Source organism: Streptomyces sp. NBC_00207 (genome assembly GCF_045160965.1).
Lineage (GTDB): Bacteria > Actinomycetota > Actinomycetes > Streptomycetales > Streptomycetaceae > Streptomyces.
The window spans coordinates 1,514,262-1,570,499 of sequence record NZ_CP130715.1; the positions used below are offsets into that span (position 1 = coordinate 1,514,262).

General features: G+C 73.4%; 49 protein-coding genes and 2 pseudogenes (2 of these 51 running past the window's edge). 24 read left to right on the top strand and 27 right to left on the bottom strand.

The window, feature by feature from the left end:
- The 4 genes from OG472_RS07490 to OG472_RS07505 form a co-directional block, all read right to left on the bottom strand.
- Positions 1-38, bottom strand: partial view of a threonine aldolase family protein gene (locus OG472_RS07490; RefSeq protein WP_376616905.1) — the 5' end (the start) only. The gene continues 1,057 nt to the left of window position 1, outside the view; 38 of the gene's 1,095 nt are visible here — the first part of the coding sequence; the start codon lies at positions 36-38; the stop codon falls past the left edge of the window.
- Entirely contained in the window at positions 17-778 is a 762-nt protein-coding gene (locus OG472_RS07495; protein WP_401603921.1) for an SDR family NAD(P)-dependent oxidoreductase, read from the bottom strand. The genes OG472_RS07490 and OG472_RS07495 overlap by 22 nt, the downstream gene beginning before the upstream one ends.
- A gap of 26 nt (positions 779-804) precedes the next feature.
- The gene (locus tag OG472_RS07500) at positions 805-2,211 is read right to left on the bottom strand and encodes a DUF6421 family protein (protein WP_401603923.1); all 1,407 of its coding nucleotides are present in this window, start codon (positions 2,209-2,211) and stop codon (positions 805-807) included.
- Between the two features lie 235 nt (positions 2,212-2,446).
- Entirely contained in the window at positions 2,447-3,568 is a 1,122-nt protein-coding gene (locus OG472_RS07505; protein ID WP_405828628.1) for an LLM class flavin-dependent oxidoreductase, read from the bottom strand.
- Between the two features lie 49 nt (positions 3,569-3,617).
- Between OG472_RS07505 and OG472_RS07510 the strand changes: the two genes are divergently transcribed.
- Together OG472_RS07510 and OG472_RS07515 are read left to right on the top strand one after the other, a co-directional pair.
- Complete coding sequence (locus OG472_RS07510; protein ID WP_405941185.1) at positions 3,618-4,301, top strand: PadR family transcriptional regulator; 684 nt, start codon at positions 3,618-3,620, stop codon at positions 4,299-4,301.
- Between the two features lie 190 nt (positions 4,302-4,491).
- Positions 4,492-5,181: a glycerophosphodiester phosphodiesterase gene (locus tag OG472_RS07515; RefSeq protein WP_401603929.1), complete on the top strand. Its 690-nt coding sequence runs from the start codon at positions 4,492-4,494 to the stop codon at positions 5,179-5,181.
- Positions 5,182-5,215: 34 nt separating this feature from the next.
- Here OG472_RS07515 and OG472_RS07520 read toward each other — a convergent pair whose 3' ends face one another.
- The gene (locus tag OG472_RS07520; protein ID WP_383563946.1) at positions 5,216-5,755 is read right to left on the bottom strand and encodes a GNAT family N-acetyltransferase; all 540 of its coding nucleotides are present in this window, start codon (positions 5,753-5,755) and stop codon (positions 5,216-5,218) included.
- 131 nt (positions 5,756-5,886) lie between these two features.
- On the opposite strand from OG472_RS07520, the gene OG472_RS07525 reads away from it, so the two are divergent.
- From OG472_RS07525 to OG472_RS07540, 4 genes are all read left to right on the top strand, one after another.
- Positions 5,887-6,444: a DUF5134 domain-containing protein gene (locus tag OG472_RS07525; RefSeq protein WP_401603932.1), complete on the top strand. Its 558-nt coding sequence runs from the start codon at positions 5,887-5,889 to the stop codon at positions 6,442-6,444.
- Between the two features lie 81 nt (positions 6,445-6,525).
- Complete coding sequence (locus OG472_RS07530; RefSeq protein ID WP_405941186.1) at positions 6,526-7,461, top strand: M56 family metallopeptidase; 936 nt, start codon at positions 6,526-6,528, stop codon at positions 7,459-7,461.
- Between the two features lie 64 nt (positions 7,462-7,525).
- Positions 7,526-8,209, top strand: a complete 684-nt coding sequence (locus tag OG472_RS07535; protein WP_405941187.1) for a phosphatase PAP2 family protein — start codon at positions 7,526-7,528, stop codon at positions 8,207-8,209.
- A gap of 103 nt (positions 8,210-8,312) precedes the next feature.
- The gene (locus tag OG472_RS07540) at positions 8,313-8,942 is read left to right on the top strand and encodes a TetR/AcrR family transcriptional regulator (RefSeq protein WP_401603938.1); all 630 of its coding nucleotides are present in this window, start codon (positions 8,313-8,315) and stop codon (positions 8,940-8,942) included.
- Positions 8,943-8,953: 11 nt separating this feature from the next.
- On the opposite strand, the gene OG472_RS07545 is transcribed toward OG472_RS07540, so the two are convergent.
- Entirely contained in the window at positions 8,954-10,444 is a 1,491-nt protein-coding gene (locus tag OG472_RS07545; RefSeq protein WP_401603940.1) for an LVIVD repeat-containing protein, read from the bottom strand.
- A gap of 79 nt (positions 10,445-10,523) precedes the next feature.
- On the opposite strand from OG472_RS07545, the gene OG472_RS07550 reads away from it, so the two are divergent.
- From OG472_RS07550 to OG472_RS07560, 3 genes are read left to right on the top strand one after another with little or no spacing between them, the layout of a single operon-like run.
- Positions 10,524-11,213 carry a DUF305 domain-containing protein gene (locus OG472_RS07550; protein ID WP_405941188.1) on the top strand — a complete coding sequence of 230 codons (690 nt, stop codon included), beginning with the start codon at positions 10,524-10,526 and terminating at the stop codon, positions 11,211-11,213.
- Between the two features lie 52 nt (positions 11,214-11,265).
- A complete protein-coding gene (locus tag OG472_RS07555) occupies positions 11,266-12,624 on the top strand; it encodes an FAD-dependent oxidoreductase (protein WP_405941189.1) in 1,359 nt (452 codons plus the stop codon).
- Positions 12,625-12,653: 29 nt separating this feature from the next.
- Positions 12,654-13,061, top strand: coding sequence for a hypothetical protein (locus OG472_RS07560; RefSeq protein ID WP_405941190.1), 408 nt, complete (start codon positions 12,654-12,656; stop codon positions 13,059-13,061).
- Between the two features lie 3 nt (positions 13,062-13,064).
- Here OG472_RS07560 and OG472_RS07565 read toward each other — a convergent pair.
- Positions 13,065-13,183 (bottom strand): annotated as a pseudogene (locus tag OG472_RS07565) (winged helix-turn-helix domain-containing protein); the annotation flags it as partial.
- Between the two features lie 268 nt (positions 13,184-13,451).
- Here OG472_RS07565 and OG472_RS07570 point away from each other — a divergent pair.
- Positions 13,452-14,105: a prealbumin-like fold domain-containing protein gene (locus OG472_RS07570; RefSeq protein WP_405941191.1), complete on the top strand. Its 654-nt coding sequence runs from the start codon at positions 13,452-13,454 to the stop codon at positions 14,103-14,105.
- 36 nt (positions 14,106-14,141) lie between these two features.
- Here OG472_RS07570 and OG472_RS07575 read toward each other — a convergent pair whose 3' ends face one another.
- From OG472_RS07575 to OG472_RS07585, 3 genes are all read right to left on the bottom strand, one after another.
- Complete coding sequence (locus OG472_RS07575; RefSeq protein ID WP_405941192.1) at positions 14,142-14,486, bottom strand: ArsR/SmtB family transcription factor; 345 nt, start codon at positions 14,484-14,486, stop codon at positions 14,142-14,144.
- Positions 14,487-14,624: 138 nt separating this feature from the next.
- Positions 14,625-15,734 (bottom strand): NADH:flavin oxidoreductase/NADH oxidase, encoded by a 1,110-nt coding sequence (locus OG472_RS07580; protein ID WP_405828639.1) that lies wholly within the window; start codon positions 15,732-15,734, stop codon positions 14,625-14,627.
- A gap of 78 nt (positions 15,735-15,812) precedes the next feature.
- Positions 15,813-17,180 (bottom strand): wax ester/triacylglycerol synthase family O-acyltransferase, encoded by a 1,368-nt coding sequence (locus OG472_RS07585; protein WP_405941193.1) that lies wholly within the window; start codon positions 17,178-17,180, stop codon positions 15,813-15,815.
- A gap of 232 nt (positions 17,181-17,412) precedes the next feature.
- Here OG472_RS07585 and OG472_RS07590 point away from each other — a divergent pair, with 232 nt between their 5' ends.
- Together OG472_RS07590 and OG472_RS07595 are read left to right on the top strand one after the other, a co-directional pair.
- Positions 17,413-18,504: a WD40/YVTN/BNR-like repeat-containing protein gene (locus tag OG472_RS07590; protein WP_405828642.1), complete on the top strand. Its 1,092-nt coding sequence runs from the start codon at positions 17,413-17,415 to the stop codon at positions 18,502-18,504.
- A 39-nt stretch (positions 18,505-18,543) separates the two neighbouring features.
- Positions 18,544-19,530, top strand: coding sequence for a MerR family transcriptional regulator (locus OG472_RS07595; protein ID WP_401603957.1), 987 nt, complete (start codon positions 18,544-18,546; stop codon positions 19,528-19,530).
- Here the strand turns inward: OG472_RS07595 and OG472_RS07600 are convergent.
- The 4 genes and pseudogenes from OG472_RS07600 to OG472_RS07615 form a co-directional block, all read right to left on the bottom strand.
- A pseudogene (locus OG472_RS07600) lies at positions 19,525-20,187 on the bottom strand (sigma-70 family RNA polymerase sigma factor); the annotation flags it as partial. The gene OG472_RS07595 and the pseudogene OG472_RS07600 overlap by 6 nt on opposite strands.
- A 137-nt stretch (positions 20,188-20,324) precedes the next feature.
- Positions 20,325-21,695 carry a cryptochrome/photolyase family protein gene (locus OG472_RS07605; RefSeq protein WP_405941194.1) on the bottom strand — a complete coding sequence of 457 codons (1,371 nt, stop codon included), beginning with the start codon at positions 21,693-21,695 and terminating at the stop codon, positions 20,325-20,327.
- Positions 21,696-21,772: 77 nt separating this feature from the next.
- A complete protein-coding gene (locus tag OG472_RS07610; protein WP_405828646.1) occupies positions 21,773-23,374 on the bottom strand; it encodes an SDR family oxidoreductase in 1,602 nt (533 codons plus the stop codon).
- Between the two features lie 208 nt (positions 23,375-23,582).
- On the bottom strand, positions 23,583-24,260 hold the full coding sequence (locus OG472_RS07615) for a uracil-DNA glycosylase (RefSeq protein WP_401603963.1): 678 nt from the start codon (positions 24,258-24,260) through the stop codon (positions 23,583-23,585).
- A 153-nt stretch (positions 24,261-24,413) separates the two neighbouring features.
- Between OG472_RS07615 and OG472_RS07620 the strand changes: the two genes are divergently transcribed.
- Positions 24,414-25,328, top strand: coding sequence for a sirohydrochlorin chelatase (locus OG472_RS07620; protein WP_401603965.1), 915 nt, complete (start codon positions 24,414-24,416; stop codon positions 25,326-25,328).
- A gap of 115 nt (positions 25,329-25,443) precedes the next feature.
- On the opposite strand, the gene OG472_RS07625 is transcribed toward OG472_RS07620, so the two are convergent.
- The 3 genes from OG472_RS07625 to OG472_RS07635 form a co-directional block, all read right to left on the bottom strand.
- A complete protein-coding gene (locus OG472_RS07625; RefSeq protein ID WP_401603968.1) occupies positions 25,444-26,508 on the bottom strand; it encodes a lactonase family protein in 1,065 nt (354 codons plus the stop codon).
- 55 nt (positions 26,509-26,563) lie between these two features.
- The gene (locus OG472_RS07630; RefSeq protein ID WP_401603970.1) at positions 26,564-27,700 is read right to left on the bottom strand and encodes a nitric oxide synthase oxygenase; all 1,137 of its coding nucleotides are present in this window, start codon (positions 27,698-27,700) and stop codon (positions 26,564-26,566) included.
- A gap of 238 nt (positions 27,701-27,938) precedes the next feature.
- On the bottom strand, positions 27,939-28,520 hold the full coding sequence (locus tag OG472_RS07635; RefSeq protein ID WP_401603972.1) for a GNAT family N-acetyltransferase: 582 nt from the start codon (positions 28,518-28,520) through the stop codon (positions 27,939-27,941).
- Positions 28,521-28,610: 90 nt separating this feature from the next.
- On the opposite strand from OG472_RS07635, the gene OG472_RS07640 reads away from it, so the two are divergent.
- A complete protein-coding gene (locus OG472_RS07640; protein WP_405943150.1) occupies positions 28,611-30,959 on the top strand; it encodes a HelD family protein in 2,349 nt (782 codons plus the stop codon).
- Here the strand turns inward: OG472_RS07640 and OG472_RS07645 are convergent.
- The 4 genes from OG472_RS07645 to OG472_RS07660 all read right to left on the bottom strand — a co-directional run bounded on the left by OG472_RS07645 (position 30,949) and on the right by OG472_RS07660 (position 35,338).
- The gene (locus OG472_RS07645) at positions 30,949-32,451 is read right to left on the bottom strand and encodes an FUSC family protein (protein WP_401604541.1); all 1,503 of its coding nucleotides are present in this window, start codon (positions 32,449-32,451) and stop codon (positions 30,949-30,951) included. The genes OG472_RS07640 and OG472_RS07645 overlap by 11 nt on opposite strands.
- A gap of 296 nt (positions 32,452-32,747) precedes the next feature.
- Complete coding sequence (locus tag OG472_RS07650) at positions 32,748-33,176, bottom strand: universal stress protein (RefSeq protein ID WP_401603974.1); 429 nt, start codon at positions 33,174-33,176, stop codon at positions 32,748-32,750.
- 9 nt (positions 33,177-33,185) lie between these two features.
- Positions 33,186-34,694 carry an APC family permease gene (locus OG472_RS07655; RefSeq protein ID WP_401603976.1) on the bottom strand — a complete coding sequence of 503 codons (1,509 nt, stop codon included), beginning with the start codon at positions 34,692-34,694 and terminating at the stop codon, positions 33,186-33,188.
- Between the two features lie 50 nt (positions 34,695-34,744).
- On the bottom strand, positions 34,745-35,338 hold the full coding sequence (locus tag OG472_RS07660; RefSeq protein WP_401603979.1) for a histidine phosphatase family protein: 594 nt from the start codon (positions 35,336-35,338) through the stop codon (positions 34,745-34,747).
- 70 nt (positions 35,339-35,408) lie between these two features.
- Here OG472_RS07660 and OG472_RS07665 point away from each other — a divergent pair, with 70 nt between their 5' ends.
- The 5 genes from OG472_RS07665 to OG472_RS07685 all read left to right on the top strand — a co-directional run bounded on the left by OG472_RS07665 (position 35,409) and on the right by OG472_RS07685 (position 40,046).
- Positions 35,409-36,167: a YoaK family protein gene (locus OG472_RS07665; protein WP_401603982.1), complete on the top strand. Its 759-nt coding sequence runs from the start codon at positions 35,409-35,411 to the stop codon at positions 36,165-36,167.
- A 25-nt stretch (positions 36,168-36,192) separates the two neighbouring features.
- The gene (locus tag OG472_RS07670; protein ID WP_364853331.1) at positions 36,193-36,672 is read left to right on the top strand and encodes an Lrp/AsnC family transcriptional regulator; all 480 of its coding nucleotides are present in this window, start codon (positions 36,193-36,195) and stop codon (positions 36,670-36,672) included.
- Between the two features lie 45 nt (positions 36,673-36,717).
- On the top strand, positions 36,718-37,395 hold the full coding sequence (locus OG472_RS07675; protein ID WP_405941195.1) for an HAD family hydrolase: 678 nt from the start codon (positions 36,718-36,720) through the stop codon (positions 37,393-37,395).
- 94 nt (positions 37,396-37,489) lie between these two features.
- Complete coding sequence (locus tag OG472_RS07680; protein ID WP_405941196.1) at positions 37,490-38,866, top strand: cytochrome P450; 1,377 nt, start codon at positions 37,490-37,492, stop codon at positions 38,864-38,866.
- A gap of 85 nt (positions 38,867-38,951) precedes the next feature.
- Positions 38,952-40,046: an FAD-dependent oxidoreductase gene (locus OG472_RS07685; protein WP_405941197.1), complete on the top strand. Its 1,095-nt coding sequence runs from the start codon at positions 38,952-38,954 to the stop codon at positions 40,044-40,046.
- A gap of 15 nt (positions 40,047-40,061) precedes the next feature.
- Here OG472_RS07685 and OG472_RS07690 read toward each other — a convergent pair whose 3' ends face one another.
- From OG472_RS07690 to OG472_RS07700, 3 genes are all read right to left on the bottom strand, one after another.
- On the bottom strand, positions 40,062-40,988 hold the full coding sequence (locus tag OG472_RS07690) for a hypothetical protein (protein WP_405941198.1): 927 nt from the start codon (positions 40,986-40,988) through the stop codon (positions 40,062-40,064).
- Positions 40,989-41,057: 69 nt separating this feature from the next.
- The gene (gene mltG / locus OG472_RS07695; protein WP_405941199.1) at positions 41,058-41,921 is read right to left on the bottom strand and encodes an endolytic transglycosylase MltG; all 864 of its coding nucleotides are present in this window, start codon (positions 41,919-41,921) and stop codon (positions 41,058-41,060) included.
- Between the two features lie 63 nt (positions 41,922-41,984).
- Positions 41,985-43,847, bottom strand: a complete 1,863-nt coding sequence (locus tag OG472_RS07700; RefSeq protein WP_401603999.1) for an ABC transporter ATP-binding protein — start codon at positions 43,845-43,847, stop codon at positions 41,985-41,987.
- A gap of 132 nt (positions 43,848-43,979) precedes the next feature.
- On the opposite strand from OG472_RS07700, the gene OG472_RS07705 reads away from it, so the two are divergent.
- The 4 genes from OG472_RS07705 to OG472_RS07720 all read left to right on the top strand — a co-directional run bounded on the left by OG472_RS07705 (position 43,980) and on the right by OG472_RS07720 (position 51,252).
- Complete coding sequence (locus OG472_RS07705; RefSeq protein ID WP_327417870.1) at positions 43,980-44,432, top strand: MarR family transcriptional regulator; 453 nt, start codon at positions 43,980-43,982, stop codon at positions 44,430-44,432.
- A gap of 40 nt (positions 44,433-44,472) precedes the next feature.
- Complete coding sequence (locus tag OG472_RS07710; protein WP_405941200.1) at positions 44,473-47,409, top strand: FAD-binding and (Fe-S)-binding domain-containing protein; 2,937 nt, start codon at positions 44,473-44,475, stop codon at positions 47,407-47,409.
- A gap of 160 nt (positions 47,410-47,569) precedes the next feature.
- Positions 47,570-49,474 carry an ABC transporter transmembrane domain-containing protein gene (locus tag OG472_RS07715; RefSeq protein WP_405941201.1) on the top strand — a complete coding sequence of 635 codons (1,905 nt, stop codon included), beginning with the start codon at positions 47,570-47,572 and terminating at the stop codon, positions 49,472-49,474.
- Complete coding sequence (locus OG472_RS07720) at positions 49,471-51,252, top strand: ABC transporter ATP-binding protein (protein WP_401604008.1); 1,782 nt, start codon at positions 49,471-49,473, stop codon at positions 51,250-51,252. The genes OG472_RS07715 and OG472_RS07720 overlap by 4 nt, the downstream gene beginning before the upstream one ends.
- A 45-nt stretch (positions 51,253-51,297) precedes the next feature.
- On the opposite strand, the gene OG472_RS07725 is transcribed toward OG472_RS07720, so the two are convergent.
- The 3 genes from OG472_RS07725 to OG472_RS07735 form a co-directional block, all read right to left on the bottom strand.
- The gene (locus tag OG472_RS07725; RefSeq protein WP_405941202.1) at positions 51,298-52,686 is read right to left on the bottom strand and encodes a (2,3-dihydroxybenzoyl)adenylate synthase; all 1,389 of its coding nucleotides are present in this window, start codon (positions 52,684-52,686) and stop codon (positions 51,298-51,300) included.
- A 173-nt stretch (positions 52,687-52,859) separates the two neighbouring features.
- On the bottom strand, positions 52,860-54,398 hold the full coding sequence (locus OG472_RS07730) for a carboxylesterase/lipase family protein (RefSeq protein WP_405941203.1): 1,539 nt from the start codon (positions 54,396-54,398) through the stop codon (positions 52,860-52,862).
- Positions 54,399-54,500: 102 nt separating this feature from the next.
- Complete coding sequence (locus OG472_RS07735; protein ID WP_401604014.1) at positions 54,501-55,292, bottom strand: metal-dependent hydrolase; 792 nt, start codon at positions 55,290-55,292, stop codon at positions 54,501-54,503.
- A 145-nt stretch (positions 55,293-55,437) separates the two neighbouring features.
- On the opposite strand from OG472_RS07735, the gene OG472_RS07740 reads away from it, so the two are divergent.
- On the top strand, positions 55,438-56,238 hold the beginning of the coding sequence (locus tag OG472_RS07740; RefSeq protein WP_401604017.1) for a DEAD/DEAH box helicase. Its footprint extends 1,722 nt past the window's final position; only the first 801 of its 2,523 coding nucleotides appear in the window; it begins with the start codon at positions 55,438-55,440; the stop codon falls past the right edge of the window.

Consider the following 56,238-nt stretch of genomic DNA (forward strand, 5'->3'; position numbering starts at 1 on the left):
TTCCCGGCATCGGTTCTCACGGTTGCGGAGTGAGCCACAGACGCTGTCCGTTCACATCGGTGGCGGGCCGCTCCCAGACGCCGGCGATGGCCTCGGCCAGCTCCTTCACGTCGGTGAAGCCCGCGAACTTCGCATTGGGACGCTCGGCGCGCATCGCGTCGTGCACCAGTGCCTTGATGACCAGGATCGCAGCTGCCGCACCCGGGCCCTCGTCACCCCCCGCCTTGCGGAAGGAGTCCGCCATCGCCAGGGTCCAGGCCTCCGCCGCCGCCTTGCCCGCGTTGTACGCGGCGTTGTTGGCGACCGGCTTGTGCGCGCCGGACTGGCTGACCAGGACGTAGCGGCCGCGGTCGCTGCGCAGCAGTCCGTCGTGGAAGGCCAGCGAGGTGTGCTGGACCGTGCGGATGAGGAGCTTCTCCAGGAAGTCCCAGTCCGCGAGGTCGACGTCGGTGAAGGTCTTGCTGCCGCGCCAGCCGCCCACGAGGTGGACCAGCCCGTCGATCCGGCCGAACTCCTTCTCGGTCTGCTCGGCCCAGGCCTGGGTGGCGGCCAGGTCGAGCAGGTCCACGGTGTCACCGGTGATGGTGGCGCCGCCGTGGGCGTAGCGTGCCGCGTCCACGGCCTCCGCGAGCCGCGCCGGATTGGCGTCGGACGCGACGACCACGGCACCCGCCTCGGCGAGGCGGAGCAGGGTGGCACGGCCGGCGGGGCCGCCGGCCCCGGCCACCGCCACCACCGCTCCGTGCAGCTTTCCGTTGCCGTTCCCGGAGCCGTTCATCTGTCCAGCCTCCTGTGGGCGAGCGCTCACGCGGCGACTCGCTCGGCCTGCTCTGCATTCAGGGCGGTGATGCCCTTCGTGGAGGCGATCACTCCCTTGAGCTTCTTGGCGAGCGCCTCAAAGAACATGCTGAGCGGAAACTCGTCCGGAAGCACGTCGTCCACGAGCTTGCGCGGCGGCTGCGTCATGTCGAGGGCGTCGGGACCCTTGGCCCACTTGGAACCCGGGTGCGGGGCGAGGTACGTCGAGACCAGCTCGTAGGCCTTGAACCAGTGCACCAGCTTCGGGCGGTCGATGCCGGCCCGGTAGAGGTCCTCGATCTCGGCGCACAGCTGGTTGGTGACCTGCGGGGCGCGCATCCAGTCGATCTTCAGCTTGTTGTCCGTCCAGCGCACGACGTCGTGCTTGTGGAGGTACGCGAAGAGCAACTGGCCGCCGAGGCCGTCGTAGTTGCGGGTGCGGTCGCCCGAGACCGGGAAGCGGAACATCCGGTCGAAGAGGACGGCGTACTGCACGTCACGGCCGTGCTCGTTGCCCTCGGACTCCAGCTTCACGGCCTCCTTGAAGGCGGTGAGGTCGCAGCGCAGCTCCTCCAGGCCGTACATCCAGAACGGCTGGCGCTGCTTGATCATGAAGGGGTCGAACGGCAGGTCGCCGTGGCTGTGGGTGCGGTCGTGGACCATGTCCCACAGGACGAAGGCCTTCTCGCAGCGCTCCTGGTCGGTGACCATGGCGGCGATGTCGGCGGGCAGCTCGACGCCGAGGATGTCGACGGCGGCCGTGGTGACCTTGCGGAAGCGCGCGGCCTCGCGGTCACAGAAGATGCCGCCCCAGGTGAAGCGCTCGGGGGCCTCGCGCACGGCGATGGTCTCCGGGAAGAGCACGGCGGAGTGGGTGTCGTAGCCCGCGGTGAAGTCCTCGAAGGTGATGCCGAGGAAGAGCGGGTTGTCGTACCGGGTGCGCTCAAGCTCTGCGAGCCACTCGGGCCACACCATCTTGAGGACGACGGCCTCCAGATTGCGGTCCGGGTTGCCGTTCTGCGTGTACATCGGGAAGACGACGAGGTGCTGGAGCCCGTCCGCGCGCTCGGCGGCCGGGTGGAAGGCCAGCAGCGAGTCGAGGAAGTCCGGCACCTGGAAGTCGCCGGCGGCCCACTTGCGCAGGTCGGCGACGAGCGCCTCGTGGTACGCGGTGGCGTGCGGGAGCAGCGGGGAGAGCGTCTCGACGGCGCGGATCACGCGGCCGACCGCGGCCTCGGCGGTGTGCCGGGCGGGGGCGCCCTCGGCCTCGAAGTCGATGGAGCCGTCCTTGGCCTGCCAGGGGCGGATCTCCTCCACGGCGGCCTTGAGCTCGGGCCACGCCGGGTGGTCGACCACCCGCGTCTCGGCGGTTATCACGGCGCCGCCGGTACCCGGCACAAGAGTTTCCGTCATGTCACTTCCTCCACAGGAGAACCTCACGTCAAGGCAGCGTATGCGCGTGAGGCTCTTCCGTTCAAGAGGCAGCTCGGGAAATTATCCTGTGACACCCCCCGCTTCACCGGAAGTCTTCCCGTTCTTCAGGGTGGAACCGACCACTCCGCCCAATTGCGCCAAGGCTTCCCGGGCCCCTGGCCGGTTTCGGCCGGCAGGGGGGCGGGCGGGCCGGGACGCGCGGCAGAGGCGGACATCACATGCCGCGGAAGTGCGGGATGACCTTCTCCCCCCACTGCCTCAGGGTCTCCAGGCAGGCTTCCTGCCCCACCGTGCCCATCTGGATCAGGCACATGATCTCGTCGGCCCCCGCCTCCCTGAGCCGTTCCGCGTAGGCGATGGCGTCGTCGGCGCTCCCGTAGGCGTGGTCGGCGTTGAAGGTGGCCGTCGAGGCCGGCCGGACCGGGATGTCCAGCTCGTGCAGCCGGGCCACCACCTGCTCGGCGGCCCTGCGCATCTCGGCGGCCTCGTCGGCCCCGGCGACGACGGCCTCGTCGGGGACCCCCGCCCCGCCGTACCAGTGGCCGATCGACTGGGCGAAGAACCGCTGGCCGCGGACGCCGATCCGGCGCGCCTCCTCCCGGTCGTCGAGCACGATGGTCGGGCACAGCACGGAGAAGTGGTCGTTGACCACGCTGGACACGAACCGGCTGCCGTCCCGCCCGGCGATCGCGGCGTCGTAGACGGAGCGCATCCGCGCGATCGACTCGGGTCCGGCGAAGCCCATCACCAGCGCCCCGATCCCCAGCTCGGCCGCCTGGACGAGCGTCTCGCCGCGGCTGCACGCCAGGAACAGCGGCGGATGCGGGGTCTGCAGCGGCCGCGGCAGTATCGGGTGCGGGTCTATGTCGATCAGCTCGCCGTGGTACTCCAGCTCCTCCTCCTGCCAGGCCCTGCCGATGATCCGCAGGGCCTCCTCCACCTCCGCCGTGGTGCGCTCCCGGTCCACCCCGCACAGCGAGGTCTCCTGCTCGGTGCCACCGCGCCCGGCTCCCAGGTCCAGCCGGCCTCCCGACAGCAGGTCGAGCATCGCGGCCCGCTCGGCGACCCGGACCGGGTGGTTGAAGTTGAAGGGCATGCACACGACGCCGTGGCCGATGCGTATGGTGCTGGTCTTGGCGGCGACCCAGCTGAGGAAGATCTCTGGGGCGGACATGTGCGCGTACCACTTCAGCGAGTGGTGCTCGACCGCCCAGATCCGGTCGAATCCCATGCGTTCGGCCAGCACGGCCTGCTCGACGCAGTCGCGGATGACCTGGTGCTCCCGCTCGACGGTCGGATCGGCCAGCTGAGCCTCGAAGATCACGGAGAATTTCACGGTGCCCCCAGGGTTGCGTCGCGTGCCCGGTCTCACTTCAATTAGTAATATGACTAGTAGTCATGAAGCGAAGAAGCAAGAGCTTCCACCGACCGCGTGGGCCGTACTCGGTCTGCTCTCCTTCCCCGGCGAGCGGACCGGCTACGAGCTGAAGAAGTGGGCGGACTCCTCACTGCGCTTCTTCTACTGGTCACCGGCCATCAGCCAGATCTACGCGGAGCTGCGCCGTCTGGAGGAACTCGGTTACGCCGCCTCCGCGCGCTCGGGACCGGAGGAGGCACGGGCCAAACGGCGGTACGCGATCACCGACGCGGGCCGCGCGGCCCTGTCCGGCTGGGCCGCCGACACCGCCGAGGCGGGACCGCCGGTGCTCAAGCACGGTCTGCTGCTGCGGATCTGGCTCGGCCACCTGGCCGAACCGGAGCGGCTGCGCGCGATGGTCGACGAGCACGTGGAGCGCACGCGGGGCGAACTGGCCGCCGTACGGGAGGCCATGGAGCATGCGGCCGGCGTACCGGAATGGGCCTTCCCCTCCCTCGCGCTGCGCTGGAGCGAACGCCAGCACCTGGCCGAGCTGGAGCTGGCCGAGGCCCTGCTCACCGACCTGGCGGCGCTCCCGGGGACCGAAGCCGCCGGCAGCGCGCGGGCCGGCTCCGAGGCCGGATCCGAAGCCGGCGCAGAGGCCGGTACCGGGGGCCGTCAAGCCGACGGGGACTCGCCCACGCCCGGGTGACGCGGCGGGCCGGGAGCCGGGCGCCGCGGGGCGCACAACCCTGGCGGGAAGCGGCCTGAGCGCCCTTCCGGGGCAGTGCACGGACGGTCCCTTCGCACCCTCGGCGCACTAGCATGCGTCCTCATCGCGCGCGGCCGGTCGGGACACCGCGACCGCGCGGGGAGCCGCCGTCGACGGAAGCGAGAGAACCTTGACTTTCCTCACCATCGGTCACCGCGGGGTCATGGGTGTCGAACCGGAGAACACCCTGCGGTCGTTCGTTCGAGCGGAACGTTCCGGCATGGACGTCATCGCCCTGGACCTCCGGCTGAGCAAGGACGGCGCCCTCGTCGCCCTGCACGACCCCGAGGTGGACCGGACCACCGACGGCTCGGGGGCCGTCGCCGACCTGACCCTGGCCGAGCTGCGCGAACTGGACGCCGGTCAGGGCGAGCGGGTTCCGGTCCTCGAGGAGGTCCTGGACGCGGTCCGGGTGCCGCTCCAGGTGTCCGTACGGGACCGGGCCGCGGCCGGCGTGCTGGCGGAGCTGATGCTGCGCCGCGACCTGACCGGCCGGGTGGAGGTGGCGTCCGCCGACGAGGCGCTGCTCGTCGAGGTGGCCCGGCTGGTGCCCGGCGTACGGACCACCCTGTACGCGGCCCCCGGCGGCGGCACCGGGGGCATCGTGGACCGGGCGCTGGCCGCGGGCGCCGCGGCCATCGCGGTGGACATCCGCCTGATCTCCCTGGAGACGGTGGAGTCGGCGCACGCGGCCGGGCTGCGGGTGACCGCCCTGGCGGTCAACACCCTGGACCAGCTGCGGCTGGCGCGGGCGCTCGGGCTGAACGGCGCGGCCACGGACCTCCCGGAGATCCGCAGCACGGGCCGGTTCACCGCCTGACGGCCTCACGGCCCCCGGCGGCCCTGACGAGGGATCAGAACGTCTTGACGAGCAGCTCGAAGGCGAGGTCCTCCCGGAGCGGGACGCCGAAGCGCTCGTCACCGTAGGGGAAGGGGCTCAGTTCGCCGGTGCGCTGGTAGCCGCGGCGCACGTAGTAGGCGATGAGCTCCTCCCGTACGTTCACCACCGTCATCCGCATCTCCTTCGCGCCCCACGTCTCGCGGGCACGGCGCTCGGCCTCGGCCAGGATCTCCTTGCCGAGGCCGGCGCCCTGGAGCCCGGGGCGGACGGCGAACATGCCGAAGTAGGCGTGGTCACCGCGGTGTTCGAGCTGGCAGCAGGCGACGAGTTCACCCGCGCGCTCGACGACGAGCAGGACGCTGTCGGGGCTCTCGATGACGGCGCGGACCCCGTCCGGGTCCGTGCGCTGCCCGTCGAGGTAGTCGGCCTCGGTGGTCCAGCCGGCCCGGCTGGCGTCCCCGCGGTACGCGGACTCGACGAGCACCACCAGTTCCGGTACGTCCGCCTCCACGGCGCTGCGGAAACTGAGGGCGGCTGACTGGGCGGTCGACATCGGGCGCTCCGTTCGGTGCGGTGGCATATGACATGCCTGGTGCGGCAGGGAGAGCGTATCCCGGTCCCGCGTGAGCGCCGTGTGAGAGGGGCATCTCTCCCCGTGACGCCGACGAACCGGGAGGTTCCGCCGTGCACGGTTCCGCCACGCCCCTTTCCGACTCCGTGTCCCTTTCCGTGTCCGCCTGGCTGCTGGTGCTGCTGTGCGCGGTGAGCGGTGGGTACTGCCTCCGGCGGGTGCGCACGTCGGGCGAAGCGGCGGCCGGGGAAGCGGTGATGGGCTTCGGCATGGCGCTGATGGCCGTACCCCTGGCCCGCGCCGACGGGTGGCGGGCTCCCCTGCTGGGGGTCGTCTTCTGCGGCGCGGCCCTGCACGCCCTGTGGCTGCTGCGGGGCGGGGCGCACCACACGCACCACCTGGTGGGCTCCCTGACGATGGTCTACATGAGCCTGACGGCGGCCTCCGGGAGCGGTCACGGACACGGCCAGGGCGCCGGCCTGCCGCTGCTGACCGGGGCGCTGCTCCTCTACTACGCCGGGTACGTGGTGCTCGGGGGCACCCGGCTGCTCACCGCAGTGGGCCCGGCCGGGCAGCCGGTCGCCGCGGGCCGGGGCGGACCGGCCGAGTTGATCCGCGCCTGCCGACTGGCCATGGGAATGGGGATGTTGGCGATGCTGCTCACGATGTGACGACGCCTGCGGACGTGTCCTGCGTCACCAATGCCCCGAGGCCGTACCCGCAGGTAGTCCCGCGCTCATAGGCTGGCGACCATGATGGTCCCCGCCGTTCTCCTGATGCTCGGCGCCCTGACCGCGGTGCTCGCCCCCCGTCTGCTGGGCCGGGCCCGGTGGCCCGAGCGCGAGCCGGTCGTGGCGCTGTGGGTGTGGCAGTGCGTGGTCGGTGCCGTGCTCCTGTGCTTCGGACTGTCGATGCTGCTCAGTGCGGCGGCCGCCTGGCAGGCGGTCCGGGGCCGGCTCTTCGCCGCCGCCCCGCACGGGGTGGTCGACGCCTACGCCCTCGGCGCGTCCGGCGGGCCCTGGGCCGCGGCCACCGCGCTGGCGCTGGCGGGCGGTGCGCTGTGGACCGGGGCGATGCTGACCGGTGAGGTGCTGCGGGCACGGGCCCGGCGGCGCGCGCAGGGCAGCGAACTGCTCGTACGGGCCCCGCTGCTTCCGGGTGAGGATCCCTCGGGCGCGCGGCTCGTCGTACTGGAGGGTCCACGGCCGGAGGCCTGGTGGCTGCCGGGAGCGGCCCCGCAGCTGGTGGTGACCACGGCGGCGCTGGGCCGGCTGAAGGGCAGCCAGCTGGACGCCGTACTGGCGCACGAGCAGGGGCACGCGGCGGCGCGGCACGACTGGCTGCTGCACTGTTCGCGGGCGCTGGCCCGGGGATTCCCGCAGGTGCCGGTCTTCGCGGCCTTCGAGGCGGAGATGCACCGGCTGGTGGAGATGGCCGCCGACGACGTGGCCTCGCGGCGGTTCGGGCGGCTGACGATCGCGCTGGCGCTGGTCGGGCTCAACGAGGACCGGGGGGTGTTCGCGGCCTCCATCGAGCAGGCGCACGTCCCGCAGCGGGTGCGCAGGCTGCTCGCCGCCACGCCCCGGCTGTCGCCGGGCCGCAGGCTGCGCCTGACGGCGCTGGCCACGCTGGTCCCGGCGATACCGCTGCTGGTGGCCTTCGTGCCGGGGCTGAGCGCGCTGGCGTAGTGCGCCCGCGTGGTGCGCCCGCGGCGCGTCCCGGCGACCCGCGCGCCGGTGCGAGGATCACCCCATGCGGAACAACCCCCTTCGGTGGGCGGGCATCCTCGCCGCGCTGCTCGTGTCGGTCCTGACGGCGCTGGTGGTGGCGGGGTGGCGGCCGGTCCTCTCCGGCGACGTCCGGGTCGCCCGGGACCTGCACGCCCACGCCGTCGCCCACCCCGGGGTCACGCATGTCATGCGGGTGCTCTCCGACTGGGTGTGGGATCCGTGGACCATGCGGACGCTGGCCGCCGTCGCGTGCGTCCTGCTGTGGTGGCGCGGCGACCGGGAGCGGGCGCTTCGGGTGGCGCTGGCCGTCGTGGTGGCCACGGTGGTGCAGCAGGGACTGAAGGCTCTGGTGGGCCGGGAGCGCCCGGTGTGGCCCGATCCGGTGGACTCGGCGCACTACGCGGCCTACCCGTCCGGGCACGCCATGACGGCGACGGTGGTGTGCGGACTGCTCCTGTGGCTGCTCCCCCGGCCGCTCTCCCCGCCCCTCACGCGACCGCTCCCCCGTACGCTCCCGGCGTGGGCGCCGGCGGTCGCCTGGGCGGTGGCCGCGGTCTCGGTCCTCGGGGTCGGCTTCACCCGTGTCTACCTGGGCGTCCACTGGCTGTCCGACGTGGTGGCGGGCTGGCTGCTGGGCGTGGCCGTGGTGGCGCTCGCGACGCTTGGATCGGGCCGTCGGCGCGGGTCCGCAGTGCCGGACCGGTGAAGGGTGTGGGGTGCCTGCCCTGGGCGATCCCCCGTTTCACCCAGAGCAGGCGACCCCGTGCGCTGAGTATATTGGCTCTGAGCCAGTCAACGCAGGAGTAAGCATGGTCCCGCGCAGCGCATCGGTCAATGAAGAATTGCGCAGACGTTCCCGGGAGCGGCTGCTCCAGTCCACGGTCGAACTCGTGGCCGCGCGCGGCTACGAGGCCACGACCCTCGGCGACATCGCCGACCGGGCCGGCGCCGCCCGTGGCCTGGTCTCGTACTACTTTCCGGGCAAACGGCAGTTGCTGCAGTCGGCGGTGCACCGGCTGATGCACCGCACGCTGCACGCCGCGCTGGAACGGGAGCCACGCACCGACGACGGGCGCGAGCGGCTCGCGCGCGCCATCGACGCGATCCTCGGGCTGGCCCGGGACGAGCCGCTGCTGATGCGGACCCACATGGCGGGCATCCTCGCGGCCGAGGGCTTCGTGCAGTGCCCGGAGCAGCAGCGGCTGGCGGAGCTGCTGCGGGACACCCTCGCCCGGTACGGCTCGGCGGACGTGGACGCGGACTATCCGCTGCTGCGGGCCCTGCTGATGGGTGCGGTCGTGGCGATCCTGCTGCCGGGCGCCCCGATGCCGCAGGCCCGGCTGCGGGCCGAGCTGTTCCAGCGCTACGGACTGGACTGGGAGCTCGGTGTTCCGCCGGACGGCGGGCCGCCCGGCGGAACGATTCCCTCACATCCTTAGCGACGTGGACGTCAGTGGTACTCGGGCTGGCTCTGCACGTTGAGCCGGTCCATCCACACCCACTTGGCGCTCTCGGTGCGCCAGTCGTCGAGCCGCAGCACGTCGAAGCCCTTGGCGATGTCGTTCGAGTAGATGTGCCCGTTGTAGTAGTACGCCGACCAGGACCCGCCCAGTCCGAGCCGGTCCGTCGTCAGCGGTCCGCGCTCGAAGTACGCGATCTCCTTGGGCTGGGCGGAGTCGGTGAACTCCCATACGGACACGCCGCCCTGGTACCAGGCCTGCACCATGATGTCGCGGCCACCGCCGACCGGGATCAGCGAGCCGTTGTGGGCCACGCAGTTCTCGGTGTCGGCCTGGTGGCGCGGGATCTTGAAGTAGCTGCGGAAGACGAGCTTGCGCTGGTCCCCGCGGCCGGTGATGTCGTAGACCCCGTCGGCGCCCCGGTCGGGGCCGGTGGCCTCGTTGCAGGTGGCACCGGAACCGCCGCCGAGCTCGTCGGTGAACACCACCTTGTTCGCACGCTCGTTGAAGGTGGCCGAGTGCCAGAAGGCGAAGTTCACGTTGTCCTGCACCCGGTCGATGACCTTCGGCTCCTCGGGCTTGCTGATGTCGAAGAGGATGCCGTCGCCCATGCAGGCTCCGGCGGCCAGCTTCTTCGAGGGCAGCACGGTGATGTCGTGGCAGCCGGTGGTCTTGGAGACGCCGGGGTTGGTGGGTCCGCCCGGGTTGCCGCCGTCCGGGAAGAGGATCGGGAAGGCGACGACCGCGGCCTTCGTCGGCGCCTTCTTCGGGACCTTCACCACGGAGATGCCGTCGTGCGGCGGCTTGCAGTCGGGGAAGGCCTCGTTCGGGGAGTACGAGGCGACGTAGAGGTAGATGTCCTTGTCACCCGGCACCAGGGTGTGGGTGTGGGAACCGCAGGCGGTCTCGACGGACTTGATGTACTTGGGGTTCTTCTTGTCCTTGATGTCGAAGATCTTGATGCCCTCCCACGAGGACTTCTCCGTCGCGGGCTGCGAGACGCTGTTGCAGGAGTCGTCGCTGCGCGAGGAGTCCGTGGAGAGGAAAAGCAGGTCGCCGTGGACGGAGACGTCGTTCTGGCCGCCGGGGCAGAGCACCTGGGAGACGGTCTTCGGCGCCTTCGGATTGGCGATGTCGTAGATCGTGAAGCCGCTGTAGCTGCCCGCGTAGGCGTACCTGCCCTGGAAGGCCAGGTCGGAATTGATGTTCGCGGGATCCGTGCTGGGGATGTTGGCCAGGAACTTGATGTTGCGGCTGTGCACGATCTCGTCCTGGCCTGGGATCTCGCCCGGAGCCAGTTCCCTGCCCTCGACGGAGCTCGCGCTCTGCTGGTTTCCGCTGCTGCTGCCCGGTGCTAAGTCGCCCGGGTCGGGGGTGGCCGACGCCGGTCCGGCTGCCAGGAGCGTGGTGAGGAGCCCTGCCGCCGCGACGGCCACCCCCACCCTCCTGTTCCGCACTCTCCTGGTGTGTAGCGAGGTCACTGTGCCCTCCGATGGGGGAGCCCGATCGGTTCCGCCCACAAGGGAACGGAACCAGGACCCCGGCAGTATCTTCCTTTCCATGGACATGGCAAAAGCCCTCCGGGGCCGCGAGGCGTCGACAGCGCTCCTCCGCCGCTCCGCCGTGGCGGTGGCGACCGCCTGTCTCCTGCTGACGCTCGCCGGCTGCCAGGGTGGGGACGAGGGGGCGGACCGGGCGGGAGAGGGACAGCCCGTGGTCGTCGCCCCGGGCCGGCCCGGCGAGAAGGCGCGCACCCTCACCCCCGAACAGGCTGCGAAGGCGAAGCCCGACGACAGCCCGAACGCCGCCGACCACGCCTACGTGCAGCGCATGATCGAACACCACCGGCAGGCGCTGGCGATGAGCGCGCTGGCCCCGGAGCGGGGCGCGGCGGACGGGGTCAAGCGGCTGGCGGATCGGATCTCGGCCGCCCAGCAGCCCGAAATCGGGGCGATGGAGAAGTGGCTGACCCTCCATCCGGCCCCGCCGGAGGCCTCCGGCGGGCACGACCACGACCACGCCGCGATGCCGGGCATGGCGACGGAGCAGCAGCTCGAGGAGCTGGCCGGGGCCAGGGGCGCCGATTTCGACCGGCTCTTCCTGAAGCTGATGACCGCCCACCACGAGGGCGCCCTGAAGATGGCCGGCGAGGCGCTGGCCGCCGGCAACAACGTGGCGGTCGAGGAGATGGCCACCGAAGTGGTGGCCACGCAGAGCGCCGAGATCCACCGGATGCGCGCGATGGGCTGACGCCGGAGGGGGCCGGTGTCATGCTGGGACCACCTGCGGGAGGAGCTCCGCCGTGCTTCGTGTCGCCGTCGTCGGATCGGGCCCCAGCGGGGTCTACGCGGCCCAGACGCTGGTCCAGCAGCGCGAGGTGCCCGGGGTGCGGGTCGACGTACTGGACCGGCTGCCCGCCCCGTACGGGCTCGTGCGGTACGGGGTCGCCCCGGACCACGAGAAGATCAAGTCGCTGCAGGGCAGCCTGCGCACCGTCCTGGAGGACGAGCGGATCCGCTTCCTCGGGAACGTCGAGGTCGGCGGGCCGGAGCTGTCCACGGCGCGGCTCCTGGAGCTGTACCACGCGGTGGTCTACTGCGTGGGCGCGGCGCGGGACCGGCTGCTGGGGATCCCCGGTGAGGAGCTCGCCGGGGTGCACTCCGCGACGGCCTTCGTGTCCTGGTACAGCGGCCACCCCGATGCCCTCGACGAGGTCTTCGACCTGCCGGGGGTGGAGTCGGCGGTGGTGGTCGGCGCGGGCAACGTCGCGGTGGACGTGACCCGGATCCTGGCCCGCGGCACGGCGGAACTGACGCCGACGGACATGCCGCAGCCGGCGCTCGGCGCGCTCGCTGACAGCCGGGTGCGCACGGTGGCCATGGTCGCCCGGCGCGGGCCCTCGCAGGGCAAGTTCACCACCAAGGAGCTGCGCGAACTGGGCACCTTGCCGGGGGTGGACGCCGTGGCGGACCGCGCCGAGCTGGCGCTCGACCCGATGTACGCCGATCCGGGCGCGGCCGCCGCGCTGCCGGCGGTGGCGCGGCGGAACCTGGAGGTGCTGCGCGGCTGGGCGGAGGCGGATCGGGGCGAGGAGCCGCGCCGCATCGCGCTGCGGTTCTATCTGCGCCCGGTGGAGATCCTCGGCGGGCCCGGCGGGCGGGTCACCGGGATGCGCTTCGAGCGGACCGCCCCGGACGGGCGCGGCGGGGTGACCGGGACGGGCGTCCACGAGGACATCGAGGCGCAGCTGGTGCTGCGTTCGGTGGGGTACAAGGGCGTACCGCTGGCCGGATTGCCCTTCGATCCCGAGCGGGGGACGGTCCCGCACGCGGCGGGCCGGGTGATCCGCGCCGGCCGGGCCTCGGTCGGCGAGTACGTGGCGGGCTGGATCAAGCGCGGCCCGACCGGGGTGATCGGCACGAACCGGCCGTGCGCCAAGGAGACCGCCTCCTCCCTGCTCCAGGACGCGGCGGTGCTGGCCCGGCGCGAGCTGTCCGGGGACCCGCTGGACGCCCTGCGGGCGGCGGGCCTGCAGCCGGTGGAGTGGCCGGGCTGGCAGGCCATCGAAACCGCCGAGGCCGATCTGGGCCGTTCGCTGGGCCGCCGCTCCGTCAAGATCCCGGACTGGCCGGGGCTGTTGGGCGCCGCGGGGCTGGTGTAAGGGACGTCGCACATTAGAGTGCTGTGGTGATGCGCGGAAGAAATCTGGTACTTGCGATGACCGTGGCGGCCTGCGCCGTGCTGTCCGGGTGCACGGACGAGGGCGCCGACCGGGCCGCCGTGCCCGCACCGGGCCCCACCGTGACGAGTACGGTCGCTCCCCCGGACGCGGCGGCCCTCGCCGAGCGCTACCGGAAGGCGGGCGGGGACGCCGACGTGTACGGCATCGAGCAGGTGCCCGGGCCGGACGGGGCGTCACCCCTGATCGTCGTGCGCACGCACAACCCGGACACGGACGAGGCCCGGTTCAAGCGGCAGGCGGCGTCCGTCACCGCGTACCTGACGCTCAGCGAGGGCGTCACGCTGCCCCACGGCTACCGCATGGACATCTTCGGCCCGGACGGCCGGCTGCTCCACCGCTGGGACGCCACGGCCTAGGTCGTCCGGGAGACCGGGGAAGAGGGTCTCCAGGTCGTCGGCGCAGGGCGTTCAGCTTGGTGGTGCCGGTAGGTCTGGCGCACGACCCCGCTCTCCCGCAGGACGCGGAAGTGGTGGGTGGCGATGGTGGGCCTGGCGCGGCCCCTCGCAGGGCCGGGTCAAGATCCCCGACCGGGCAGGGCTGTTGGGCGCTGCTGGCTCGGGCCGGGCGTAGGCACGCCCGACCCTCCTCACGCCCGGCTCCTGGCGCCTCGTCCCTCCGCGTGAGTACGTCCGGGTGGTCGTACGGCCGGAATGCCCGCATGCGGGAGTGTCGCCGGGCCGGCCCTCGTGCGCGGGCCGATCATGTCGCTGGAGCGAAGCCCCGGAGCAGCATGCGGATGGAGTGTCATGGCACCGAACGGATTGCGCCGGTCATGGGACCGGTGGCGGCCCTGGGTCCTCGGGACGGCGATGACGGCGCTGCTGGTTACGACGCCGTCGTACGCTGCGGCAGCCGGGGCGGGCGCGGCCGTCCGGAACCCGCCGGGCAGCGTGAACCGGGCTGCCGCGAGCACCGCCCCCTGCCCGGACCACGCCCCGGCCGTCGGCCACGGCTCGGGCGCCGCGTCCGCCTCCGCTCGCGGCGGCCTGGGGTGGTGCCCGCCACCCCGGTGCGATGCGGGGCCTCCCGTCTGCGAGGGCCCCGGCATCCTCCTCGGCGAGGTCACGGTGATCAAGGAGGACGGAGAGAGCGGCGACCCACTGGCCGGCGCCGTCTTCGAGCTCTGGGAGGAGACCAACGGCATCCCGGGGCTCCAGACCACCGGCAGCGACCCGGACACCCCGATCGGCGCCTCCTGCACCACGGCAGCCGACGGCACGTGCACCCGCACCCTGCCGACCGGCGTCTACTACTGGCTGGAGACCCAGGCCCCACCCGGCTACGACCTGCCCCTGAATCCGGTGTTCCCCGTGATCCTGACGGAGGAGGACATCGCCGAAGGCGTGTCGGTGACCGCCGAGAACACGCGCACGCCCGTGACCGCCGGTGAGGTCGCATAACCTGCCCCTCACCGCCCGCGACGGGCCGGACAGCTCCTAGCCGAGCCGCGCCGCCTCGGCCTCGGCCGCCGTGAGGACGCTGTCGAGGAGGCCGGGGTAGAGGGACTCCAGGTCGTCGCGGCGCAGGGCGTTCAGCTTGGTGGTGCCGCGGTAGGTCTGGCGCACGACCCCGCTCTCCCGCAGGACGCGGAAGTGGTGGGTGGTCGTGGACTTGGTGACCGGCAGGTCGAAGGAAGAGCAGGCCAGGTCCGCGGCCGAGGCGGCCAGATCCCGGACGATGGACAGCCGCACCGGGTCGGAGAGCGCGTGCAGTACGCCCTCCAGCCGGATCTCGGCCGCTTCGGGGTGGGCGAGGGTGCGGCCGGCGTCCCCTTCCGTCATGTCCCTGCTCCACTCACTCGGTTTGCTGCGGGCCCCCATCGTACGAGAGTCGTCGAAGGAGCCGGGGGTCCCGCGGGAATCGGCGGGACCGGGAGGTGCGGCTCCGCCGCGGGCCGGGGCGCCGGAGCCGCACCGCCGTCACCAGGAGCGGTGGTACGGCTCGGGCGTACGGATCTCCGCGCCCAGCTCGGCGGCCGCGCGGCGGGCCCAGTACGGGTCGCGCAGCAGTTCGCGGGCGAGCAGGACCGCGTCGGCCTCGCCGTTGGCGAGGATCTTCTCGGCCTGCTCCGGTTCGGTGATCAGGCCGACGGCGGCCACGGGCAGGGTGGTCTCCTCCTTGACCCGGGCGGCGAAGGGCACCTGGTAACCCGGGCCGACGGGGATCGACACTCCGGGGGCGAGGCCGCCGGTGGAGACGTCGAGGAGGTCCACGCCGTGCTCCTGGAGCAGCCGGGCCAGCCGCACCGTGTCGTCGGCGGTCCAGCCGTCCTCCTCCAGCCAGTCGGTGGCGGAGATCCGGAAGAGCAGCGGGAGCTCCTCGGGCCACACCGCCCGTACGGCGTCCACGACTTCGAGGGCGAAGCGGGTCCGGTTCTCGAAGGAACCGCCGTAGGCGTCGGTGCGCTTGTTGCTGTGCGGGGAGAGGAACTCCCCTATGAGGTAGCCGTGTGCGCCGTGGATCTCGACGACCTCGTAGCCCGCCGCGAGCGCGCGCTCGGTGGCGGCCGCGAACTGGGCGGTGATCTCGGCGATCTCATCGACCGTCAGCTCGTGCGGCACGTGGCCGCCCTCGGCGAAGGGGACGGCGCTGGGGGCGACGGGCTGCCAGCCGTGCGCCTCGGGTCCGACCGCGCCGCCGCCCTTCCAGGTGCGGTCGGTGGAGCCCTTGCGGCCGGCATGCGCGATCTGGATGCCGGGGACGGTCCCCTGGGCCTTGAGGAACGAGGTGATCCGGCGCAGCGCCTCGACCTGGGTGTCGTTCCAGATGCCGAGGTCGTAGGGGGTGATCCGGCCTTCCGGGGAGACGGCGGTGGCCTCCTGAATGATCAGGCCGGTGCCGCCGACGGCACGGGCGGCATAGTGCGCGAAGTGCCAGTCGTGGGCCACGCCCGCGTTCGGGCCGAACGCCTCCGCGCTGTACTGGCACATCGCCGCCATCCACACGCGGTTCGGGACCGTGACCGAGCGAAGGGTGTAGGGGGTGAACAGGGCGGCGAAGGCGGCGGGGGCCGCAGGGGCAGCACTCATCAGGGCTCCAGATGTCACCGGGCGCGCCGGGGATCGGCGGCTAAGTTCGAGACTCACCGTACTACGAATTTCCTCGTACTACGAGACCTCTCGTACAAGCACGTCGAGCTCCGCACGCAGCGCCCCCGCCAGGGCGTCCAGGTCCGGGACGGCCGCCGCGTCGGCGACCAGGCCGTAGTGGACGGTTCCCTTGTACGTGGACACCGCGACGGCCAGCGACTGGCCGCGGGCCAGCGGGGCGAGCGGGTAGACCTCGCGGACCCGGCTGCCGCCGAGGGTGAAGGTGAGTCCGGGCAGCGGGACGCTGGTCACCAGGATGTCGAAGAGCAGTCGGGCGGCCTGCGCGACGAGCGGGCCGCCGAGCCGGTGGCCCAGCGGGTGGACGTGGTCGGCGAGCAGGGCGACGGCCCCCGCACCGCGAGCGGGTCCGGCGTCCTTGTTGCGGTCCATCGCCGCCCGGATCCGGTCCAGGCGCAGCAGCGGGTCGCGCTCGGCCAGCGGCAGCCGCAGCAGGTAGCCGGAGAGCCGGTTCCCGCCGGCCCCGGCTCTGCCGCGGCGGGACACGGGGATCAGCGCGCGGGGACCCGGCCCGGTCGGCGCGGGATCGCCCCGCTCCTCCAGCCAGCGGCGCAGAGCCCCGGCGACCACGCAGATGAGCACGTCGTTGACGGTGCCGCCGGCGGCCTTGCGGACCAGGTTGACCTCGTCCAGGTCGAGGGCGAGACCCGCCACGGCCCGGGTCCCCTTGCCGGAGGGGTCCGCGGTGAGGGCCGCGGGGACGCCGAGCGGCAGCCCGGAGCGGGCCACGGCGGCGCCGATCTCCAGGGCCTGGCCGACGTCCTGGACCCGGGCGGCCAGGGTCCCGGGGAGCCGGCGCAGGGCCGAGCCGGCCCGCTGCTCGGGGACCGGGCGCGCGGAGGTCCGCAGGGCCGGGCCCTCGTCGAAGAGCGCGGCCGCCAGGGCCAGCGCGCCCAGGCCGTCGGCGAGGGCGTGGTGGAACTTGAAGAGCACCGCGAAGGACTCCGGGTCCGGCCCGGCCAGCACGTGGGCCTCCCAGGGCGGCAGTTCCCGGTCCAGCGGCCGGGCCATCAGCGGGCCGGCGGCGGTCTGCGGGTCCGTCTCGCCGGTACGGACGAGGAACACGTGACGCGCCGGGTCGAAAGCGGGGTCCGGCGACCAGGCGGCCGCGCCGACCGGCAGCAGCACGTCGCGGATGCGGCGGCGCAGGCCCGGCACGGCGGCGCAGCGGGCGGCGAGCAGGGCGGCGGCGCGCTCGGCGGCTCCGGGGGCGGCACCGCCGGCGGGCCCGGCAGCGGCGGTGGGCCCGGCACCGCCGGTGGGCGCGGCTGTGTGGAAGACGGCGAGGGCGCCGAGGTGCATGGGGTGGGCGGCGGATTCGATCCGCCAGAAGGCGAGGTCGAGCGGCGACAGGTGCTCGGTGGCCACAAAGGTCCTCTCGCGGACGACGGCAGAAGTGCAGTGGCCTGAAGTCAACCCATTCCGAACGCCGACGTTCAAGTAGCAACGATTTCCGGAGGGTAAATGATCGGTATCGATCGGCTGCTCAGCAGCCCGGTGCCGTCCGCCGGGCCGCTGTCAGTGGGTGGGTGCAGACTGGCCGGAAAGACGCTTCACGAGGAACGCCCCGCAAGGACGACGAGGTCCGGAGGTACCGGCCATGCCCGATGTACTGCTGCTCGTGGGAACCCGGAAGGGACTCTTCATCGGCCGTCGCCGGGAGGACGGACCCTGGGAGTTCGACGGGCCGCACTTCAACGCCCAGGCCGTCTACGCGGTCGCCGTCGACCGGCGGGGGCCGTCCCCCCGGCTGCTGGTCGGCGGCGACAGCACGCACTGGGGGCCGTCCGTCTTCAGTTCCGACGACCTGGGGGCCACCTGGCGCGAGCCCACCGCGGCCGCGGTGAAGTTCCCCCAGGACACGGGGGCCTCACTGGAGCGGGTCTGGCAGCTGCAGCCGGCCGGGCCCGAGGCCCCGGACGTGGTGTACGCGGGGACGGAGCCGGCCGCGCTGTTCCGCTCCACGGACCGCGGCGAGTCCTTCGAGCTGGTCCGCCCGCTGTGGGAGCACCCGAGCCGCGACAAGTGGGTGCCGGGCGGCGGCGGTGAGGGCCTGCACACGGTGATCACCGACCCCGGCGACCGGGACGCGGTGACCGTGGCGGTCTCCACCGCCGGCGTGTTCCGGACGAAGGACGGCGGAGCCAGCTGGGAACCGTCCAACGCGGGGGTCTCGGCGGTGTTCCTGCCGGATCCCCACCCCGAGTTCGGCCAGTGCGTGCACAAGATCGCCCAGGACGCCGGGGACACGGACCGGCTGTACCTGCAGAACCACTGGGGCGTCTACCGCAGCGACGACGCAGGCGCCCGGTGGACCGACATCGGCAGCGGCCTCCCGTCCGACTTCGGCTTCGCAGTGGCCGCCCATCCGCACCGGCCGGACACCGCCTACGTCTTCCCGCTCAACGCGGACTCCGACCGCGTACCGGCCGAGCACCGGTGCCGGGTCTTCCGCACCCGGGACGCGGGCGCCAGCTGGGAGCCGCTGTCGAAGGGGCTGCCCTCCGGCGACCACTACGGCACGGTCCTGCGGGACGCGCTGTGCACGGACGACGCGGACCCCGCGGGCATCTACTTCGGCAACCGCAACGGCGAGCTGTACGCCAGTCACGACGACGGCGAGAGCTGGCAGCTGCTGGCCGAGCACCTGCCGGACGTGCTGTGCGTGCGGGCGGCGACCATCGGCGGGTAGCGGTGAACCCGCATCGTTCGTGCGTCGTACGGTGAGGGCATGTCCGAGACCACGCACGGCATCACCACGGGGGCGGTGGCGCGTCACCTGGGTGTGTCCCCGACCACGCTGCGGTCCTGGGACCAGCGGTACGGCATCGGTCCCGCCGCGCACGAGGGCGGGCGGCACCGCCGCTGGACCCCCGGGGACATCGCGATGCTGGAGGAGATGTGCCGGCTCACCGCCTCCGGGGTGCCTCCCGCCGAGGCGGCCCGGGCAGCCCGCGGCGCGCACTCCGGCACGCGTGCGGATCGCGGCCCCGGGGCGGGTCCGCCGGTGGGCCGGCCCGGGCCACCGCCGCCGCCGGGACCGGCCGGCGGGCCCTCGCGCCCCGGCGACGAGCGGGACGTGCTCCGGGAGAGCCGGGGGCTGGCCCGCGCCGCCGTACGCCTCGACGGCCCGGCCCTGGACGCGCTGCTGGGCGACCTCATGGCGGGCCACGGGCTCGTCACCGTCTGGGAGGAGGTGATGGTGCCGACCCTGCATGCGGTGGGGCGCAAGTGGCAGTCCTCCGGCGACCGTTACGTCGAGGTGGAGCACCTGCTGTCCTGGCACGTCTCCACCGCCCTCCGGCGCGTGGCGCCCGCCCCGGAACGCCGGACCGCCACTCCCCCGGTGCTGCTGGCCTGCGTCCCGGCCGAGCAGCACACCCTTCCCCTGGAGGCACTGGCGGCGGGGCTCGGCGAACGCGGCCTGCCGGCCCGGATGTTCGGCGCGGCCGTCCCCGCCGAGGCGCTGGACGCCGCCGTGCGGCGCACGGGACCGGCGGCCGTCGTGCTCTGGTCCCAGGCCCGCTCCACCGCCGACCACGCGCTGGCCCGGTACGTCGCCGCCAGCGCCTTCGGGGTCAAGGGGGCGCGGACGCATCCCGTGATGCTGCTGGCCGGCCCGGGCTGGGCGGGCCGGGCCCCCGGACCCGGCGCGCTGCGCCCCGGCGGGCTGCGGGAGGCGCTCGACCTGGTCTCCCGGCTCTACGAGGCCCTCTAGGGCCCGGCGCAGCCGCTGGAGTCCGCGCCGGGCATGGCTCTTGACCGTGCCCAGCGGCAGACCGGTGCGGTGGGCGATCTGGACCTGGGTCAGGTCGGCGTAGAAGGCGAGGGCCAGTACCTCGCGCTGGACGCGCGGAAGGCGCGCGAGTTCACGGGTGACGCAGAGACGGTCGAGGGCGCGCTCGCACCCGTCGGGCGCCGCGGCGGCCGGTGGCAGGGCCGCGCCGGCCGCGGCGGCCAGGTCGAACCGGCGCGTCCGGGCGGTGAGCGCGTCGGCGACCTTCCGGCGGGTGATGCCGACCAGCCAGGCGGGCACGGGGCCGCGTGCGGGGTCATACCCGGCGCGGCCGGACCACGCCGCGAGGAAGACCTGCTGGGTGACGTCCTCGGCCTCCCTGACGTCACCCAGCGTGCGGGCGGCCAGGTGGTGCACGAGGCGGCCCCAGCGCCGGTGGGCCAGGGCGAAGCAGTCCGCGTCGCCCCGCCCGATCCCGCGGCCGACATCCTCGTCCGAGAGCACGTCCTGGAAGGCCCCCGGAAGCCGGGCCGCATCCCCGGCCGAATGCCGGGCCGGGAGCCTGTCCTGGACCCCGTCCGCAGGCGCGCCCGAGGCCCCGGCCGGGAGCGCGTCCGTCGTGCCGGGTGCTGCGCTCATGACGACTCCGCCTCCTCGCCGGTGCCGGGAGCTCGGCCGCTCCCGCCCCCTCAGGCTCCGGCGCGGCGACGAGGCGCTTCAACTCGCATCGTTCGTGCGTCGTCCTGCACCCCGCCGCGGCCTGCGGGCCGGGCGGGTCAGTCCCGTCCCCGGGCGTGGCGGAAGCGGGCCAGGCCGTCGGCGAGGGCCACGATCGGGTCGGGGTAGTCGCAGGCGTCCCGTTCCGCACCGGTGAGCTTCCACGGCTCGTGGATCGTCCCGGCGGGCAGGTCCGCGAGCTCGGGGACCCAGCGGCGGACGTAGGCCCCGTGGGGGTCGTACCTCCGGCCCTGGAGCACGGGGTTGAGCACGCGGTTGGGCCGTGTGTCGGTCCCCGTCCCGGCCACCCACTGCCAGTTGAGCTGGTTGTTCGCGACGTCGCCGTCCACGAGGAGGTCCAGGAAGTGGCGGGCGCCCTCGCGCCAGTCGACGTACAGCGTCTTGGTGAGGAAGGAGGCGGCGATCAGGCGTCCCCGGTTGTGCATCCAGCCCTCGTGGGCGAGTTGCCGCATGGCGGCGTCCACGACCGGGTAGCCGGTCCGCCCCTCCCGCCAGGCGCGGAGGTCCGCCTCCGCCTCGGCGCCCCGCCGCCAGTGGTCCTGCCGGGGCCGGTAGTCGGCCACGGCCGCCCCGGGCCGGGCTGCGAGCACCTGGTGGTGGAAGTCCCGCCAGCACAGCTGCCGTACGAAGGCGGTCGCGCCCGCGCCGCCGCGGGCCCGCGCCCGGTGGACGGCCTCGGTGGCCGATACGGCGCCGAAGTGGAGGTACGCGGACAGGTGGGAGGTGGCATCGCCCGCGAGGTCGTCGTGGCGCTCCTCGTAGGTGTCGGCGAGCCGGGACAGCCAGGCGCCGAGCCGGCGGCGGCCCTCCTTCTCCCCGCCCGCGGGGAGGCCCTCCGACACGTCCGCCACGGCGGCGCGCCCGGGCAGTTCCTCGGAGCGCGTCCCGGGGACCACCCGGACGGCCCGGGGGGCGGCGAGGGGGGTGCGCGGCGGCTCGGCGGCCCACCGCCTGAAGTACGGGGTGAAGACGGCGAAGTGGTCGGATCCCTGAGGGGTGACGACGCCGGGCGGCACGACGGTGGTCACCCCGTCGTGTACGTAGAGGCGGCGGCCGTCGGACTCCAGGGCGTGCCGCAGCCGTGCCTCGCGGTCGCGGGCGAAGCGGGAGCAGCCGGCCGCCATGTGCACCTCGTCCGCGTCGGCCTGCCGCGCCACGGCGTGGACCTCGGCGACGGGGTCCCCGGTGCGCACGACGAGCCGCCCGCCGCGGTCGCGCAGGCCCGCGTCGAGGTCGGCCAGGCAGTCGGCGAGGAAGGCCAGCCGGTTGGGCGCGGCGAAGCCCGCCCGGTCGACGGCGGGATCCCGTACGAACAGCGGCACGACGTCGTGCGCCGCCGCCAGGGCGGCGCGCAGGGGCGGGTGGTCGTGCAGGCGGAGGTCGGAGGTGAAAAGGACGACGGAGTTCATGGCGCCACTCCCGGCGATCGGCCACCCTGCGGGCGCGCGCGGCGACGGCGGGTGGGCTGCGTGCGGACTTGCCGCCCTCACTTCCGCCGGCCGCCGCCTCCCGGATGCACCATCGGCCCCGCCGTGCTCCCGGCCGCTTCCGCGGCGGGTTCCTCCGCCGTCCTCTCGGCCGTTCGCGCGATGTTTCGTGCCATGCCGCCGAAGACGACGGCGTGGAACGGCGCCACGCTCCACCAGTACAGCTGTCCCGCCAGGCCGTGCGGGTGGAAGAGGGCCCGCTGGCGGTAGAGCGTGCCGCCCGTGGCATCGCGTTCGACGCGCATCTCCAGCCAGGCGAGTCCGGGGAGCCTCATCTCCGCGCGCAGCCGCAGGAGGTGTCCCCGCTCGATCTCCTCGACCCGCCAGAAGTCGAGCGTGTCACCGACCCGGAGGCGTTCGGCGTCGCGCCGGCCCCGGCGCAGCCCCACCCCGCCGACGAGCCGGTCGAGCTGGCCCCGTACCGCCCAGGCCAGCGGGAAGGAGTACCAGCCGTTGGTGCCGCCCACCCCCTCGATGACCCGCCACAGCTGCTGCGGGGTCGCCGGGACGGCCTGCTCGCGCTCGTCGGTGTAGAGGCTGCCGCCCGCCCAGTCGGGGTCGGTGGGCAGCGGGTCGCTCGGGGCGCCGGGCAGCGAGGCGTTGGACCAGCGGGTCGTGACGCGCGCCTCCTTGACCCGTTCCAGGGCGAGCGCGAGAGCGCGCTCGAAGGGGACGGGGGTCCCCGTCCCGTCGGGCACGTACTGCCGGATGTCGTGCTCCGCGCAGACGACCTCGTACTTCAGTGATTCGGCGAGCGGACGCGCGAGGGCGGCCGGCACGGGCGTGACCAGGCCGATCCAGTGGCTGGACAGGCGCGGGGTGAGCATGGGAACGGGCAGGATGAGGCGCCGGGGCAGTCCGGCGACCGCCGCGTAGCGGATCATCATGTCGCGGTAGGTGAGGAGGTCGGGGCCGCCGATGTCGAAGACCCGGCTGACGTCGCGCGGCATCCGTGCGCTGCCGACGAGGTAGCGCAGCACGTCCCGTACGGCGATGGGCTGGACGCGGGTGCCGACCCAGCTCGGCGTCACCATCACGGGGAGCCGTTCGGTGAGGTAGCGGAGCATCTCGAACGAGGCCGATCCGGAGCCGATGACGACGGCGGCGCGCAGTACGGTCGTGGGCACCCCGGAGCCGAGCAGGATCCGGCCCACCTCGGCCCGGGAGCGCAGGTGCGGGGAGAGTTCCTCCTCGGGCACGTCGCGCGGGGTGAGGCCGCCGAGGTAGACGATGCGGCCGACCCCGGCGGCGCGGGCCTCGGCGGCGAAGGTGGTGGCCGCGCGCCGGTCGGTCTCCTCGAACTCGCGCCCGGCTTCCAGGGAGTGCACCAGGTAGTAGGCCACGTCCACGTCCTGCAGGGCAGGACGCAGGCTCGCCGCGTCGGTGACGTCGCCGCGGACCACCTCCGCCCGGCCGGCCCACGGGTGGTCCCTGAGGTGGGCCGGGGTGCGGGCCAGGCAGCGCACGCGGTGGCCGGCGTCGAGCAGCTCGGGGACGAGCCGGCCGCCGATGTAGCCGCCCGCGCCGGTGACCAGGCAGTGCAGTCCGGTGGCCGGGGCCGGAGTCGGGGGCGGTGTCGGATTCCGGGGATACGTGCTCACGGGCTGTGCTCCGTTCGTTCCGTACCGGGAAGGCGGCCGGCGGGCGCCGGACGCTCCCGTTCGCCCATCCTTCCCCGTTCACCGCCGGAACGGATGCGGACACGGCCGGACACGTCCGGAACCGAAGAGACACAGACATACACGGACGGACACGGACGGACACAGGCGGACGGTCCGCCCGGGCCCGGATCCGGAGCGGCGGCAGCCCCTAGGGCAGTCGCCAGTCGACCGGCTGCATCCCCTGGCGCGCCAGCAGGTCGTTGGCACGGCTGAACGGGCGCGAGCCGAAGAAGCCCCGGTCCGCCGACATCGGCGAGGGGTGCGCCGACTCGACCGCCGGCAGGTCCCCGAGCAGCGGCCGCAGGTTGCGCGCGTCGCGGCCCCACAGGATCGACACCAACGGCTTGCCCCGCGCGACGAGGGCCCGGATCGCCTGCTCGGTCACCTCTTCCCAGCCCTTGCCGCGGTGCGCGGCCGGCTTGCCGGGGGCGGTCGTCAGGGCCCGGTTGAGCAGCAGCACCCCCTGCCGGGTCCACGGGGTGAGGTCCCCGTTGGACGGCCTCGGCAGTCCGAGGTCGGAGTTCATCTCGCGGAAGATGTTCTCCAGGCTGCCCGGCAGCCTGCGCACCTCCGGCGCGACGGCGAAGCTCAGGCCGATGGCCATCCCCGGTGTGGGGTAGGGGTCCTGTCCGACGATCAGGACACGGACGTCGTCGAACGGCTGCTGGAACGCGCGCAGTACGTTCGCGCCGGCCGGCAGGTACGTCCGCCCGGCGGCGATCTCGCCGCGGAGGAAGTCCCCCATGGCGGCGATCTGCCCGGACGCGGGTTCCAGAGCCTTCGCCCAGCCTGCTTCAACGAGTTCATTCAAGGGTCGTGGTGCCACGCTGTGTCACTCTACTGGTCCAACCGGGTGGCCAGGCGCCTACCGTCGGTGAGTTGACGGTATCTGCTCTTCATCGGATAAATGCGGACAGATGCCGCCGGAGAAGGCCCTGCCCGAACACCTTGTTCCGATAAGCCAGTAGCATGCGGCGCCATGAGCTCCCCCACTGGGCCCGCAAATGGCCTGCCCGTACGAATGCCGCGACCCCGCCAGACCGGACGGCACCGCCGGCCCGAGCCCGCGGCGGCGCCCGAGGGCGCGCCCGCGCTGGTGCTCGCCGTGCCCGGTGCCCCCTCGGCCGCCTCGCGAGGGCTCGCGGAAGAGATCATCAGCATCGGCCGCTCCGAGCTGCCGGGCCTCGACGCCCGCATCGGCTTCCTCGACGGTGACGACGCCTCCGAGTTCCCGTCCCTGTCCGGTGTGCTGACCGCCGTCGCGACTGAGCGTGCCGCGCGCGCGGAGTTCGCCCGCGCCGCCGGCCACGAGGTGCCCGCGCCGACCGGCCCGGACGCCGTGGTCGTGCCCCTGCTGGCCGGCCCGGACGGAGACCTGCTCCGCCGGGTCCGCCAGGCGCTGATGGACTCCTCGGCCGCCGCCGAGCTGGCCGACGTACTCGGCCCGCACCCGCTGCTCGCCGAGGGCCTGCACGTGCGGCTGTCCGAGGCGGGCCTGGCCCGCGCCGACCGCGCCCGGCTCTTCACCGTGACCACCGCCGCCGACGGCATCGTCCTGGCCACCACCGGCGGCGAGGAGGCCGTGCAGGCCGCCGGGATCACGGGCATGCTGCTCGCCGCGCGTCTCGCCGTGCCCGTCATGGCGGCCGCGCTGGACCAGGAGGGCTCGGTGGCCGCCGTCGCCCAGCAGCTGCGCGACGAGGGCTCCACGCAGCTCGCGCTCGCCCCGTACCTGATCGGCCCGGAGGCGGCCGAGGGACTGCTGGACACCGCCTGCAAGGAGGCCGACTGCGCCACCGCCGAGGTGCTCGGGGCCTACCCGGCGCTCGGCAAGCTGGCCGTCGCCCAGTACTCCGCGGCCCTCGGGATCAGCCTGGGCGCCGCTGCCCACTGACCTGCCCGTCCGTGACGGAGAAGGCCCCCGGCGGCCCTGGTTTCCAGGGCCGCCGGGGGCCTTCTCCGTGGCCGCGTACGGATGCCCCGTGCGCGAGTCCCGTAGGGGGGTCAGGTCAGCCGAGGACCACGCAGGTGGCCGCGGGCACGGCCACCGAGCCGGCCCGGTGCGGCCGCCCGGTCAGCGGGTCCACGTCGAACCAGGTGACGTCGCCCGAGCGCTCGTTGGCCGCGTAGAGCCGACGGCCCGAGGCGTCGACGGCGAGATCGCGCGGCCAGGCGCCGCCGCAGTCCACGGCGCCGGTGAGCCGGGGCTCCTCGGGCCCGTCGGCGAGGGAGAGCGTGGTGAGGGAGTCGGCGCCCCGGACGGCCACCCAGAGGAACCGTCCGTCGGGCGAGGCGACGATCGCCGAGGGATAGGCCCGTACGGCCCCTGAGGCGCCCGTGGAGGCGACCGGAACCTCACGGACCGGTTCCAGTTGCCCGGACGCCCCGTTCCAGCGGCAGACGGTCAGCTGCGGCTCCAGCTCGTGCAGGACGTAGACCACGGACCCCTCCGGGTGGAAGGTGAGGTGGCGGGGCCCGGTCCCGGCGCGCAGCGCCGTCTCGGAGTGCACCCGCAGCGCGCCGGTGGCCGGGTCCGGCGTGCAGACCCGTACCGAGTCGGTGCCGAGGTCCACGCTGAGCACCCAGCGGCCGGTCGGGTCGGGCAGCACCTGATGGGCGTGCGGGCGCTGCTGACGGTCGGGGTCGGGGCCGCGGCCTTCGTGCGGCAGGACGTGGGCGGGCCCGCCCGGGCTGCCGTCGGCGGCGAGCGGGAGGCTGCTGACGCTGCCGGAGGTGTAGTTGGCGGTGAGCAGCCGGCCCGCGCTCACGCTGAGGTGGGTCGGGCCGGAGCCGCCGACGCGGACGGTCTCGCCGAGCGGAGTGAGGCCGTCGGCGGTCGGCCGGAAGGCGGTCACCGCGCCCCCCTCGGTCTCGTTCACCGCGTAGAGCACGCCGGTGTCCCGGGCGAGGGTGAGGTACGAGGGGTCCTCCGCGGCGGCGACCGAGAGCGTGGTCAGCGCTCCGGTCACCGGATCCACGGCCGCGGTGGTGACACCGCGGCCGCCCCCCGAGGTGAACGAGCCGATGTAGGCCCGGTGTTCGCCGCAATGGTCCGTACTGTCAGCGCCGTCCACACGAGGCCCCTTTCACCGCTCTCGGATCCGTTCCGAGCCGACGGTAACAGAAGGTCTAGACCAAATCCCGCCCTTGGGCCCGTTCCTGTGCGCCGGGGTGGTGGACGTACGCCGTACTGCTCGGGCTGTCCTCGTACGTGCGGTGGAAGACCGGGGTGGCGGAACCGGAGATAGGCGGCACGATCCAGGACCAGTCCGCGCCCACCTCGCGCCCCTTGCGCTCTTCCCGCTCCATGTGGGACAGGAACCGCCGGGACTCGGAGTGGTGGTCGGCGATGGCGACGCCGGCGCGGTCGAAGGAGTGCAGGACCGCCCGGTTGAGCTCGACGAGCGCGCGGTCCTTCCACAGGGAACGGTCGCTGGAGGTGTCGAGACCGAGGCGGCGGGCGACGGCCGGCAGGAGGTTGTACCGGTCGGTGTCCGCGAGGTTGCGCGCGCCGATCTCGGTGCCCATGTACCAGCCGTTGAAGGGCGCGGCCGGGTAGTGGATGCCGCCGATCTCCAGGCACATGTTGGAGATGGCGGGCACGGCGTGCCAGCGCAGCCCCCAGTCCGCCCAGCCGTCGCCGTCGGGGTGGTCGATCGGCACCTCCAGGACGGCGTCCGCCGGGGTGTCGAACCAGCGGGGTTTGTCGTCGACTCCCTGGACCACCAGCGGAAGGAGGTCGAAGGGGCTGCCGGAACCGCCCGGCCAGCCGAGCTGGAGCAGGGCCTCGGTGAGCTGGGCGTTGCGGGCGTCGCCGACGGTGACGGAGGGGTGGTCGCCGTAGCCGGCGTACCTGACGAGCTGCTCGCTCCAGATCAGCGGGCCGGGACGGTTCGGGGCGTCCGGGGCGAAGACCGTGATGGTGGGTCTGATCCTGCCGCCGTTGGTCGCCTCGCGCAGGTGGTCGAAGCACTCGGCGGCTATGTCGTCGGCGTCGGTGAGCCCGCGGCGGTCGCGGACCCGCAGCGAGTTCCAGTAGAGCCTGCCTATGCAGCGGTTGCTGTTGCGCCAGGCCACGCGCGCCCCGTGGGCCAGTTCCTCGGGGGTGTGCACGTAGGTGCCGGTCGCGGCCAGTTCGGCCCTGACGGCGGCGAGCCGGGCGCGCGGATCGACTGCGGCCCTGGTCTCCCGGTGGAAGAGTCGGATGAACTCCTCGGCCGCTTCCCACACCTGAGCGGTGGTGGAGCGCTGTTGAAGAATTTCCATTCCGGGCGGTTACCCCCTGTCCGACCAGATCCACCCTGTACGTGCCGGATGAATGTGCAATGAACAATTACCCGTTGTACATGCGGCAGGTCAGCGGTGTGCGGCAGGAGCGGCCGGAACACTCCTCTGAGTGATCTTCGACGATCGGCCTGCGGACAGGGGGTGCCGGGGCGTACGATCCGGCGCAGGCGCGGGAGTTGACCGTGCGCGCGCCGCGCCGCCCGCGTGCGCGAGCCGGTCAGCGGCAGGGGCGGCTCATGTAGAGCGCCTGCTCGCCGGCGGCGGGCGTACCGCCGTACAGCGCGGTGTCGAGGCCGCAGAAGCCGAATCCCATGCGTCGGTAGGCGTGCACGGCCGGGGCGTTGACCGAACTGACCTCCAACCACAGGTGCTCCGCCCCGCGTTCGCGGGCGTACTCCGCCGCGCACTCCATGAGCGCGCGGCCGACGCCGCGGCCCCGGTGGCCGGGCGCGACCTCGATGTCCTCGATCGTGAGGCGCCGGTTCCACGCGGCGTAGCCGACGGCCGCGAAGCCGCACACCTCGCCGCCGTCCAGGGCCACGTAGGTGCGCGCATCGGCATCCCGGCCCGCGGCACCGGCGAAGCCCTGCTCGTCGTGCTCCTCCGGCGGAAACACCTTGCGCACGGGCGGATCCACCGGGACCTCGCGGACCCGGAAGCCGAAGCCGTCGTCGGAGGCGGTCACCTCGAAGACCGTGGCGGTGGTGAAGGAACTGTCCAGGGCCTCGATGGCACCCGCGTCCTCGGGGCGGGCGAGGCGGTAGACGATCCCGTCGGCGGAGCCGTGTGCGGTGGTCATGGGATCCACCGTACGCAAAAAATCCCCCGGCCGAATTCGCTGCCGAGGGATACGAGGGAGTATATTTGCTGGTTCGTGACTTCACGCAAAATGAAGCCACGAGGAACCTTACGAGGACACTGTATCGCGGTGGGAGTGCAATTGTCAACCGAGGAATTCCGTAAAGAGCAGCAATTCGTCACCGGTCTCTATCGGCGCCTCGACGACCTGCGCGACCAGGCCGAACATGCGGTCCAAGGGGCATTGCGCGACGTCGGGAGCGGGTTTCAGGCACGCCTGGAGCGCGATGTCATGGTCGCCGAGCAGTCCGGTCTGCTTTCCGCGCTGAATGCGGGCGAGAACGGCCTCTGTTTCGGCCGTCTGGAGTTCTCCGACGGCCGTGACCACCACATCGGCCGGATCGGAATCCGCGCGGACGACGCGGAACGCACCCCGCTGGTCCTGGACTGGCGCGCGGAGGTGGCCCGGCCGTTCTACCTCGCCACCGGGCACACCCCCATGGGGCTGCGCCGACGGCGGCACATCAGCAGCCGGGGGCGCGAGGTCACCGCCCTGCACGACGAGATCCTCGACCTGACCGACGCGGAGCGCACCGGGCACGAGGGCGCCGACGCGGACGCCGTGCTGCTCGCCGCGCTCGACGCCGCCCGCACCGGCCGCATGCACGACATCGTGCGCACCATCCAGGCCGAGCAGGACCGGATCATCCGCTCCCCGCACCACGGGGTGCTGGTCGTGGAGGGCGGTCCCGGCACCGGGAAGACCGCGGTCGCGCTGCACCGCGCCGCGTACCTCCTGTACGCCCACCGGGAACTGCTCGCCAAGCGCGGGGTGCTGATCGTCGGGCCGGGACCGGCCTTCCTCGGCTACATCGGCGAGGTGCTCCCGGCGCTCGGCGAGACGGGCGTCCTGCTCGCCACCCCCGGCGAGCTCTTCCCCGGCGTGCACGCCACCGGCGCCGACCGCCCCGGGGCCGCCGCGGTGAAAGGCCGGGCCGTGATGGCGGAGGTCCTCGCCCGGGTCGTGGCGGACCGGCAGGGCCTGCCGGAGACCGTGCCGGCGGACACCGGGGAGGAGTACGACACGGTCCCCGAGCCCGCGCTGGAGATCGACCACGACGACTACGGGACCCTGCTGCTGGACCGCACGATGGCGTACGAGGCCCGGGACCGGGCCCGGGCCACGGGGCTGCCGCACAACCAGGCGCGCCCCGCCTTCGCCTTCCGGATCATCGACGCGCTCACCGCGCAGCTCGCCGACCGGCTGGGCGCCGATCCGTACGGCGGGCCGAACCTGCTCGGCTCGGACGACGTCGCCCAGCTCGGCAAGGAGATCGCGATGAGCCCCGCCGTGCACGCGGCGATCGACTCGCTGTGGCCCTCCCTCACCCCCGAGCAGCTGGTCGCCGACTTCCTGGCGGACCCCACGCACCTGTCCGCGCACGAGGCCGGGCTGATCCGGCGCGCGCCCTCGGCGCGGCCGCAGTGGACGCCGGCCGACGTGCCGCTCCTGGACGAGGCGGCCGAGCTGCTCGGCGAGGACGACAGCGCCCGGCGCGCCGCCGAGGAACGGGAGCGGCAGAAGCGCATCGCGTACGCGCAGGGGGTGCTGGACCTGTCCGCGGGCTCGCAGTCGTACGAGTTCGAGGACGAGGAGAACGAGTTCCTCGCGGCCCACGACATCATCGACGCCGAGCGGATGGCCGAGCGCCAGGAGGAGGCCGACCACCGCAGCGCCGCCGAGCGGGCCGCGGCAGACCGCACCTGGGCCTTCGGGCACGTGATCGTGGACGAGGCGCAGGAGCTGTCGGAGATGGCGTGGCGGCTGCTGATGCGGCGCTGCCCCACCCGGTCGATGACGCTGGTCGGCGATCCCGCGCAGACCGCCGACGAGGCGGGCTGCGGCTCCTGGGAGCGGATCCTCGGCCCGTACGTGGGCGAGCGCTGGGAGCTGGTCCGGCTCGGGGTGAACTACCGCACGCCGGCCGAGATCATGGAGGTGGCGGCGGCCGTGCTGCGGGAGCGCGATCCCGGCTTCGAACCGCCGCGCTCGGTACGGGCGACCGGCGTGCGGCCGTGGGTGCGCGAGGCCGGGGACCCGGCGCACGCGGTGGCGGAGGCCGTGGCGCGGGAACGGCCGGCGCAGGGGCGGCTCGCGGTGATCGCGCCGCGGACGCGGCACGCGGCGCTGGCCGCCGTCCTGCCGGGGGTGCGGGAGGGCGCGGAGCCGGATCTGACCCGGGAGGTCGTGCTGCTGGATCCGCGCCAGGCCAAGGGGCTGGAGTTCGACACGGTGATCGTGGTGGAGCCGGCCGACTTCCAGCCGAGCGACCTGTACGTGGCGCTGACCCGGGCCACCCAGGCCCTGGGGGTGGTGCACTCCGCCGGCCGGCTGCCGGCCGGCCTGGCGGAGTCCGCGCAGGGGCTGGTCAGGCGCTGACGACGAACGGCGCCCGCGGGTCGGTGCCCAGCGGGGCGGCGAGCTCGACCAGCGCCCGCTCCAGGCCCTGGAGGTGGGCCAGCGCGGGTTCGGAGCCGGCGGTGTGCGCCACCGCCTCGCGCGCCGTGCCGGGCCGGTTCGCGCCCCGCTCCTCGGCGGTCAGCGTCTCCACCGCCGCCTCGACGCGCCAGCAGGCGGCGGCGAGGCGGGCGTCGTGGCTCGCGTCCGGGTCGGCGGCCACGGCCACCAGCCCGCGCACCTCGCGGGCGCAGTCGTCCAGCAGCGCGATGACCTGACCGGCGCGGGCCTTGCGCGCACGGAACGGGCTGAGCGGGTGGACCAGCGGCGCGAGCGCCATCCGGACCCGGGCCAGCAGCGTCTCCAGTTCGGCGGCGTGGGGCGCCGGATCGGCCGTCTCGGAGCCGGCGAGGCGGGCGGCGGCCTGGGCGGTGGCCGCGTGCACGCAGTGCAGGGCGCGCTGGATCCAGGCGTCGTTCGTGGCGTGGGTGGTGACCGGCAGTACGAGCACCACGGCCAGCGCGGCGCACACCGCGCCGACGGCCGTCTCCTCCAGGCGCAGCACGAGCAGGCCGGGGTCCAGCACGCCGAGCAGGCCGTAGAGCAGTCCCGCCATGAGCGTGACGGCCAGGATCATCCAGCTGTAGGAGACCGCGGCCGTGTAGAAGATCGCGAAGACGCAGCCGGCGACCAGGACGGCGGTGGGTGCGGGCGCGCCGTTCAGCGGGATGGCGATCAGCACGCCCGCGGCCACGCCGATGACGGTGCCGAGCACCCGGCGGAAGCCCCGGACCAGCGTCTCGCCGCGCGAGGCGGTGTTGACGAAGATCCACCAGGCGGTGCCGACGGCCCAGTACCAGCGGTCCTCGGAGAGCGCCTGGCCGATGCCGAGGGCGACGGCGCAGGCGGCGGTGGCCTGGAAGGCCTGGCGGGTGGTGGGCCGGGCCAGGCCGCGTCCGGGCAGCGGCGCGGGGGCGGCGGGCGGCGGGGTGCGCCGCTCGATGGGCCAGAGCAGGAACCGTACGGCGCCGGCGGCGACCAGGGCCAGGCCCACGGCGGCGAACAGCTCCGGGAGCTGGGCGGGGACGGCGTGCAGGAACTGCGTGATGAAGAAGTTCATGAACGCGAAGATCCCGAGCGCGTGTCCGCGCGGGCCCCAGCGGCGGGCGTAGACCCCGCAGAAGACGACGAGGACGAAGGCCGCGTCGCGGGCGGGGGTCAGCCCGTGCAGGGCGGTGGCGAGGGCGAGGACCGGGAATCCGGCGGCCGGCAGCAGGGCGGTGGTGACGGCCTGGCGGCGCACGGTCGCGTCGGTGACGGTGAAGAGGGCGAGGAGCGCAGCCAGTCCCCCGGTGATGGAGGCACTCAGGGAGAGACCGCACAGTTCGGCGAGGGCGACGGCGGCGGCGACGCCGATCACCGCGCGGGCCGCGTTCCTGAGTCTCAGACGCCCCGGATCCGGAGCCACGAACATCCTCTTCACGGCGGTGTGCCGCCCCCCTCGTGTGGTGCGCGCCGGCCCGGCGCCGCCCGGGGGTGGTGGGCGGTGGACGGGCACGGCGAAGGCGCCGCGCTCCGGAACCGGCCTCGTTGCCGTCCGGCGCTGCGCGGCGCCGTAAGTACATGGATACGCCACAGATAAGCATCCGCAGCGGCAATGGCTCAAGCGAGCCCCTGAACACTGGACCATTGGCATGGTTACCGGCGGGGATGATCGGCCACGAGAAGACCAACGGACCGGTTTTCCGCGCAGCGGGGAGCGGCCCGCGGTCACTGCGCCGGGCCGCCCTCCGTCGGCACGCACAGGACGGGCACCGGTGACAGGTACAGGAGCTTGTGCGGGGTGGAGCCGAGCAGGGCGCCGCGGATCGGGCTGTCGCCCCAGCTGCCGACGATGATGACGCGGGCGTGGTGGCGTTGGGCGGCGTCCAGCAGGGCCTGGGCCGGCTTCTCGTCGACCACCTCGACCGTGGAGGGCACTCCGGCGGCGTCGGCCTGCTCGACGGCGTGGGCGAGTGCGGTGCGGCCCGCCTGGCGGACGGCCTCGCGGTGGGCGCGGGACTCCTCGCCGGTGGCGCCCGGGGCGGCCGCGCCGTAGACGAGGACGAGCGGCTCGCCGAAGGCGGTGGCCACCTCCAGCGCCACGTGCAGGGCCCGTTCGGCACCGGGCGACTCGTCGTATCCGAGAACCACGGACATCGGGACTCCTCAACGCTTCCCGGAGCGGACGAGGGCCGGGTCGACCACGCCCCGCCGCTCCTGCCAGAACCTGCCGTCCCGTACCCGCCAGAAGCACATGACGAGCACGCCGACGACGGCGATGGCGATCCCGATGACCAGCGGCGGGCCGAGCCCGAACCAGGAGACGCCGCTCGCCGAGTTCTCCGGGTCGGACATGTCGCCGATCGACTCCACCAGCAGCCAGAACAGCAGGCCGGCGCCGATCACCGGGCCGATCCCGATGAGCACGAGGTTGTGCACGCTCTCGCGCAGGTGGCGGCGGTAGTAGATGGCGCAGGCCAGGCCGGTGAGCGCGTAGTAGAAGGCGATCAGCAGGGAGAGCGCGGTGAGCGAGTCGAGGAGGGCGTTCTCGCTGATCTGGTTGACGACGAGGTACCAGCCGATGGCGATGCCGGCCACCCACCAGGTGCTCACGTCGGGGGTCCGGAAGCGGTGGTGGATGTGCGCGAGCGGGTGCGGCAGCGCGTGCCGGCGGGCCATGGAGAGGGCGGTGCGGGAGGCCGGGATGATCGTGGTCTGGGTGGAGGCGAGCGCGGAGGTGCAGACGGCGAGGAGCACCATCCAGTCCCAGCCGCCCATGACCTCGTGGGCGAGCACGGCGAAGATGGCCTCCTCCTCGCCCGCGTTCTCGGCGAGGAAGGTGGTGCCCGCGTAGCCGACGACCGCGAAGCACACCGACAGGTAGGTGACCAGGAGGATGACCGTCGACCAGATTCCGGCCTTGCCGGGCGCGGTGGCCGAGTTCTCGACCTCCTCGGTGAGGTTGACCGCGGACTCCCAGCCCCAGTACATGAACACGCCGAGCAGCAGTCCGCCGGTGAGGGCGGCGCCGCCGGCGCCGAAGGGGTTGAGCCAGGTGAGCGAGGGCTCGATCTCCTCGAGGGTGCTGGTGCCGGCGTAGATCCGGTAGATGGCGACGACCGCGAAGGCGAGCAGGAAGAAGACCTGGGCGAGGATGAGGATGTCCTGGAGGTGGGCCGAGAGCTCGGTGCCGATCACGCAGATGGCGGTCATGGCGAGGATCACGGCGACGGTGAGGGACTGCCGGATCCAGGCGTTGGCGGCCCAGTCGTCGAGGCCGAAGGCGAGCAGGCCGAAGTTGACGGCGACGTCCGCGAGCGAGCCGATGACCAGTACGCCCGTCATGGCGATCGCCCAGCCGCCGAGCCAGCCCGCCCAGGGGCCCATGGCCCGGGTGACCCAGGAGAAGGTCGTCCCGCAGTCCTGGTCCACCTTGTTCAGGTAGTAGAAGGCGGCGGCGATGAGCAGCATCGGGACGAAGGAGGCGAGCATCACGCCGGGCGCGTAGATCCCGACCAGCGCCACGATCGGCCCGAGGACGGCGGCCAGGGAGTAGGCGGGCGAGGTGGAGTTCAGGCCGATGACGAGTGCGTCGAGGAAGCCGATCGCGTTGGCCTTGAGCGTGTCTTCCCCGTTGCCCGGCTCGTGTCCGACATCCGTACGGTCCTGACCCATGTACGAATGGTCACGCACCCGGCACCGGAGCGCGAGGCGGGACGGGCCGGTCAGGGGCGGATGTTCCAGCCCGCGATCACCGGGAGCCCGTGTTCCGTGGAGAGCACGCTGACGGTGCCGGTGCGCAGCAGGAACAGCCGGCCGTCCGCGGGCTCCAGGCCCAGGTAGCGGGCGGTGAGGACGCGCAGGAAGTGGCCGTGGGCGACGAGCACCGCGTTGCCGCCGTCCCCGCGGAGCACGGGGGCGACCCGGGCGAGGGCGCGGTCCGCGCGGGCGCCCACCTGGGCGGCGCTCTCGCCGGGGTGTGCCGGGGCGCCGGGCGGGACGCCGTCGGTCCACAGGGACCAGTCCGGGGTGGTCCGCCGGATCTCCTCGGTGGTGATGCCCTCGTAGCCGCCGTAGTCCCACTCGTACAGGTCGGGGTCGGTGACCCCGCCGGTGAGTCCGGCGAGTTCGGCCGTGGCGACGGCCCGGTGCAGCGGGCTCGTCAGCACCAGGGCCGGGTGCCGGTCCTGGAAGTAGGGGGCCAGCGAGATGGCCTCCTCGACCCCGCGCGCGTTCAGCGGGACGTCGGTGCGGCCGGTGTGCCGCCCGTCGGCGCTCCAGGATGTCTCTCCGTGCCTCACCAGCAACAGGTCGCTCACCCCTCGGACCCTATGCCTTCCGGCATGTCGGCGCCGGGGGATCCGGGCGGGCGTGTCACTGTCGGGCGTCATGGACGAGAAGCGGAAGGCCTCGCGGACGGCCGGTTCGCAGCTCCCGCCGCACATGCCGGCGCTGATGGTCGCCCTGACCGCGGTGACCGGCGTGGTCGAGGCGGTGAGCCTGCTCGCGCTCGGTCCCGCCTTCACCGCGATGCAGACCGGCAACGTGCTGTTCCTGGCCTTCGGTGCCGCACAGGCCGGCAACCTGCCGACGCTGCCCGCCGGGATCTCGCTGGCCGCGTTCGTCCTCGGGGTGGTCTGCGGCTCCCACCTGGAGGCCGTGTCGGAGGCCCACGGTCGGCGCTGGTTCGTCATGGGCCTCATCGTCGAAGCCGGACTGATTCTGGCCGCCGCGGCCGCCGCCTGGGGGCTGGTGCCGCGGTACGGATCGCCGACCCCGCGGCACCTGGCGGTGATGGCGGTCCTGGCGCTGGCGATGGGCATGCGCAACACCACGATCATGCGGGCGAACGTGCCGGGCGTGCCGACGACGCTGGTCACCCGGTCCATGACCGCCTTCCTCGGCGGCTCCGCCATGGGGCGCGACGCCATCTACGGATACGGGACGGCCGGCTGGAAACTGCGCGGTCTGTCCGTCCTCGCCATGTTCGCCGGCGGGGTCCTCGGGGCGCTGCTGATCCGGGCCGGTTGCACGGTGGGCTGGCTCCTGCTGCCGACCGCCGCCGCGGTGCTGGTGGTGGGCCTGGCCTACCGGGGGCAGCCCCCGCTGCACACCGGGCCTGCTCCCGGCCGGGAACGATCGTGTTGAACTGGGCCATTGGTACAGTCGCGGCATGGCGGTGGACGAGCTCGACACCCGAATCCTGCGTCTGCTGATCGAGCAGCCGCGCACCAGCGTCCGCGAGTACGCCCGGATCCTCGGCGTCGCGCGCGGGACCCTGCAGGCGCGGCTGGACCGGCTGGAGCGCACGGGCGTGATCACGGGGACCGGGCCGGTGCTCTCCCCCGCCGCGCTGGGCCACCCGGTGCTGGCCTTCGTCCACATCGAGGTCACCCAGGGGCATCTGGACGACGTGGGTGACGCGCTGGCCGCCGTGCCGGAGATCATCGAGGCCTTCTCGATCACCGGCGGCGGGGACCTGCTGACCCGTGTGGCGGCCCGCGACAACGGACATCTGGAGGACGTGATCCAGCGGCTGATCCAGCTCCCCGGTGTGGTCCGCACGCGGACGGAGGTGGCCCTGCGCGAGCGGGTCCCGCACCGCTTGCTGCCGCTGGTCGAATCCGTGGGGAGGAACGCCCGCAAGACATGACAGGATTGCCGATACAGGACACAACCGGCAGGACGGGCGCAGCGGATGATCTCCGTCATATTCGATCTCGACGGCACCCTCGTGGACAGCGAGCCGAACTACTACGAATCCGGGCGCCGCACCTTGGAGCGGCACGGAGTCCCCGATTTCACGTGGGAACAGCACTCCCGTTTCATCGGCATCGGCACCCTGGAGACGCTGGAGATCCTCAAGGACCGGTACGGAATCCGGGCGCCGGTCGAGCAGCTGCTCGCCGAGCAGAACGCGGCCTACCTGGACCTGGCCCGCACCCGGACCGAGGTGTTCCCGCAGATGCGGAAATTCGTCGAGCGGCTGTACGCCGAAGGAGTGCCGATGGCGGTCGCCTCCGGTTCCTCGCGCGAGGCGATCGACGCCGTCCTGGCGGGCACCGGGCTGGACGCGGTGCTGACCACGGTTGTCTCCGCCGAGGAGGTCGCGCACGGCAAGCCCGCTCCGGACGTGTTCCTGGAGGCGGCCCGCCGGCTGGGCGCGCGGCCCGCCGACTGCGTGGTCGTCGAGGACGCGGCGCCGGGGGCGCAGGCCGCCCACGCCGCGGGGATGGGCTGCATGGTGATCCCGTACGCGGCGGACATCGCGGACGACCCGGGCTTCGCCACGGCCGGACTCCTCTTCCCGGGCGGGCAGGCGGAGTTCACCGCGGACGCGGCGCACGACTGGCTGACGGCGCGCCGGACGGCCTGACGACCTGACAGCCCGGCGGGGGCGGTGAGGGTGGCGCGCGAACGGCGCGGTCCGGACTCTGGTGCCCTGCGGGGGCTGCTGTCACCATGCCTGCGTGACCGCGACCCTGCCCCCGGGCACCCGGAACGGCGGACCCCGCCGGTGGCCCCTGCTCGGCAACCTGCCCGCCTTCGCCCGCGATCCCCTGGCCTTCTTCGAGTCCCTGCGCGACGACTACGGCGACTGGGTGCCCTGGGCCCTCGGCCCGCAGCGCAACGTGCTGGTCTCCCGGCCCGAGCACGCCGGTGAACTGCTCGGCGCCGTCGAGTCCACTTTCAAGCCGATGGAACTGGGCTGGGCCTTCCACCAGTTGCTGGGCGACGGGGTGGTCGTCGCCACCGGGGACGACTGGCGGCGCAAGCGGGCACTGGTCCAGCCCGCCGTGCGGCCGCGCCAGGTGCGCTCGTACGCCGCCACGATGGTGGAGTGCGCGGACGCGCTGGCCGGCGGCTGGGGGGAGGGCGAACGGATCGACGTGCACCGGGAGATGGCCGGGCTCACCCAGCGGATCGCGGTGCGCACCCTGTTCGGGAGCGACGCGGCCGGCCGGGAGGCTCCCATCAGCGCGGCGATGGCCACGGCGCAGCGGGAGCTGGGGGCGGAGTTCCGGGGGCTGACGCTGTTCCTGCCGCCGTGGGTGCGCACTCCGGGGCGGCGCCGGATGCGGGAGGCGGTGGCGGTCCTCGACCGGGAGATCGAGCACGTCATACGGGAGCACGAGACGGCCTCGGCGGCCGGCGCGGAGCGGGACGACCTGCTGAGCCGGCTGCTCGCGGCCCGCGACGAGGACGGTGGCCCGCTCTCCCGCAAGGAGCTGCGGGACGAGTCGATCACCCTCTACATCGGCGGCCACGAGACCACTTCGACCACCTTGACCTGGGCCTGGCAGCTGCTGTCGGGCGCCCCCGACGCGCGGGCCCGGCTGACGGAGGAGCTGGACCGGGTCCTCGGCGGGCGCCTGCCGACGTACGACGACTACGCGCGGCTGCCGTGGACCCGGCAGGTGGTCAAGGAGGCGCTGCGGATCTATCCGCCGATCTGGCTGATCTCGGCGGTGGCGACGGAGGGCGCGAGCATCGGCGGGCGGGCGGTGCCGGCGGGGACGGCGGTGTGGACCAGCCCCTGGTCGATGCACCGGGACGAGCGGTGGTTCCCGGACCCGGAGGCGTTCCGCCCCGAGCGGTGGGATGCGGACGCCTCCCATCCGGCGCCCGAACACGCCTGGTTTCCCTTCGGAGGGGGCCCGCGGGCCTGCCTGGGTGCGCGGTTCGCGCTGGTGGAGGCCGCGCTCGTCCTGGCCGTGCTGGGGCAGCGGTTCCACCTGGACAGTGGGAGCGGGCGGGCCGGGGTGTTCCCGGGCCTCACCCTGCAGCCGGTCGGACCGGTCCTGGCGACGCTGCGCCGAACCGGCGCCGGCCCGGGCGGAGTCTGACGGGCGCGGGCACCGCGCGCGGCTGCTGGCTCTGCAGGCCCGGCCGGCGGGGAAGATCCCGCGACCCCCGCCAGTTAGTAGAACCGTGAACAATGTGACGCGGGGCGTGGACACGGCGGACGTGGTGGACGTGGTGGTCGTCGGCGCCGGGCAGGCGGGCCTGTCCAGCGCCTACCACCTGGCGCGGGCGGGGCTCGGCCACGTGGTCCTGGACCACGCGCCTCGACCGGGCGGGGCCTGGCAGTACCGCTGGCCCTCGCTCACCTACGGCAGGGTCCACGGGATGCACGCCCTGCCGGGCATGGAGCTGACCGGCGCCGACCCGCTGCGCCCCTCGTCCGAGGTGATCGGGGAGTACTTCGCCTCCTACGAGGACCACTTCGACCTGCGCGTACGGCGTCCCGTGGACGTCTCGGCCGTGCGCGAGGGGGACGACGGCCGGCTGCGCGTCGAGACCTCGGCGGGCGTCTGGTCGGCCCGGGCGCTGATCAACGCCACCGGAACCTGGGACCGGCCGTTCTGGCCGCGCTACCCGGGCCAGGAGACCTTCCGCGGCCGCCAGCTCCACACCGCGAACTACCCCGGCCCGCAGGAGTTCGCCGGGGCTCGGGTGATCGTCGTGGGGGGCGGCACGTCGGCGGTGCAGCACCTGCTGGAGATCGCCGGGGTGGCGGCGGAGACCACCTGGGTGACCCGGCGGCCCCCGGTCTTCCGCGACGGCGGCTTCGGGGAGGCCGAGGGCCGGGCCGCAGTGGCCCTGGTGGACGAGCGGGTCCGCCGGGGGCTGCCGCCGCAGAGCGTGGTCAGCGTGACGGGGCTCCCGCTGAACGAGGCCGTCCGGGCCGGTCTGGCCTCGGGGGTCCTGGACCGCCGGCCCGTCTTCGACCGGATCACCGCCACGGGCGCCGCCTGGGCGGACGGGAGCCGCGTGGACGCGGACGTCATCCTGTGGGCCACCGGATTCCGCGCGGCCGTCGACCACCTGGCCCCGCTGCACCTGCGCGAGCGGGGCGGCGGCATCCGGGTCGAGGGCACCAGGGCCGTGCGCGACGAGCGGATCCACCTGGTCGGCTACGGCCCGTCGGCGTCGACGATCGGCGCCAACCGCGCGGGCGGCGCCGCGGTGCGCGAGATCCGCAGGCTGCTGACCCGCGAACCGGTCGGCTCGCCCGCGGCCTGACCCGGCCGCCGGGCCTCAGCCGGCCGGGGCGGGATCGACGGGGAACTCCCGGTCCGGGGTGTCCGCCGCGTCGGCCTCCGGGGTCGCGTACACGTAGCCCGTGCCGTTGCGCACACGCAGGACGGGGTCGGTCCAGTGCTCGGTGTGGTCCGGGACGAAGACGCGGGTGGTGTGCCGCTCCGCGTCGTGGACCAGGAGCGAGACGATGGCGTGGAGCTGGGCGCCGATGTGGCCGAGCCCCTGCCGAGGATGATCCTCCGGGCCCTCCACCTGGATGACGAAGAAGCGTTCCTCCACCCAGTGGCCGCCCTTGTCCAGCAGCTCGTCCTCCCCCACGCGCACTCCGTCCACCCACAGCCGCGCCTCGCTCGGACCGCCGCGGAACAGGAGCACCGAGCGGTGGCGGTCGCCGGCGGTGAAGGTCACGTCGATCTCGTGCCGGGACCAGCAGTCGATGAAGCTGGTGCACGCCCCGGGCACGGCTCCGTTCCGGTGGCCGGCGATCTTTCCGCCCGGCGGCACGACGGGATCCAGACTGCAGGTCTCGGCGAAGCGACAGGACCGCTCGACGTCCCGGCTGCAGCCGAGCCCCATCGCCGCGACGTCGCGCGGCGCCGCCTGCGAGAGCAACTCGGCCAGTCGTTCCACGTACCGGTGCTCGCCGACCAGAGCGGTCAGGTCGGCCTCGTCGGACCACCAGTGGAGCAGGTCGGCCCCGGCGGGGGAACGGGCCAGCCACTGGTGCCACTCCGCCCCGCTGCAACCCCACCGTTCGGCCACCCGCCTGTGCGCCGCCCGCTCGGCAGCCGCGGCGGCCGCAGAGGCCGCGTCCGCCGGCGGAGGGGGTTCCGGAGCCTCGTCGGGGGACCCGCTCTCCGGCTCCGCCACCCCCGCCTCGGCCTCGGCTTTCGCCCTCGCTGTCGCTTTCCATGGCCACTTCACGGCTCGCCCCCTCGGTGCACGCGTCCGCCAAGCGGCCGATCGTAGGGCCGACCCCGGGTCCGGTGCCCCTCATTTCCCGGTGGCGCCCCCCTGACCTGCGGGGGAGCCCGCGTGGGCACGGATCCGGTTGAACTCGGCCACGTGCTTCTTGTGCTCGTCGTACGTGGCCGAGAAGCGGGTGTCCCCGGGCTTCACGGTGACGAAGAACAGCCAGTCGCCGGGCGTCGGCGCGACCGCGGCCGCCATGGCCTCCAGCCCCGGGCTGTCGATCGGGGTGGGCGGCAGGCCCTGGCGTTCGTAGGTGTTGAAGGGGCTGTCGATGCGGGTCTCGCTCAGCTTGGTGTCCACGGTGCTGCGGTTCAGCGCGTAGTTGATGGTGGAGTCCATCTGCAGCGGCATCGACTTCGCCAGCCGGTTGTGCACCACGCGGGCGACCTTGCCCATGTCGGCGCGGGTCTCGGCCTCCGCCTCGATGACGCTGGCCATCGTGGCCGTCTGGTACGGGGTCATCCCGTGGGCCCTGGCGCCGTCGGCCACCGCCTTGGTGGCGAGCTTCTCGTTCGCCGTGCGCACCATGTACGCGAGGAGCGCGGCCGGCGTGCTCTTCGAGGTCAGCGGGTACGTCGCCGGGAAGAGGTACCCCTCCGGGTTGCCCTTGGCCTCCGCGGGCAGCGCCAGTCCGGCGGTGGTCACCGCCGACTTCGCAGATCCGGGCGGGAGCTTCAGTTCGCGCTCGACCGCGGCGTACACCTGCGACGCGCGCCAGCCCTCGGGAATCACCAACTGGCGCGGCTTCTCCGGCTCTTCCCCACCCCGCAGCATCGGGATCAGGACTGCCGCACCGATGGCGAGCAGCATGCCGAGGAAGAGCGCCAGTCGGCCCCTGCGGGTGAGCCGGGATCGGCGCCGCGGCGGCCGGTACTCATGACTCATGCGGGAAAACTAACCCGCAAACCATCACTTTTTCGACATCCAACCCGTGCGTCGGTCATACGGTCACACATTCACCGGAGCCAGCTGGGCTTCCTCGGGCGGCTCGGGCGCCAGCGCGGCGTCCCGGTCCCGGCGGACCAGTGCCGCGTACCGGCCGTCGGCCTTCAGCAGCTCCTCGTGGGTACCGCGCTCGGCGATGCGGCCCGCGTCCAGCACCACGATCTGGTCGGCGTCGCGGACGGTGGAGAGCCGGTGCGCGATGGTGATGGTGGTCCGGCCGGCCGAGAGGTTGTCGATGGCCTGCTGGACGGCGTGCTCGGTACGGGTGTCCAGGGCGCTGGTCGCCTCGTCGAGGATCAGCACCGGTGGGTCCCGCAGGATGGTGCGGGCGATGGCCAGCCGCTGCTTCTCGCCTCCGGAGAACCGGTATCCGCGCTCGCCGACCAGGGTGTCGTACCCGTCGGGCAGGGACGCGATGTGCTCGTGGATCTGCGCCGCGCGGGCCGCCTCGGTGATCTCCTCGTCGGTGGCGTCCGGCTTGGCGAAGCGCAGGTTGTCGGCGACCGATGCGTGGAAGAGGTAGGTCTCCTGGGAGACCACGCCGATGGAACGGGCCAGCGAGTCGAAGTCGAGATCGCGCACGTCCACCCCGTCGAGGGCGACCCGTCCGCCGGTCACGTCGTAGAGCCGGGGCACCAGGTAGCTGAGCGTGCTCTTGCCGGAGCCGGTCGGGCCGACCACGGCGAGGGAGCCGCCGGCCGGGACCGTGATGTCGATCCCCGTGAGGGTCGGTCCGCTCTTGGCGTCGTACGTGAAGTGCACGTCCTCCAGCGCGACCTCGCCCTTGGCCCGGTCGAGGCGCACCGGGTCGGGGCGCTCGGTGATGTCCACCGGCAGGTCGAGGTACTCGAAGATGCGGGCGAACAGGGCGAGCGAGGTCTGTATCTGCACCCCGGTCGACAGCAGGCTCACAGCGGGCCGGAACAGGCCCTGCTGGAGGGTGACGAAGGCGACGAGGGTGCCGACGGAGAGCGAGGGGGCGCCCGTCTGGAGGGCCAGGCCCGCGGCCCAGTAGATCAGCGCGGGCATGGCGGCCATGACGATGCCGATCGTGGACATCCGCCAGCGGCCGGCCATGCTCGACCGCACTTCGAGTCCGACGAGCTTCTCGGACTCCTCGGCGAAGGCGGAGGTCAGCGACTCGGAGCGGCCCATGGTGCGGCCCAGCAGGATGCCGCTCACCGAGAGCGACTCGGTGACGGTCGCGGCCATGGCGGCCATCTGCTTCTGCCGCTTCGTGGTGATCCTCTTGCGCTCGCGGCCGACCCGGCGGCTGATCCACACGAAGACGGGGAGCAGGAGCAGCGAGACGAGGGTGAGCCGCCAGTCGAGCGCGAGCATCGCGACGACGGAGGCGATGACGGCCGTCAGGTTCGAGACGAGCGAGGTCGCGGTGGAGGTGACGGTGGCCTGCATGCCGCCGATGTCATTGGCGATGCGGGACTGCACCTCACCGGTGCGGGTGCGGGTGAAGAAGGCCAGCGGCATCCGCTGGAGCTGCGCGTAGACGGCGGTGCGCAGGTCGTGCATGACGCGCTGGCCGACGGTGGTGGAGATCAGCGTCTGGAGCACGCCGAAGACGCTGGTGACGACGGCGGTGAGGATCATGCCGAGCGCGAGCAGGCTGAGCAGCCCGGTGCGGCCCTGCGGGATCGCGACGTCGAGGATCTCCCGGAGCAGGAACGGCGAGGCGACGCCGACCAGCGAGGAGGCGCCGACGAGCAGGCCGACGACGGCGAGCCGGCCGCGGTAGGGCCGGAAGAGCGCCACGATGCGGCGCAGCTCCCGCGGCTGCTCCGCCGGGGCGGGGCGGGCGGGGTCGAGGGGGTCTTTCGATGGGATCCACTTCGGTTCGTCGTGAGGCATGGGCACCCTCTCGGGGGTCAGGAGTCAGGGTCGAGGTCTTCGCGGAGTCCCCTTCGGCAAGGTCGGGGCCATTGGAGCATAGGTCATTGTTACCTATGCTCACAATGAACGGCATCCTGATATTGTTCCCGCATGAGCTCCGCCTCCGACAGCGACCGCCTCCTCGCCGAACAGCTCCTGCGCCTGACGCGCAGGCTCCACCGGATCCAGAAGCGCCACATGGTGCCGCTCGGGATCACTCCCGCCCAGAGTCGGCTGCTGCGCCTCGTCTCGCACTACGAGGGCGAGCAGCCGCCCCGGATGGCGGACCTCGCCGCGCGCCTGGAAGTCGTCCCGCGCGCCGTGACCACCCTCGTCGACGGCCTGGAGGCGGCCGAGTGCGTGCGCCGCGCGCCCGACCCCGCCAACCGGCGCGTCATCCGGATCGAGCTCACCGACACCGGCCGCGCCACGCTGCGCCGTCTGCGCAACGCGCGAACGGACGCGGCAGAGGAGATCCTGGCTCCATTGACCGCCGACCAGCGCGAGGTGCTCGGCGGCCTGCTGAACGCCCTGTCGGACGCCCCGGCGGAGCGGACCTGCTGAGTAGGCCACACGTGGGCCGCCATGAGGCGAGGGGTCGCACATGCCGCTGCTGGAACCGAAGCCGGGGGCCCTGCGCCCGCGCAGCATCCGCGGCCCCTCGCCCGACCGGCTCCCCGTGCACCGGGCCGCCGGCACCCCGGAGCCGCTGCGCGGCGAGCTGACCGAGCTGCTCGGCGCCGAGAAGGTGCTGTGGAAGGTGTCCGACCTGGTCCGCTACGCCTCCGACGCCTCCCCCTACCGGTTCGTGCCCCAGGTCGTCGTGATCGCCGAGGACATCGACGACGTCTCCGCGGTGCTCTCGTACGCCCACGGCCGCCAGCGCGAGGTCGTCTTCCGCGCTGCCGGGACCTCGCTCAACGGCCAGGCCCAGGGCGAGGACATCCTGGTCGACGTACGCCGCCACTGGGCCGGGATCGAGGTGCTGGAGGAGGGCCGGCGGGCCCGGATCCGGCCCGGCACCACCGTGATGCGGGCCAATGCCGCCCTCGCCCGGTACGGCCGGATCCTCGGTCCCGACCCGGCCAGCGCCCTCGCCTGCACCCTCGGCGGGGTCGTCGCCAACAACGCCTCCGGCATGACCGCGGGCACCACGCGGAACTCGTACCGCACGCTCTCCTCCCTCACCTTCGTCCTGCCCGGCGGCACCGTCGTGGACACCGCCGACCCGCTGGCCGACGAGGAGCTGGCGCGTGCCGAACCGGCCCTGTGCCGGGGGCTGATGGAGATCAAGAAGGAGATCGAGGCCGACCCCGCGCTGGTCGCCCGGATCCGCGCCAAGTACGAGATCAAGAACACCACCGGCTACCGCCTCGACGCCTATCTCGACGGCAACACCCCCGTCGAGATCCTGCGGGGCCTGATGGTCGGCTCGGAGGGCACCCTCGGCTTCATCTCCGAGGTCGTCTTCGACACCCTCCCCCTCGACCGCGAGGTCTGCTCGGCCCTGCTGTTCTTCCCCTCGCTGCCCGCGGCGGCCGCGGCCGTGCCCGTCTTCAACGAGGCGGGCGCCATCGCCGTGGAACTGATGGACGGCAACACCCTGCGCGCCTCGGTCAGCGTCGCGGGCGTTCCCGCCGACTGGGCGGACCTGCCCCGGGAGACGACCGCCCTGCTCGTGGAGTTCCGGGCCCCCGACGCGGCCGGCCGGGACGCCTGCGCGCGCCGGGCCGCTCGGGCCCTCGACGGACTCGACCTGATCGCCCCGGTGGCCTCGGTCACCAACACCTTCACCAGCGACCCGAAGACCGTGGGCGGCTACTGGACGGCCCGCAAGGCCTTCGTCACCGCCGTCGGCGGAGCCCGCGCCCCCGGCACGACCCTGATCACCGAGGACTTCGCGGTACCGCCCTCCCGGCTGGCCGAAGCCTGCGCGGCGCTCCTCGAACTCCAGGCGCGGCACGGCTTCGACGCGGCCGTCGCCGGGCACGCCGCCCACGGCAACCTGCACTTCCTGCTCGCCTTCGACGCCGCGGACCCGGCCGACGTCGAGCGGTACGGGGCCTTCATGGACGCCTTCTGCCGGCTCACCGTGGAGCGCTTCGACGGCTCCCTGAAAGCCGAGCACTCCACCGGCCGCAACATGGCCCCCTTCCTCGAACTGGAATGGGGTCCCGAGGCGGCCGGGCTGATGTGGCGCACCAAGCGGGTCGTCGACCCGGACGGGGTGCTCGCCCCGCGCATCCTCCTCGACCGCGACCCCCGGGCCCATCTGCGCGGCCTGAAGACCATTCCGCAGGTGGAGGCGGTCGCCGACCCCTGCATCGAGTGCGGCTTCTGCGAACCGACCTGCCCCAGCAAGGACCTGACGACCACTCCGCGCCAGCGGATCGTGCTGCGCCGCGAGATGATGCGCCAGCAGCCCGGCTCCCCCGTGCTGGACGGGCTGCTCGGCGCCTACGGCTACGACGCTGTGGACACCTGCGCGGGCGACTCCACCTGCCGGCTGGCCTGCCCGGTCGGCATCGACACCGGGGCGCTGATGAGGGACTTCCGCCACCGCCGGCACGGCGCGCGCGAGGAGGCCGCCGCCGCGCTGGCCGCCCGGCGGTTCCGGACCGTCGAGGCCGCTGCCCGGCTGACGGTGGCCGCGGCGGACCACGTCACGCGTCGGGTCGGGGACCGGCTGCTCGAGGCGGTCACGGGGGCCGCGCGCAAGGCCGTACGACCGGACCTGCTGCCGGAGTGGCTGCCGCAGATCCCCGGCGCGGCCGCGCGGAGCCTGCCCGCGACCCGGCGGGTGGGCGCCTCGGCGGTGTACTACCCGGCCTGCGTCAACCGGATCTTCGCAGGACCCGAGGGCCGCCCCGGCCCCTCCCTGCCGGAGGCCGTGGTGGCCGTGTCGCAACGCGCCGGCAAGCCGGTCTGGATCCCCCGGGACGTGAAGGGCACCTGCTGCGCGACCATCTGGCACTCCAAGGGCTACGACGCCGGCACCCGGGAGATGGCCAACCGGATCGTCGGGGCGGCCTGGGGCTGGACGGCCGGCGGGCGGCTGCCGCTCGTCGTCGACGCCTCCTCGTGCACCCTGGGCATCGCGCACGAGGTGGTCCCGTACCTGACGGAGGACAACCGGGCGCTGCACGCGGAGCTGCGGATCGTCGACTCGGTCGTGTGGGCAGCGGAGGAACTGCTTCCGCACCTGGAGGTGCGGCGCAGGGTGGGCTCGGCCGTGCTCCATCCCACTTGCTCGATGCGGCACTTGGGCGACGAGGCGCAACTGCGGGCGGTGGCCGGGGCCTGCGCCGAGGAGGTGGTGGTCCCGGACGACGCGGGCTGCTGCGCCTTCGCGGGCGACCGGGGCATGCTGCACCCGGAGCTGACTGCCTCGGCCACGGCGCGCGAGGCGGTGGAGGTGACGGCGCGGGCCTTCGACGCGCACCTGTCGGCGAACCGGATGTGTGAGGTGGGCATGGACCGGGCGACCGGGCGAAGCTACTACTCGGCGCTGATCGAACTGGAGCACGCCACCCGCCCGTGAGCGCCGGTGTGCGCGACCCCGCTGAACAGGCACGCAGCCGTCCACCGGCTCCGCAGACCTCGTGGCGGAAGTGCTTCGCCGACGGAAAATCGATTGCCCGGGACCGGTCCGGAAGGCGAACCTTGCACGGTTTGGACCACTCGACCAGTCATGGGGCGTCATGCAGATCAGCGATCTTCCGTATCCGGATCCGGGGGTACCCGACGCTCGCTCAGGCCCCCGTTTCCTCCTGTGGCTGGGGCGCGGCCAACTCGGCGGACAGCTCAAGAGCCTGTGCTGGGGGATTCTGCACTTCTCCGGCGTCGCGGGGCTGCCGTACGCCGTGGGGCTGGGCGTCGACGCGGTCGTCGACCGCAACGCGAACCGGCTGCTGCTCGTCGGTGCGCTGCTCCTGCTGATCGGCGTCGCGATCTCGGTCGGCGACTCCATGCTCCACCGCACCGCCGTCACCAACTGGATCACCGCCGCCGCACGCGTGCAGCAACTGCTCGCGCGCAAGACGGCCGAACTGGGCTCCGCCCTGACCCGCCGGGTCGCCGCGGGCGAAGTCGTCGCGGTCTCCACGGGCGACGTGGAGAAGATCGGCTGGTTCGTCGAGGCGGTCTCCCGCTTCCTCGCGGCCGCCTTCGCGGTCGTCCTCGTCTGCATCGGCCTGCTGTTCTACGCACCCGCGCTGGGCGTGGTCGTGGCCATCGGCGTGCCGCTGATCGCCCTGGCCTCGCTGCCGCTGCTGCCGCGCGCCACCAAGCGCGCCGACATCCAGCGGGAGAAGGCGGGCAAGGCCACCGAGCTGGCCTCCGACACCGTCGCGGGGCTGCGCGTGCTGCGCGGCATCGGCGGTGAGGAGCTGTTTCTCGGCCGGTACCGCGAGGCCTCGCAGGAGGTCCGCAAGGCCGCCGTGCGCAGTGCCAGGATGTGGGCGCTGATCTCCGCGATCCAGGTGCTGCTCCCGGGCGCCCTGCTGATCACGGTGGTCTGGTACGGCGCCACGCTCGTCGTGGACGGGCGCATCGCGGTCGGTGAACTCGTCGCGGCGTTCAGCGCGGTGGCGACGCTGCTCTACCCGCTGCGGCACTTCGAGGAGATCGCCATGGCGTACTCCTTCTCGCGCCCTTCCGCCAAGCGGGCCGCCCGGGTGCTGTCGCTGACCCGGACGGACGCCCCCCAACGTCCCGCCGACGCCGACGCCGCTGCCGATGCCGATGCCGACGTCACCGTCGCGGCCGGGGCCGGCGCCGGCGCCGTGGAGGTACCGGCCGCCGGCGGGGACCTGTACGACCCGCGGACCGGGCTGCTGGCCCCCGCGGGCCGGTTCACCGCCGTCGTGTGCGGGGACCCGGACCTGGCGGGCCGGCTCGCGGAGCGCCTCGGCGGCCATCCCATGGACGGCGGGAAGGACGACGGAGAGGACCACGGGCCGTCGGTGCTCCTGAGCGGCGTGGCGCTGGACGAACTCCCGCTGGACACCGCGCGCACCCTGGTCCTCGTACAGGACAAGGATCCGGTGCTGCTGTCCGGGACCCTGCGCGAACTGTTCGACGTACCGGCTTCCGGCGCGGTCGAGCCCGGCGCGGCGCTGGCGGCCGCCCAGTGCGCGGACGTGCTGGACGCACTGCTGCAGTCGGCGCCGGACGGGGTCGAGGACCCGATGGACGCACGGATCACCGAGCGCGGCCGGTCGCTGTCCGGCGGGCAGCGCCAGCGTCTGGCGCTGGCCCGCTCCCTGGTCACCGACCCGGAGGTGCTGGTGCTCGACGAGCCGACCTCCGCGGTCGACTCGCACACCGAGGCACGGATCGCGGACGGGGTCGCAACCCTGCGCGCCGGTCGCACCACGGTGGTACTGGCCTCCTCGCCGCTGCTGCTGGACCGCGCGGACCGGGTCGTGCTCATCGACGGGGGCACGGTGGCGGCGGTCGGCACCCACCGCGAGCTGCTGCACCGCGAGCCGCTGTACCGGGCGGTGGTCACCCGCGAGACGGACGAGGAGCAGCAGGGGCGCCTCGCCGGGCTGGAACTGACAGAGCTCGAAGAAGTACTCACAGAGATCGAGGAATCCGCATGATCGGCGTGGCGCCACCGGAGTACGATCCGGCGGCCCCCCAGTCGGCCGCGACCCTGCCCGTGGGCACGTCCGCGACCGTACGGGGCTATGTGCGCGGCCTGTTCCGGCGCCACCGGCGGGCCTTCGTGCTGCTGGTGACCGTCAACGCGGTCGCGGTGATCGCCTCCATGGTCGGTCCGTACCTCCTGGGCCGGGTCGTGGACGATCTCGCGGAGGGGGCGCGCGAGCTCCATCTGGGGCGTGTGGCGCTGCTGTTCGCGCTGGCGCTCGCCGTCCAGACGTTCTTCGTCCGGCTGGTCCGGCTGCGCGGGGCGATGCTGGGCGAGGAGATGCTGGCCGATCTGCGCGAGGACTTCCTCGTACGGTCGGTCGGGCTGCCGCCCGGCGTGCTGGAGCGTGCCGGTACCGGTGACCTGCTGTCGCGGATCACCACCGACATCGACCGGCTGGCGAACGCCATGCGCGAGGCCGTGCCGCAACTGGCGATCGGCGTCGTCTGGGCCGGGCTGCTGTTCGGCGCTCTCGCGGTGACCGCGCCGCCGCTGGCGCTCGCCGCGCTGGTGGCGCTGCCGGTGCTGGTGATCGGCTGCCGCTGGTACTTCCGGCGCGCGCCGTCGGCGTACCGCTCGGAGGCGGCCGGCTACGCGGCGGTCTCGGCCGTGCTCACCGAGACGGTGGACGCGGGTCGCACGGTCGAGGCGCACCGTCTCGGACCGGACCGGATCGCGCTGTCGGAGCGGCGGATCAAGGAGTGGACGGCGTGGGAGCGGTACACGCTGTTCCTGCGGACGGTCCTCTTCCCCGTCATCAACGTCACGTTCGTGACGATCCTCGGCTCGGTGCTGATGATCGGCGGCTACTGCGTGATGCAGGGCTGGATGTCGGTGGGGCAGCTGACCACGGGCGCGCTGCTGGCGCAGATGCTGGTCGATCCGATCGGTCTGATCCTGCGCTGGTACGACGAACTTCAGGTCGCCCAGGTCTCGCTGGGCCGGCTGGTGGGCGTACGGGAGATCGAGGCGGACGCGGGGGACGCGAAGGTGGCTCCCGAGGGCCGGGACGTGCGGGCCGAGGAGGTCCACTTCGGCTACCGGGAGGGCGTGGACGTCCTGCACCAGGTGTCGATGTCCGTGCCGCCGGGCACCCGGATGGCACTCGTCGGGCCCTCGGGCGCGGGCAAGTCCACCCTGGGACGCCTGCTCGCGGGCATCTACGCGCCCCGGACCGGCGAGGTCACCCTCGGCGGGGCACGGCTGTCGCGGATGCCGGCGGAGCGGGTGCGCGAGCACGTGGCGCTGGTCAACCAGGAGCACCACGTGTTCGTGGGCTCCCTGCGCGACAACCTCCGCCTCGCACGGACGGGCGCCGACGACGCCGAGCTGTGGGCGGCGCTGGGCGCGGTCGACGCGGACGGCTGGGCGCGGGCCATGGAGGCCGGTCTGGACTCCGAGGTCGGTTCCGGCGGCACGGCACTGACCCCGGCGCAGGCGCAGCAGATCGCGCTGGCCCGGCTGGTGCTGGCGGACCCGCACACGTTGGTGCTCGACGAGGCCACCTCACTGCTGGACCCGCGTGCGGCACGGCACTTGGAGCGTTCGCTCGCCCGGGTGCTGGACGGGCGCACGGTCATCGCCATCGCCCACCGGCTGCACACCGCGCACGACGCGGACGTGATCGCGGTGGTCGAGGGCGGCCGGATCAGCGAGCTGGGCTCGCACGACGAGCTGGTCGCGGCAGACGGCGCTTACGCGGCACTGTGGCGGTCCTGGCACGGGTGACCCCCGCCGGTGGTTCGACGGGCGGCTCGGCTGACCGGCTGCCCGTCACGTGCCGGACGGGTCCTCGTGGTCGGTCCCCTGCGGGCCGTCCTCGAGGCGCCCGGTCACCACGAGGTTGCCGTCCGGGGTGCGCCGTGCGAGGTAGCCGGTGCGGAGGTGGCCGTCGGCGGTGAAGGAGCGCGCGTTGTGCTCGGGCGCCCGGTAGTAGCCTCGCGGGATGTGCGGGCCCCGCGCGAGGAGCTCGCCGGGCTCCCCGTCGGGCACGTCCTCGCCGTCGGCGTCGACGAGGCGGATCTCGTCGCCGGGCGAGAGCGGACGGCCCTGCGTGGTGAGCACGGTCTCGTCCGGATCGGCGGGCCGGGTGACGGTGAGCGGCCCCTCGGCCATGCCGAAGACCTGCTGCACGCGACAGCCCAGTTCGAGGCCCGTCCGTTCGGCGGTCGCCCGGTCCACGGGCCAGCCGCCGATCTGCACGAGACGCAGACTGCTCACGTCGGCCCGGACCGCGGGCAGTGCGTCGAGCCAGCGCGTGGCGACGGCGGGCACGAGCGAGGTGACGGTGACCCGCTCCCGCTCGATGGCCCGAAGGCTTTCCGCCGGTGCCGGATCCTCGACCAGGACGACGGTGCCGCCGGCGGAGAGGGTCCCGACGATGCCGGGGCAGCCGAAGGCGAAGTCGGAATCGGCGGGCAGCGCGGCGAGGTACACGTCGTCCTCGGTGAGCGAGACCAGTTCGGCGGCGGTCTGCGCCTGGTGGACGTAGTCGTTGTGGGTGCGCGGAACGAGCCTGGGCTCCTCGCCGTCGCCGCCGGACAGCAGGAGGAACGCCACCTGGCCGGCGCTCTGCGCGAGCGCCCGGTCGGGCGGGGAGTCGATGGACCCCAGCGGGAAGTAGTGGCAGCCCGACGGGTCGGTCGTGAAGCCGCCGTACGGGGACGAGGTGCCCGGCGCCTCCAGGGGGAACACCCGCCGCAGGAAGGGCCCTCGGGCCGCGATGTCCGCGGCCATCGCCGTGTGGTCGAAGCCCTGGTAGGTCGAGGGACCGACGTAGCCGACGGCCTGGGTGATCCACGCGATGGGGGACATCTCGGACGCGCGGTACGAGACCGGGCACAGGACGGGGACCATACCGGCGCGCATCAGCGCGAAGACGGTGATGACGAACTCGGGGACGTTCGGCAGCTGGACGACGACCCGCTGCCCGGGCCGCAGGCCGCGCAGCCGGAATCCGGCGGCCATGCGGTCCACGCGCCGGTTCAGGTTCGCGTACGTGAGGCGGGTGGCGCCGTGCACGAGGGCGGTCCGCGGTCCGTACTGCAGGGCCCAGCCGCGCAGCAGGCTGTCCAGCGTGTCGCCGCGCCAGTGCCCGGCCATCCAGTAGCGGTCGACGAACTCCTCGGGCCAGGGCGTGCAGCCCTCGAGCATGCGTGTCATTCGCTTCCTTCCCCGCCGTCCTGACCCTGGCAACCCAATCCGTCAACATCCCTGCGCACAATGCGCTTTCCTGACCATGGACGCCGAATTGGATCAGCGGAACGACCAAGTCGCGCCGCTGACCAGGGGGAATGGTCCGGCCTGACGGGCTGACGGGCTGACGGGCCGGCGGGCTAGGGGCCGAGGAGCGGCAGGGCGGGGAAGGCGTGGTCCTGCCAGATCAGGCGGGAGGCCTCCTCCGGGTAGGCGGTGAGGGCCGGCCGGGGGCCGAAGAGCTGTACGAGGCGCTGCCCGGTGTCGTACGCGGGCCAGCCGGGGTCGCCGTGGGCCGCGAACGCCGTCCAGGCTGCCCGCATGCGCGCGGACAGCTCCTCCGCCTCCGGGAACGGGCTCTCGCCGATCAGCACGGCGGGCTGGCCGCGGTCCAGGTTGCCGAAGACCAGCGGAACGTCGAGGCCGTGGCAGGCGCCGAGGGCGCCGCCCATCCCCGGGGCGGACCAGGTCAGCTCGTAGACGTGGGCACGGCCGCCGGCGGCGGTCTGGGCCTGGGCGAGGTGGAGGGACGGCATGCGGAACAGCCAGTCGGAGCCGACCGTCTCGTACAGCTCGTCCGGGCCGGCGGCCGGGAAGGCCTCACGGTAGCGGTGTGGGGCGTCCTGACCGGGGCCGAAGACGTCCAGGGCGGTCTGCGCCTGCTCCGGAGTGACCTGGCCGAGCAGTCCGTCGAGTGCGGTGAGCAGCCGTGTTTCGTCGCGGGTGTGGCCGACGATCAGTTCGATGTCCCGGCCGGCGCCGTCGGCCAGGGCCTGCCACGGCGTGACGGGCAGGGTCTCGCCGTCGACGACGGGCGAGAACGGGATCGCGCGGTGCGCGACGGGCCCCCAGCGATCCGCCCAACGGTCCATCTTGGCGCCGACCGCGTCACCGGCGGCGGACAGCCGGGCGGGGTCCACCCCGGACAGGTCGGCCCGTGTGGGCCGCAGCCCGAGCTCGGCGGCGCAGGCGGAGGCGATGTCGGCGGCCAGTTCCGGCGAGAAGAAGGTGCCCTGCACGCTCTGCGCGACGGCGCGGCCGAAGAGACCGGCCGCTCGCGGCATCGCCAGCAGCGCGGCGACCGATCCGGCGCCCGCCGACTGGCCGAAGACGGTGACGCGGCCCGGGTCGCCGCCGAACGCCCGGATGTTGTCGCGCACCCACTCCAGCACGGCGGCCTGGTCCAGCAGGCCCCGGTTGGCGGGCGCACCCTCGATCTGCCCGAACCCCTCCAGGCCCACCCGGTAGTTGAACGTCACCACGACGACACCGCCGTCACGCGCCAGACGGCCGCCGTCGTACTCGGGAAGGCCCGACATGCCGATCGAGTAGGCGCCGCCCTGGATCCACACCATCACCGGCAGCCCCGCGCCCGGGCCCGGCTCGGGCGACCAGACGTTGGCCGTGAGCCAGTCGTCGCCCGCCGCGTCCCGGGCCAGTGCATCCATGCCGAAGTGGCCGCCCTGCGGGGGCGGCGGGCCGTACGACACTGCGGGCCGCACCCCGTCCCATCCGCGTACGGGCCTCGGTGCGGCGAAACGCAGCGGGCCGACCGGCGGCTCGGCGAACGGGATGCCGCGGAAGACCGCGACACCGTCCTCGCGTGCGCCTCGGAGCGCCCCGCCCGTCACACGGACTTCCGGCCGGGACCCGGAGGCCTCGGACGCGACAACGGTCATCACAGCTCCTTCGCTGGGCGGCGGGACGTTCCGGATCATCCCGCTGCCGCATGCTGCGCGCCAGCGAATTAGGGAGCTGCCGGCGCGAGCCGGAAGGCGGATCTAGAAGAAACCGAGGGCCGAGGCGCCGCCGAAGCCGCCCAGCAGGACGAAGACCGGCATGAGGACCTTGAGCTCCACCCAGCTGCCGGCGCGGAAGCGCATCATCTTGGGCGGGCCGATCGGGTACCAGCGCTTGCCGGCGATCGGGATGGGCCACAGGACCGGACAGCCGGAGACGGTCAGCGCGTCGCCGATGTCGTGGACCAGGGCGCCGAGCACGATCGGCAGGCCGAGCCAGAGGTACTCCTGGCCCGGGCCGGTGAACAGCCAGCCCGCGCCGTTGCCGGGCTGGTCGAGCACTCCGGCCAGGATCCACGCGCTGGTCGCACCGAGCAGCCAGACCAGGACGTCGCTGGACATCCGGGCCGCCCGCCACAGCAGGCCCTCGACCGCCAGCACCAGGTGCACGAAGAGCAGGGCGAGCACGCCCCAGCGGCCGGCGGTGACGGCGAGCACGGAGGCTCCGCCGCCTATCAGGACGGCCCAGAGCCACGTGTGCGTCAGTGTGCGGTGGCCGCCGGTGCGGCGGGCGTCCTTCTTGGAGCGGGTGGACTTGTAGACGGCGTAGGAGATCTTGTCGACCACCTCGCACAGGCCCCTGGAGAGCGGGCCGAAGGCGCGCGAGATCGTCGCCGACTTGTGGTCGAGGTCCGGGGCCAGAGCCGCCCCGGCGCAGATCAGCGCGCCGACGACGAGGACGGGCCACGGCATGGGGTGTCCGGCGGCCGCGGTCGCCGCGCCCACCCCCAGCCAGGCCGCTGCCCCGGACAGTGAGTGCGCCGGACCCATCATGGTCGTTTCCCGCCCCGCTGGTGTTGTGGTCGGGCCCCGTCGACTGTTTCGTTCGGGCCCCATCGACGGCACAGCGTACCGTCGGTGATCTTCCTCCCGTCCGCCGGTTCCCTGATCCGGGGGGAAGCCAGGCAAGATGGGGGGTGTGACCCTCATTGATCAGCTCCCGCCGAACGCCGACCCCGACGCCCTCTTCGAGGCTTTCTCCTCGTGGGCGGAGGGCCAGGGCATCACCCTGTACCCGGCTCAGGAGGAGGCGCTGATCGAGGTCGTCTCCGGGGCGAACGTGATCCTGTCCACGCCGACCGGCTCCGGCAAGAGCCTCGTCGCGGCCGGTGCGCACTTCACGGCCCTGGCCCAGGACAAGGTCACCTTCTACACCGCTCCGATCAAGGCCCTGGTGTCGGAGAAGTTCTTCGACCTGTGCAAGCTCTTCGGCACCGAGAACGTCGGCATGCTGACCGGCGACGCCTCCGTGAACGCGGACGCCCCGGTGATCTGCTGCACCGCCGAGGTGCTGGCCTCCATCGCCCTGCGCGACGGGAAGCACGCCGACATCGGCCAGGTCGTGATGGACGAGTTCCACTTCTATGCCGAGCCGGACCGCGGCTGGGCCTGGCAGATCCCGCTGCTGGAGCTGCCGCAGGCACAGTTCGTCCTGATGTCGGCGACCCTCGGCGACATGAAGCGGTTCGAGGAGGACCTGACCCGGCGCACGGGCCGGCCCACCTCGGTGGTCCGCTCCGCGACCCGGCCCGTCCCGCTGTCCTACGAGTACGTCACCACGCCGATCACCGACACGATCACCGAGCTGCTGGAGACCCGGCAGGCTCCGGTCTACATCGTGCACTTCACCCAGGCCCAGGCGGTCGAGCGGGCGCAGTCGCTCATGAGCATCAACATGTGCACCCGCGAGGAGAAGGACAAGATCCAGGACCTGATCGGC

What these genes read in the sequence shown, in the direction of transcription:
- OG472_RS07655 (WP_401603976.1), bottom strand. Translation starts at nt 34,694, where the DNA reads ATGGGTCAGGACCGTACGGATGTCGGACACGAGCCGGGCAACGGGGAA.
- OG472_RS07520 (WP_383563946.1), bottom strand. Translation starts at nt 5,755, where the DNA reads ATGTCGACCGCCCAGTCAGCCGCCCTCAGTTTCCGCAGCGCCGTGGAG.
- OG472_RS07580 (WP_405828639.1), bottom strand. Translation starts at nt 15,734, where the DNA reads ATGAGTGCTGCCCCTGCGGCCCCCGCCGCCTTCGCCGCCCTGTTCACC.
- OG472_RS07710 (WP_405941200.1), top strand. Translation starts at nt 44,473, where the DNA reads ATGCCGCTGCTGGAACCGAAGCCGGGGGCCCTGCGCCCGCGCAGCATC.
- OG472_RS07595 (WP_401603957.1), top strand. Translation starts at nt 18,544, where the DNA reads ATGTCCGAGACCACGCACGGCATCACCACGGGGGCGGTGGCGCGTCAC.
- OG472_RS07570 (WP_405941191.1), top strand. Translation starts at nt 13,452, where the DNA reads ATGGCACCGAACGGATTGCGCCGGTCATGGGACCGGTGGCGGCCCTGG.
- OG472_RS07640 (WP_405943150.1), top strand. Translation starts at nt 28,611, where the DNA reads ATGAAGCCACGAGGAACCTTACGAGGACACTGTATCGCGGTGGGAGTG.
- OG472_RS07665 (WP_401603982.1), top strand. Translation starts at nt 35,409, where the DNA reads ATGGACGAGAAGCGGAAGGCCTCGCGGACGGCCGGTTCGCAGCTCCCG.
- mltG (WP_405941199.1), bottom strand. Translation starts at nt 41,921, where the DNA reads ATGAGTCATGAGTACCGGCCGCCGCGGCGCCGATCCCGGCTCACCCGC.
- OG472_RS07495 (WP_401603921.1), bottom strand. Translation starts at nt 778, where the DNA reads ATGAACGGCTCCGGGAACGGCAACGGAAAGCTGCACGGAGCGGTGGTG.
- OG472_RS07560 (WP_405941190.1), top strand. Translation starts at nt 12,654, where the DNA reads ATGCGCGGAAGAAATCTGGTACTTGCGATGACCGTGGCGGCCTGCGCC.
- OG472_RS07705 (WP_327417870.1), top strand. Translation starts at nt 43,980, where the DNA reads ATGAGCTCCGCCTCCGACAGCGACCGCCTCCTCGCCGAACAGCTCCTG.
- OG472_RS07630 (WP_401603970.1), bottom strand. Translation starts at nt 27,700, where the DNA reads ATGGAAATTCTTCAACAGCGCTCCACCACCGCTCAGGTGTGGGAAGCG.
- OG472_RS07730 (WP_405941203.1), bottom strand. Translation starts at nt 54,398, where the DNA reads ATGACCGTTGTCGCGTCCGAGGCCTCCGGGTCCCGGCCGGAAGTCCGT.
- OG472_RS07540 (WP_401603938.1), top strand. Translation starts at nt 8,313, where the DNA reads ATGGTCCCGCGCAGCGCATCGGTCAATGAAGAATTGCGCAGACGTTCC.
- OG472_RS07575 (WP_405941192.1), bottom strand. Translation starts at nt 14,486, where the DNA reads ATGACGGAAGGGGACGCCGGCCGCACCCTCGCCCACCCCGAAGCGGCC.
- OG472_RS07535 (WP_405941187.1), top strand. Translation starts at nt 7,526, where the DNA reads ATGCGGAACAACCCCCTTCGGTGGGCGGGCATCCTCGCCGCGCTGCTC.
- OG472_RS07500 (WP_401603923.1), bottom strand. Translation starts at nt 2,211, where the DNA reads ATGACGGAAACTCTTGTGCCGGGTACCGGCGGCGCCGTGATAACCGCC.
- OG472_RS07670 (WP_364853331.1), top strand. Translation starts at nt 36,193, where the DNA reads ATGGCGGTGGACGAGCTCGACACCCGAATCCTGCGTCTGCTGATCGAG.
- OG472_RS07715 (WP_405941201.1), top strand. Translation starts at nt 47,570, where the DNA reads ATGCAGATCAGCGATCTTCCGTATCCGGATCCGGGGGTACCCGACGCT.
- OG472_RS07645 (WP_401604541.1), bottom strand. Translation starts at nt 32,451, where the DNA reads ATGTTCGTGGCTCCGGATCCGGGGCGTCTGAGACTCAGGAACGCGGCC.
- OG472_RS07700 (WP_401603999.1), bottom strand. Translation starts at nt 43,847, where the DNA reads ATGCCTCACGACGAACCGAAGTGGATCCCATCGAAAGACCCCCTCGAC.
- OG472_RS07510 (WP_405941185.1), top strand. Translation starts at nt 3,618, where the DNA reads ATGACTAGTAGTCATGAAGCGAAGAAGCAAGAGCTTCCACCGACCGCG.
- OG472_RS07650 (WP_401603974.1), bottom strand. Translation starts at nt 33,176, where the DNA reads ATGTCCGTGGTTCTCGGATACGACGAGTCGCCCGGTGCCGAACGGGCC.
- OG472_RS07550 (WP_405941188.1), top strand. Translation starts at nt 10,524, where the DNA reads ATGGACATGGCAAAAGCCCTCCGGGGCCGCGAGGCGTCGACAGCGCTC.
- OG472_RS07735 (WP_401604014.1), bottom strand. Translation starts at nt 55,292, where the DNA reads ATGATGGGTCCGGCGCACTCACTGTCCGGGGCAGCGGCCTGGCTGGGG.
- OG472_RS07620 (WP_401603965.1), top strand. Translation starts at nt 24,414, where the DNA reads ATGAGCTCCCCCACTGGGCCCGCAAATGGCCTGCCCGTACGAATGCCG.
- OG472_RS07720 (WP_401604008.1), top strand. Translation starts at nt 49,471, where the DNA reads ATGATCGGCGTGGCGCCACCGGAGTACGATCCGGCGGCCCCCCAGTCG.
- OG472_RS07590 (WP_405828642.1), top strand. Translation starts at nt 17,413, where the DNA reads ATGCCCGATGTACTGCTGCTCGTGGGAACCCGGAAGGGACTCTTCATC.
- OG472_RS07725 (WP_405941202.1), bottom strand. Translation starts at nt 52,686, where the DNA reads ATGACACGCATGCTCGAGGGCTGCACGCCCTGGCCCGAGGAGTTCGTC.
- OG472_RS07530 (WP_405941186.1), top strand. Translation starts at nt 6,526, where the DNA reads ATGATGGTCCCCGCCGTTCTCCTGATGCTCGGCGCCCTGACCGCGGTG.
- OG472_RS07605 (WP_405941194.1), bottom strand. Translation starts at nt 21,695, where the DNA reads ATGAACTCCGTCGTCCTTTTCACCTCCGACCTCCGCCTGCACGACCAC.
- OG472_RS07675 (WP_405941195.1), top strand. Translation starts at nt 36,718, where the DNA reads ATGATCTCCGTCATATTCGATCTCGACGGCACCCTCGTGGACAGCGAG.
- OG472_RS07635 (WP_401603972.1), bottom strand. Translation starts at nt 28,520, where the DNA reads ATGACCACCGCACACGGCTCCGCCGACGGGATCGTCTACCGCCTCGCC.